Raw genomic sequence first — 57,671 nt, 5'->3', positions numbered from 1 at the left:
CAGAATTTGTTTTGGATTCTAAACTCTCCTGCTCTAGAGAATGAATAATTTCATTAATAGTATACAAGTTTTCGTAAATAAGACGGACGTATGTCGTGACAGTGATGAACCATGATTTTTCATGCGTATTATATTTAATATTATTCACTTTTCTTCCAATCCAGATGTAGTGTTTTATATGTTTAGTAGAGTATAAGTAAATGCCAATGCATCCATCATCCTCTAATAAATCATTAATTAGTAATGCTGCCATACTCCATTTTTTCTTTTTAGAAAGTGTGAAATCTTTCGTTTGTCGATATCCGTTACAGAGTGTATATGTGTTGTCTTTCATATCATATTGAACAAATTGAATAAAAGAAGGTTTCAACATCGAAACGATTTCATTAGTGAATTTTTTCTCTAACTCTTCTGTTTTCATAATAGATGATAGCTGTGCGGTAAACTGTTCAATGTTTACGTATAAGTTTGTTTTAGTCCGAAAGAGGTGATTACGGAATGTAAAATCTAATCTTTCTTTTAATATGAGAAATAGAATGTTTAACGGAAAAATAATAATAAAACTTTGCAGTAGTCGAGAGAGAAAATTGTCTTTGTAATAAATGCTCCAGCTCGTAATGATTGCAATTAATAGAGTTGGAATTAGTGACAGAAATGCGTAATACCGTAAACGATCAAATACAAACTCTATATCAAAAATCTGCTTCGTCGCTACTAAATAAAAATAACCGATTGGAAGAGCGATTAGGAACATAGCGCCAATATCTGCTGAGAGAATAGGTGTTTTGAATATTGCATCTGGAAGAGCATAGAGTGTAACGAACGGAAAGAAGGCAATGGAATGAATCGTGAGCATTAATTTTAAAAATGGTTTATGTACTGTACTGTGATATTTGATATAGGCACGGATTAAAAAATATATACAAAAGATAATATTTATTGAAAGGTAAATTAGTTCTAATCCATCGGTATTAACTATTGGAAATGGAATGCACATCGTTAAAATAGAGAGTAATAGTAAAATAATGCCGATTGTAATATCGATTTTTAGAAATCTCATAGAAATAACGTATAGTTGCTTTTTCTTGAATAATTCATTCAACAATAAAATGAGAGACATAGGTGTACCTTGAAATACAATACTTAAAATAATGAGAGCGATAAAATCACCTTTACCAGATTCAACTGCGATTAGAAGACTTGAGGAAGTCATGAATAGAAACGTGATCAAAAAGAATGTTTCCCGGTTCAAAGGCTTCTTTGTATAAAGAAAAATAGATAACCCTAAACAAATAAAAGCGAGTAGGAAGGGAAAGTATACAGAAATAATTTTGTCACGAGAATCAATAAAATGTTGTGTTCCTTTATAAGTTTGGGTGATATCGTCTTTTTTAATTTGTATTTCAGATGCATTTAGTGATTGGTTTTGGTATCCAGGAAGTATTCCTAAATGAGGCTTTTCTTTATTTATCGAATAGATTATATCTCCTTCTTTTAAGTCCGTATGAAAAGCCCAACCGGAGGATTTAATTTTTGCTATTGTGTATGTAGTTGAGTCTGTTTTAGAAATAAGAACTCCACTATATGGTTGGTTTATTTTATATAAGATATAGCCTTGTAAACAAAAATACAGGATAGTTACACATAAAATGAAAACGAAATTACGTTGTATCTGCAACGGTTTAGACACCTCTCTTTGTAGGTATATCGTTTAATTTCTGAATATTTTTATAATAACATTTAAGAAGTTTTCATACAATCAATGTCATCTGTTGAAATTGCGGTGAACCACATAAGAGTGGTTCGCCTTTTTTACGGTAAATACAGTACGGATTGCGGACAATAGCATCAGAAAGAAGTCTATGATAAAGATACAACTTAACAAGTAAATGAAGGAGGTAATAGTGATGAAAAAGTTTTTGTTGATGGTAGGCGGGATTGCATTAGGAATGGCGGTTATTTATTTCGTAAAAAGCTAAAAGGGGATGTTATATATGGCATTTGAAATTCAAGGATTAAATAAAACATTTGGTGAATATAAAGCCGTTAATGATTTAAATATACGTGTAGAAGAAGGTGGGATTTTAGGGATGCTGGGCCGGAATGGTGCTGGTAAGACGACAACGATTCGTATGATCTTAGATTTAATAAAACCGGATAGCGGCCAAATTCTATGGAATAATCGCCCTTTTTCAAAGAAAGACCTATCTATTGGCTATTTACCAGAAGAGCGTGGATTATACCCGAAAATGAATGTAGTGGAGCAATTGGTGTATTTCGGCAAGTTAGAAGGAATGCCAGCTAATCTTGCAAAAAGGCATGCGTTACAGTGGCTAGAAAAATTAGAAATGACACCACATTTAAAGAAGAAAACAGAGGAATTGTCAAAGGGAAATCAACAAAAAATTCAATTGATTTCAGCGATATTGCATAATCCGGAATTCATCATACTAGATGAACCATTTAGTGGATTGGATCCTGTAAATGCAGAGATGTTAAAAAATGTTGTGCTTGAGTTAATCGCGCAAAGAAAAACGATTATCTTCTGTAGTCATCAAATGGACAGTGTAGAAACGTTCTGTGAGGAAATTTGTATTATGAAAAACGGTCAACTTGTATTATCGGGTGCCTTGTCAGATATTAAGAAAAGTTATCAATACAAATATATGACGTTGCAAACGGAAGGGGATATTGAACCTATTCTTAAGAAGAAAAATTTCAATTTTGAAAAAGTTAATCGTACGTTCATGATTAAAGTTAATGATGGAGAGGATGCGTTTTCGCTGCTTGAAGACATTAAAACTAAACAATATATCCGAGATGTTTCTATTAAAGAACCTTCTTTACATCAAATCTTTGTTGAAAAGGCGGGTGCATAAGTAATGAGGAATTTCTGGATTGTTTTAGGGCAAACGTATTGGGATCGTGTGAGGACGAAAATATTTATTGGGATGACATTGTTATTAATAGGGGGAGGGATATTCTTATTCTCCTTTCCAACTTTAGTACAAAAGTTTTCTGGAGAGAAAGAAAAAGCAAAGGTTGTATTTATTTCCGAAGCACCTAATGTTACTTTGGATCAATCTAATCTTAGTAAAGCTCTTCCAGAATGGGATTGGTCTTTAGGCGATAAAACAAAATTAAATCAATATAAGCAAGATTTGTTAGATAAGAAAGTCGAAGCGCTCTTTATATTAAAAGAGGGTGCAGGTGCTGAACCAGTATTAGATTACTTTATGAAGGTGGATAATCCTAAGTTGATTCAAAGTGCGCAGGTATTTGTACAAAATCAGTATTTTCAAAGTGCGGTAGTTAAACAACAGTTATCAGAAGAGGCTGTGAAATCACTGACGATGAACGTGCAAGCGAAAAAGCAAAACTTAAATAACGAAGAAACAAGCTCATTCTTACTGGTGTATTTATTAGTAGCGATTATGTACTTAGCAATTACTTCGTATGGGAATGCGATTGCTACAGCGGTAGCGTCAGAGAAGGCGTCGCGTGTTATGGAAGTGATGGTAACGAAGGTGTCGCCTGTTCACATGGTCTTTGGGAAGATATTAGGAGTCGGTCTTGCTAGTTTGACACAGTTATTTATTTTCTTCCTTAGTATGGCGCTATATATTAAATCTGGAATTTTTAAGGTATCGGATTCGTTTTTTGGAGTGAATATTGATGTAAATATGATTACAGGTGAGCATGCTGCATATTTCTTGTTATATTTTGTTCTCGGTTACTTCGTTTATGCGGCACTTTTCGCAGTGTTTGGTTCTATGGTAAGCAGGCCAGAAGAATTATCCGGAACAACGATGCCGATTACTCTTATATTGATGGGAAGCTTAGTGGTGGAGTTATTAGTAGTACTTGATAACCCTGAAGGGCTAGTATCAAGGGTGACATCATATGTTCCGTTTACAGCTCCAATTAGTATGGTAGTTAGGATTATTAATGGGTCTGTGAGTGGTATGGAAATTGCAACGTCTATATTGGTTTTGTTAAGTAGTATTAGCCTGATTTCTTTATTTGCTGCGAAAGTATATCCAAAGGGTATTTTGCGAAGCGGTAAGAGCTTGAAGTTATTTCAGCTTTTGAAAAATAGTTGATTAGTGGAAGAGAAGATGGGATCTTCTCTTTTTTTGTTGCTCATTTTAATATCTTATATTAATATTTACTATTAGTACTTAGTATTAAATTTGAATATTATTATTTTCTTTCAATATTATTCAAATTTCGGTTGTAAGTTGTAAATCTCATTAATACATATAAATTAATAATATTTTGGAATGGGTGTCTGTGATAGCATTCTCCTTTTACCAAACTTATTGTACAATAGAAACAAGGGGGAGATTAGTTTGAAGGCAAGTCTTTTACAAGAACAAAGCTTACGTTTGGCAATGACACAAGAGTTAAGGCAAGCGATTACAATGCTCCAGTATAATGTACAAGAATTATCGGAGTTTTTGTATGAGCAATCGTTAGAGAATCCCCTTATTGAGTTAGGTGGTTTTGAGAGGGAGAAGAAAAAGAGCTCTAACAACAGTAAAAGTACCAGCAAACAAGTCGAGAATCAGATGGAGATCTACAGTGTGGATTCTACAACGATTCAGCAACATTTATTAAATCAAATACAGTATTATAAAATAGATGAAGAAGAGCGAAAAGTAGCTTCTTTCATTATTATGAACATGGATGGAAATGGATATTTACAAGAAACGAATGAAGAGTTAGCAGAGCTCCTTTCTGCGCATATTCATGTAGTCGACCGCTCTGTAGAGCTCGTCCAATCACTGGAACCAGCAGGGGTAGGGGCGCGTAATATTCAGGAATGTTTAACCTTGCAATTGAAGCGCTTACAAAGACGGAATGGATTAGCAGAAGAGGTTGTAGAAGATCATTTCGCTTATTTTGTGAAGAAAGATTGGCGAAAGCTCGTTCAAGTGTTGAAATGTAGTAATGAGGAATTACAGAGTGCGGTAAATTGTATAACGTCATTACAACCAAAACCAGGTCTTGCGTTTTCTTCAGATAAACCACTTTATATTGTGCCTGATATGGCGGTGAAAAAAGATGGCGATCGCCTCGTTTTACAAATGAATGAGAGAAATATGCCGAGAATTGAAATTCATTCTGAATATAGTGCGCTTCTTAATAATAGTGAAAGTGAAGTAGCATCTTACGTATCAGAAAAGTATCAGCATGTGCAATGGATTATGCGCAGTTTGAAACAGAGAAAACAAACACTTCTGCAAGTGATGACGATTATTATGGAAAAACAACGTGATTTCTTTTGGGAAGGTCCAGCGTATTTGAAGCCTCTCGCTTTAAAAGAGGTGGCGGAAGAGCTAAGTGTACATGAGTCTACGATTAGTCGTGCAACAAGAAATAAGTATGTGCAAACGCCACACGGTTTATTTGAGATGAAATCGTTCTTTAGTAATGCAATTTCGACGACAGAGGATGAGGCAGTTTCAACGAAGCGAGTGAAACAGTTTATTCAAACGCTTGTGGAAGCAGAGAATAAGAAAAAGCCACTCTCAGATCAAAAGATTTCAAAATTATTAGAAGAAGAGCATGAAATTGTTATTTCTCGAAGAACAGTGGCGAAGTATAGAGAACAAATGCATATCCCAGCTTCGTCATTACGAAAAACGATCGGATAGGTGAAGAAGATGAAAGTTGTACTGTATACTAAAAAAGATTGTGGCCTTTGCGTGAAGGCGAAACAAGTTTTACAGGAAGTACAATGTGAATATTCTTTTCAAATCGAGGAAATAGATATATATGAAGATAATGACCTTTTAGAAAAATATCACTTAATGATTCCGGTTGTAGAAATGGACGGAAAACAAGTAGAATATGGTAACATTCACAAAGGTGTCATAATAAACTATATAAAGAATGCAGTTAAGAGTTGAATAAGTTTCTATCTCCTGTTACAATAATACACGTAGCAGGGATTATTTTTTTAACCTATGTGGGACACAAAATGTCACTACGGGACGTAAAGTGACCACGAAGGAAAAATGAACCAATGTAGTGAGGAGAAAAGATATGCGCTCATGGATTCAGAACACAAAAAAATTATTACCTGATCTGCTACCTGTTATGCAAACGAGAATGCAAATTCTTCAATACATTAGGCTCATGCAGCCGATTGGAAGAAGAAACTTATCAGCAAGCCTCGGTATGACAGAACGAGTATTGCGAAGTGAAGTTCAAGTTTTGAAAGAACAAAACTTAGTTCACGTCGCTTCTTCTGGAATGACTTTGACAGAAGAAGGAACAGCTTTAGTTCTTGCTTTGGAAGACTTTATGAAAGAAATTTCCGGGTTAAAGGTTTTAGAAAAGCAACTTAAGGAAACATTAGACTTGGATGAAGTTTTCGTTGTCCCTGGTGATAGTGATGAATCACCTTGGGTCAAACTGGAGATGGGCCGTGCTTGTGTGACTTGTATAAAAGACCGTCTGACAGCGAATAATATCGTTGCTGTGGCTGGAGGAACTACGCTAGCTGCTGCTGCGGACATGATGCAACTTGATTGCAAAGATTTACATATGCTATTTGTCCCAGCACGTGGTGGAATTGGAGAAGGTGTTGAATTAGAAGCCAATACCATTTGTGCCAAGATGGCGCAAAATACGATGAGTAATTATCGCTTATTGTATGTTCCAGACCATGTTAGTAGCGAAGCATATGCGTCTATTGTGACAGAGCCTTCCGTGAAAGAAGTTCTTGAGTTGATTCGATCTTCCAATATCGTCATTCATGGAATAGGTGATGCGTTAACAATGGCACGTCGCAGAAGTACTTCAGAAGCAGATTGGTTAAAGATTCAAGCAAGCGAAGCAGTTGGCGAAGCTTTCGGTTACTACTTTAATGAAGAAGGAAATGTTGTTCATAAAGTAAGAACAGTTGGTATGCAACTAGAGGATTTACAAAATGTATCTCACGTTGTAGCAGTCGCTGGAGGTTCTTCAAAGGCAAAGGCAATACAGGCTGTAATAAAGCAAGGGCACACTTCAATTCTAATTACAGATGAAGGTGCAGCAAAACAGTTAACAAAGGGTTTTACCCTTTAATATAATCCCCCAAGGAGGAAATTCAAATGACTAAAATTGGTATTAATGGATTTGGACGTATCGGACGTAACGTATTCCGCGCAGCTCTTAACAACTCTGAGGTAGAAGTAGTAGCAATCAACGACTTAACAGATGCTAAAACATTAGCTCACCTTTTAAAATATGACACAGTTCACGGAACTTTAAATGCAGAAGTATCTGCTAACGAAAACAGCATCGTTGTTAACGGTAAAGAAATTAAAGTTATCGCTGAGCGTGACCCAGCTCAATTACCATGGAGCGACTACGGAGTAGAAGTAGTAGTAGAATCTACTGGCCGTTTCACTAAAAAATCAGACGCTGAAAAACACTTAGGTGGATCAGTTAAGAAAGTTATCATCTCAGCTCCAGCTTCTGACGAAGATATCACTGTAGTTATGGGTGTTAACCACGAACAATACGATGCAGCTAACCACAACGTAGTATCTAACGCTTCTTGTACTACAAACTGTCTAGCTCCATTCGCTAAAGTATTAAACGAAAAATTCGGCGTAAAACGCGGAATGATGACAACAATTCACTCTTACACTAACGACCAACAAATCTTAGACTTACCACACAAAGATTTACGTCGTGCTCGTGCAGCAGCTGAAAACATGATTCCAACATCTACTGGTGCAGCTAAAGCTGTAGCATTAGTATTACCAGAACTTAAAGGTAAATTAAACGGTGGCGCTGTACGTGTTCCAACTGCTAACGTTTCTCTTGTTGACTTAGTTGTTGAACTTGACAAAGAAGTAACAGTTGAAGATGTAAACGCAGCATTCAAAGCAGCAGCTGAAGGCGAATTAAAAGGTATCCTTGGATACAGCGAAGAGCCATTAGTATCTATCGACTATAACGGATGTACAGCTTCTTCTACAATCGATGCTTTATCTACAATGGTAATGGAAGGTAACATGGTTAAAGTACTTTCTTGGTACGATAACGAAACTGGTTACTCTAACCGCGTAGTAGACTTAGCAGCTTACATGACTTCTAAAGGTCTTTAATTCTTAATTATATAAGCAATCAATGACAAAACGAGGGAGAGGGTTTGTTCCCTCTCTCTCTTCTTTCGTTTTAAAAGCAAATGTGTTAAGCTTTTGAATGGGTTTTGTCAATCCTAACTAGTAGTCGGAGGGAAATCCAATGAACAAAAAATCAATTCGTGACGTAGATTTAAAAGGTAAGCGTGTATTTTGCCGCGTTGATTTCAACGTACCTATGAAAGAAGGCAAAATTACAGATGAAACTCGTATCCGTGCAGCTCTTCCTACAATTCAATATTTAGTAGAGCAAGGTGCGAAAGTTATTTTAGCAAGCCACTTAGGCCGTCCAAAAGGTCAAGCAGTAGAAGAATTACGTCTTACTCCAGTAGCAGCACGTTTAGGCGAGCTTCTTGGTAAAGATGTTAAAAAAGCGGACGAAGCATTCGGACCAGTTGCACAAGAAATGGTTGCAGCAATGAACGAAGGCGACGTATTAGTTCTTGAAAACGTACGTTTCTATGCGGGCGAAGAAAAGAACGATGCAGAACTTGCGAAAGAATTTGCAGCACTTGCTGACATCTTCGTAAACGATGCATTCGGTGCAGCTCACCGTGCTCATGCTTCTACAGCGGGTATCGCAGACTACCTACCAGCAGTATCTGGTCTATTAATGGAAAAAGAGTTAGATGTACTTGGTAAAGCACTTTCTAACCCAGAACGTCCATTTACAGCTATCATCGGTGGTGCGAAAGTAAAAGATAAAATCGGTGTAATTCGTCATCTATTAGACAAAGTAGATAACTTAATCATCGGTGGCGGACTTGCTTACACATTTGTTAAAGCTTTAGGTCATGAAATTGGTCTATCTCTATGTGAAGACGACAAGATTGAACTAGCTAAAGAATTTATGCAACTTGCAAAAGAAAAAGGCGTAAACTTCTACATGCCAGTTGATGTTGTAATCACTGAGGAATTCTCTGAAACTGCAACAACTCAAATCGTTGGTATCGACTCTATCCCTTCTACATGGGAAGGCGTGGACATCGGTCCTAAAACACGTGAAATTTATGCAGATGTAATTAAAAACTCTAAGCTTGTTGTATGGAATGGACCAATGGGTGTATTCGAAATGACTCCATTCGCAGAAGGTACAAAAGCAGTAGGACAAGCATTAGCAGATGCAGAAGATACATACTCTGTTATCGGCGGTGGTGACTCTGCAGCAGCTGTTGAAAAATTCGGTATGGCTGATAAAATGAGCCACATTTCTACTGGCGGCGGTGCGTCATTAGAATTCATGGAAGGTAAAGAGCTTCCAGGTGTAGTTTGTCTTAACGACAAATAAGTAGCAGCCAAAGAAAAAGGACGGTGCAAAGCATGCGTAAACCAATTATCGCAGGTAACTGGAAAATGAATAAAACTCTATCTGAAGCAGTTAGCTTCGTAGAGGAAGTTAAAGGTCAAATCCCAGCAGCTTCAGCTGTTGATGCAGTAGTTTGCTCTCCAGCTCTATTCTTAGAGCGCCTTGTAGCAGCAACTGAAGGAACTGACTTACAAGTAGGTGCACAAAACATGCACTTCGAAAAAAATGGTGCATTCACTGGCGAAATTAGCCCAGTAGCACTTAGCGACTTAAAAGTTGGCTATGTAGTACTTGGCCACTCTGAGCGTCGTGAAATGTTTGCTGAAACAGATGAGTCAGTAAACAAAAAGACTATCGCAGCATTTGAACATGGTTTAACACCAATCGTATGTTGTGGTGAGACTTTAGAAGAGCGCGAAAGCGGAAAAACATTTGATCTAGTAGCAGGTCAAGTGACAAAAGCACTTGCAGGTTTAACAGAAGAGCAAGTTAAAGCAACTGTTATCGCTTATGAGCCAATCTGGGCTATCGGTACAGGTAAATCATCTTCTTCTGCAGATGCAAACGAAGTATGTGCGCACATCCGTAAAGTTGTTGCAGAAGCTGTTTCTCCAGAAGCTGCAGAAGCTGTTCGTATTCAATACGGCGGTAGCGTAAAACCAGAAAACATTAAAGAGTATATGGCACAATCTGACATCGACGGCGCTTTAGTTGGCGGTGCTAGCTTAGAGCCTGCTTCGTTCTTAGGTCTTCTGGGGGCGGTAAAATGAGAAAGCCAACAGCTTTAATCATCCTTGACGGTTTCGGACTTCGTGAAGAAACTCACGGGAATGCTGTAGCACAAGCTAAGAAACCTAATTTTGATGGTTACTGGAACAAATTCCCTCATACAACGCTTACAGCTTGTGGTGAGGAAGTAGGTCTTCCAGAAGGTCAAATGGGTAACTCTGAGGTTGGTCACTTAAATATTGGTGCTGGCCGCATCGTATATCAAAGCTTAACACGCGTAAACGTTGCAATTCGTGAAGGTGAGTTCGATCAGAACGAAACATTCCAAAATGCAATTAAAAGCGTAAAAGAAAAAGGTACTGCTCTTCATTTATTCGGTTTACTTTCTGATGGTGGTGTGCACAGTCACATGAACCATATGTTTGCTCTTCTTCGCTTAGCAGCAAAAGAAGGCGTGGAGAAAGTTTATATCCATGCATTCTTAGATGGCCGCGATGTTGGACCACAAACAGCAAAAGGTTATATCGATGCAACAAATGAAGTAATTAAAGAAACAGGAGTAGGACAATTCGCGACTATCTCTGGTCGTTATTACTCCATGGACCGTGACAAGCGTTGGGATCGCGTAGAAAAATGTTACAGTGCTATGGTGAATGGTGAAGGCCCTACTTATAAATCAGCAGAAGAGTGCATAGAAGACTCTTATGCGAACGGTATCTATGATGAATTCGTATTGCCGTCTGTAATTGTTAACGAAGATAACACGCCAGTTGCAACAATCAATGATGATGATGCAGTTATCTTCTATAACTTCCGTCCAGACCGTGCAATTCAAATTGCTCGTGTATTTACAAACGAAGACTTCCGTGAGTTCGATCGTGGTGAAAAAGTACCTCACATTCCAGAATTCGTATGTATGACACACTTCAGTGAAACTGTAGATGGTTACGTGGCATTCAAGCCAATGAACCTTGATAACACTTTAGGTGAAGTTGTTGCGCAAGCGGGATTAAAGCAACTTCGCATCGCGGAAACTGAAAAGTATCCGCACGTTACATTCTTCTTTAGCGGTGGTCGTGAGGCTGAATTCCCAGGAGAAGAGCGTATCTTAATTAACTCACCAAAGGTTGCAACGTATGACTTGAAACCTGAAATGAGCATTTACGAAGTAACGGACGCTTTAGTAAATGAAATCGAAAATGATAAACATGATGTTATCATTCTTAACTTTGCGAACTGTGATATGGTTGGCCATTCTGGGATGATGGAACCAACAATTAAAGCAGTAGAAGCAACTGACGAATGTTTAGGAAAAGTTGTAGAAGCGATTCTTGCAAAAGATGGTGTAGCACTTATTACTGCTGACCATGGTAATGCTGATCAGGAGTTAACTGCTGATGGCGGTCCTATGACAGCTCATACAACTAACCCGGTTCCTTTCATCGTTACAAAAAATGATGTAGAGCTTCGTGAAGGTGGTATTTTAGGAGATATCGCTCCAACAATGCTTACACTTTTAAATGTGGAACAACCGAAAGAAATGACAGGTAAAACAATTATTAAATAATTTGCTTATATAAAAAGGAGAGAATTTATTATGTCAACAATTATTGATGTTTATGCTCGCGAAGTCCTTGACTCTCGTGGTAACCCAACTGTAGAAGTAGAAGTTTACACAGAAAGCGGCGCTTTCGGACGCGCTATCGTACCAAGTGGTGCATCTACTGGTGAGCACGAAGCAGTAGAATTACGTGACGGTGACAAATCTCGTTACCTTGGTAAAGGTGTTGTTAACGCAGTAAACAACGTTAACGAAATTATCGCTCCAGAAATCGCTGGTTTCGATGTAACTGACCAAGCTGGTATCGACCGTGCTATGATCGAATTAGATGGCACTCCAAACAAAGGTAAACTAGGCGCTAACGCTATCCTTGGTGTATCTATGGCAGTAGCTCACGCAGCAGCTGACTTCGTAGGTCTTCCATTATACCGTTACCTTGGTGGATTCAATGCAAAACAATTACCAACTCCAATGATGAACATCATCAACGGTGGTTCTCACGCTGATAACAACGTTGATTTCCAAGAGTTCATGATCTTACCAGTTGGTGCTCCAACATTCAAAGAATCAATCCGTATGGGTGCTGAAGTATTCCATGCACTTAAAGCTGTATTACATGACAAAGGTCTTAACACTGCAGTAGGTGACGAAGGTGGATTCGCTCCAAACCTTGGTTCTAACCGTGAAGCTCTAGAAGTAATCATCGAAGCTATCGAAAAAGCTGGTTACAAAGCTGGCGAGAACGTATTCTTAGGAATGGACGTTGCTTCTTCTGAGTTCTACAACAAAGAAACTGGTAAATATGACCTTGCAGGCGAAGGCCGTACTGGCTTAACTTCTGCAGAAATGGTTGATTTCTATGAAGAGCTTTGCAAAGACTTCCCAATCATCTCTATCGAAGATGGTTTAGACGAAAACGACTGGGATGGTCACAAATTATTAACTGAGCGTATCGGTGATAAAGTACAATTAGTTGGTGACGATTTATTCGTAACTAACACTCAAAAACTTGCTGAAGGTATCGAAAAAGGTATCTCTAACTCAATCTTAATTAAAGTTAACCAAATCGGTACTTTAACTGAGACTTTCGAAGCTATCGAAATGGCTAAACGTGCTGGTTACACAGCAGTTGTATCTCACCGTTCTGGTGAAACTGAAGATGCTACAATCGCTGACATCGCAGTTGCAACTAACGCTGGCCAAATCAAAACTGGTTCTATGAGCCGTACTGACCGTATTGCTAAGTACAACCAATTATTACGCATCGAAGACGAACTAGGCGAAATCGCTGTTTACGATGGTATCAAATCTTTCTACAACATCAAACGATAATTGTAGAAAATAACGGCAGACCGTGAGAAATCACGGTCTGTTTTTTTATGCTAAAATTGTTCACCCGTCATAAGTGACATGAAATGTTTGAAGAAGCGATTATAATCAAAATCAATTGCTATTTGATGACTCGGCCAATCAATAAATGGTTTAGATTCTCCTAAAGAGCGAAATTCTCCAATGCTTGCCCCCTGTGCATAAGATTCTGTCATGACAACGATAGGTGATCTGTGATAGGTAAACATAGAGTTATCAAGTAAAGCAAGTATTGGCATTGTGTCATGGAAGGGGCTACCCTTTAAATGTGGTAGGGCGTCTTTATAATATCCGTAGTAATAATGATCGAATAACGGTTTGACAAGTGGAGCTTTTCCTTTTGCTTCAATGTATTCGGCCATTTCTGGTGTAATGATGGAGTATTGGGTGACGTTTAATGGGTATATGTACATGTTAGCTGGGGATTGAAGGACTATATTAGCTGCAGTAGGGTCGCCATAAAAGTTTGCTTCCGAAATAGGAGTAACATTACCGGGATGGAGAAAAGCACCGCCCATTACGTAGTAAGATTTAATTTGCTCCATTAATTGTTTACATACGATAAATAAAATTGCTAGGGAGGTAAGTCTTCCTAAGCTCACAATAATTAATTCATCTTTATACTGTTCAATAAGAGGAATAACTTCAAAAAAATTCTCCATTTCTTCGTTAGTTACATTCACCTTTGGAATAATTGGCCCGAGCCCTTGTTTCCCGTGTACATCTGTAAAAAAAGCAGGAGGAGCACCAGTAATTGGACGTTCTGATCCACCAAAGATTTTGATATTTCTACCCTTTACTTCGTTTGTAAGAAAATGAGCATTTTCTACGGCCATTTTTTTTGGAACATTGCCGTAATCAGCAACGATACCGACGATTTCTATTTCATTGATAAAGAATGCTAAGAGGAGAGCCATCGTATCATCAATCCCAGGATCACAAAAAATAAGAACTTTTTTGGGCATATGTTCACCACCTATCTTGTTTATCCCGTACAAACCCGCTTGGTGAGGGCTAATAATCAATGGGGATGAGGAAACCCTCAATGATTAAAGTTTCACTTTATATATATGTAAGTTTAAGGATAAAAAGATTATTTTATTGAAATAACAGTCTTATAAATTCAGAAAATAAAAACTTTTTATATTAGGTCAAGGTTTTTGACGTAATTTTTGTTTGGAAATGTAGTCATATCAAGGTTGTAAGCGTATAACATCGGCTGTTTTTGCTGTCAAGTGGATAAATTGCAGCTTTTTACAATTTATACTATGATAAAGATATTAACAGAAGATCGTATAAACATGAGGGATGATGAACATGAAATTTACAAAGATTCTTGTCCAAATTGCTGCTCTTTATGTGTTTTATATGGTTGGAACTTGGGTGCAAGAAATGTTAAATATTCCAATTCCAGGGAGTTTGATTGGGATGTTCCTCTTACTTGTTTTACTTAGCCTAAAAGTTCTTCCAGTGAAATGGTTCGATTTAGGAGCAGAAACACTCGTTGCTATTATGCCGTTTTTATTAATTCCGCCAACGCTTGGCCTAATGAATTACGGTGCTTTTTTTATGAGTAAAGGAATTTCTCTTTTCATTACAGTTGTAGCGAGTACATTTTTAATTATTATTGTCGCAGGACATACAGGACAATATCTTGCGAATAGGAAGGAAAGAGAGTCGCGATGAGCCAAATATTAATCGGAATCGGTTGGGTTCTTTTTACGGTGCTATTATATCAATTATCTAAAAAAATCTATAAATTATTTCCAACACCATTCACCATTCCAATGCTTGTAGCAACAGGATTAATGGCTTTCCTATTTATCGTGCTTGATATACCATATCAACATTATATGGAAAGTGGTGGTGGCTGGATTGCAAAGCTACTTGGACCCGGTGTTGTAGCATTTGCAATTCCCCTTTATAAACAACGTCATGTTCTGCAAAAATATGTTGTACCGATTGCTGGCGGGGTATTAGTAGGTACAACAGTTGCAATCGCTAGTGATTTTGCCATTGCTTCACTTATGGGAACAGATAAAAGCTTAATCTTATCGTCTTTACCAAAATCAGTGACAATGCCAGTTGCGATGAGCGTTTCTGAACAAGTTGGTGGTGTACCTTCCTTAACAGCAGCTTTCGTTGTTATCGCAGGTATTACTGGAACAATTACAGGACCTCTCTTATTGAAATGGAGCCGTGTTACAAACTCAGTTGGTAAAGGTATCGGATTTGGATGTGCTTCTCATATTATGGGTGTTATGAGAGCAATGAAAAATAACGAACATGAAGGTGTTATTGGATCGGTAACAATGACATTAACAGCAATTTTGACATGTTTACTTGGACCGTTATTTGCAATGATGTTTATGTAATAGAAGAAAAGCGAGGGCAACTCTATAGCTCTCGCTTTTCTATAGGATTTATGCTACAGTTACAATAACTGAATCTTTGTAGGAGGTACGCCAAGTGCATACGTTATTATCCGTTTTACTTATTACTGTATCGATTTTAATGATTGTTATGGTACTTATGCAGTCTAGTAATAGCTCAGGCCTTTCAGGTGCAATTTCAGGCGGTGCAGAGCAATTATTTGGTAAGCAAAAAGCACGTGGAATTGAAGCAGTATTAAACCGTATTACAATTGTTTTAGCTGTATTGTTCTTTGTATTAACAATTGCTGTTACGTACTTAAACTTATAGAATTGAAAGAAGAAGCGTTAGTAAGATGTACTAATGGTTCTTCTTTTTTGTTTTGCCATTTGAAAGATGTTTCTAATTAGATTATAGAAATACAAATATGGTACACTAGATATAGAAAGAATACGACTAGATTACAGAAGAGAAAGAGGAGAAGTACATGATGAAATTAGCATCTCCGAAACCATTTACATTTGAGGGTGGAGACCGCGCTGTTTTATTACTACATGGATTCACAGGGAACTCAGCTGATGTACGTATGTTAGGGCGTTTCTTAGAAAAGAAAGGCTATACTTGTCATGCGCCAATTTATAAAGGGCACGGTGTACCACCAGAAGAGCTTGTTCATACAGGTCCTACAGATTGGTGGCAAGATGTAACGGAGGCATATCAGCTTTTAAAAGATAAAGGTTTTGAGAAAATTGCTGTTGTTGGATTGTCACTTGGCGGCGTATTTTCTTTGAAATTAGGTTATACAGTACCGGTTTTAGGTGTAGTACCAATGTGTGCACCGATGTATATTAAGAGCGAAGAAACGATGTACCAAGGTATATTGGCATATGCCCGCGAATATAAAAAACGTGAGCAAAAATCACCAGAACAAATTGAACAAGAAATGTTGGAATTCCAAAAGACACCGATGAATACATTAAAAGCATTACAACAATTAATTGCTGACGTACGTAACAATGTGGATATGATTTATGCACCAACATTTGTTGTACAAGCACGTCATGACGAAATGATTAATACAGATAGTGCTAACATTATTTATAACGGTGTAGAATCTACGTTAAAAGACATTAAATGGTATGAAGACTCTACGCATGTCATAACACTTGATAAACAACGTGACGAGCTACATGAGGATGTATATAACTTCTTGGAGCAACTAGATTGGTAAGATCTAGTTGCCTCTTTTTTTCATAAGGAACTTTTTATGGAAGCTGTAAAAAAATCATTGGGAGATGATTAAAGTTTCACTTTATCCCGCACTAACGGGCAGTAGGCCTCCTACCTTGAAATTCAGCGAAAGCAAAGAAGTTAGGTAGGAATCAACTGCCCGTAAAGGCCCGATTGGTTCAACTAATAATCAGTGGGGGGATGAACAAACCCCCACTGATTAAAGTTTCACTTTATACATCCCCCATCTTTCGGATACACTAAATAATATAAGGGTTTAAAGGAGGTATTTCTACTTGGAAGAAATCATACAAGAACATATTGATAAGTTGTTATTATTTATGAGAGAAGAAGCGTATAAACCGCTAACGATACAAGAGTTAGAAGAGGCATTTGGAATTGAAGGTTCTGAGGGCTTTAAAGATTTTGTAAAGGCACTTGTAATGATGGAAGAGAAGGGACTTGTTATTCGTACACGTAGCAACCGTTACGGTCTTCCTGAAAAGATGAATTTAGTAAGAGGTAAGTTAATTGGACATGCACGTGGTTTTGCATTCGTTGTACCAGACGAGAAGAAAACGGGAGACGATGATCTTTTCATCCCACCTACAGAATTAAACGGTGCACTTCATGGCGATACAGTATTAGCACGCCTTAGTTCTCAATCAAGCGGTTCACGTCAAGAAGGTTCAATTGTACGCATTTTAGAGCGTGGAACGAAAGAACTAGTTGGTACATATACAGAATCGAAAAACTTTGGATTTGTTATACCTGACAATAAGCGCTGGACGAGTGATATCTTTATCTTGAAAAGTGCATCAATGGGTGCTGTAGAAGGTCATAAAGTAGTTGTAAAAATTACGAGCTATCCAGAGAATCGTTTAAGTGCAGAAGGTGAAGTTATTCAAATTCTAGGTCATAAAAATGATCCAGGAGTAGATATTTTATCTGTCATTCATAAACATCATTTACCTTTAGCATTCCCTGAAGAAGTGATGGAGCATGCAAACAGTGTACCAGAAACGATTTCAGAAGAAGATTTAAAAGATCGCCGTGATTTACGTAATCAAATGATCGTAACGATTGATGGTGCAGATGCGAAAGATTTAGATGACGCTGTTACAGTAACGAAGCTTGAGAACGGCAATTACAAGCTAGGCGTTCACATTGCGGATGTAAGTCATTACGTTCAAGAAGGTTCTCCAATTGATGTAGAAGCAGCGGAAAGAGCGACAAGTGTGTATCTTGTTGACCGTGTAATTCCAATGATTCCACATCGTCTATCTAACGGTATTTGCTCATTAAATCCGAAAGTAGACCGTCTGACATTATCTTGTGAAATGGAAATCAACAACTTAGGTGATGTTGTTAAACACGAGATTTTCCAAAGTGTGATTAAAACGACAGAGCGTATGACGTATGCTGACGTAAGAAGCATTTTAGAAGATGAGGACGAAGAGTTAATTAAGCGTTATGAGCCATTAGTACCGATGTTTAAAGAGATGGGTCAATTGGCACAAATTTTACGTGAAAAACGTATGCGCCGTGGTGCAATTGACTTTGACTTTAAAGAAGCGAAAGTATTAGTGGATGAAGAAGGAAAACCGACTGATGTTGTTATGCGTGATCGTTCTGTATCAGAGAAGTTAATTGAAGAATTTATGCTTGTTGCGAATGAAACAGTAGCAGAGCACTTCCACTGGATGAACGTACCGTTTATGTACCGTGTCCATGAAGATCCGAAAGAAGATAAGCTTGAGCGTTTCTTCGAGTTTGTAACAAACTTTGGATATGCGGTAAAAGGGCGTGCGAATGAAGTGCACCCTCGTGCGCTGCAACAAATTCTTGAAATGGTTCAAGGACAGCCTGAAGAAGTAGTTATTTCAACGGTTATGCTTCGTTCTATGAAGCAAGCACGTTACGATTCGGATAGCTTAGGACATTTCGGCTTATCAACTGAGTTCTACACACATTTCACATCACCAATTCGTCGTTACCCAGATACAATTGTTCATAGATTAATTCGTGAATACATTATTAATGGTAAAGTCGACAATGGAACGCAAGCAAAATGGCGTGAAAAATTACCTGAGATTGCAGAGCACTCTTCTAATATGGAACGCCGTGCTGTTGAAGCAGAGCGTGAAACAGATGAAATGAAAAAAGCAGAGTATATGGTTGATAAGATCGGTGAAGAGTATGACGGTATGATTAGCTCTGTAACAAACTTCGGTTTATTCGTAGAGCTTCCAAATACAATTGAAGGTCTTGTACATGTTAGTTATTTAACGGATGATTACTACCGTTATGACGAGCAGCATTTCGCTATGATCGGAGAGCGTACAGGAAATGTATTCCGCATCGGTGACGAAATTACAATTCGTGTTATTAACGTAAATAAAGACGAGCGTGCAATCGACTTTGAAATCGTTGGCATGAAAGGTACACCTCGCCGTAAGTTCAAAGATCGTCCAGTCGTTATCGAGCAGCCAAGAACAGGCAGAAAGAAACGCGGTGGACGTAGCGAGCGCAGTAATGAGCGCGGCGGAGAACGTGGCACAGGTAGAAAATTTGACCGTGGTGGCAAAGGTAAAAGTACAGGAAGAGGATCAGCAACAGCAACAGCATCTACGTCCGGTAGTCAGCCAGGGAAAAAAGATGGTAACGGCAAGAAGAAAAAAGGATTTTTCGAAAACGTACCAGGATTCAAGAAGAAAAAGAAAAAGCGTAAGTAAGAAAAGAGTGGCTTCGCTTTGATGAAAAGCGGGGCTTTTTCTTTTTTTATTGGTGGCTTGAGAGCGAGCCACTTTCGCTTTTAATGGAATCCAGCTACAGTGGCTAGAATGTTTGGCGGCTTCGCTTCTTCCCCAGAGGCAAAGAGCGCCTCAAGGTCAGAAGCTCCATCCGCCTCACATTCTGAACGAGCCACTTTCGCTTTTTATTAACATTTGTTACAATAGTAAAAATAGAGGAGGGACGTTATATGCCAAAAGGTACAGGTAAGGTTATTGCACAAAATAAAAAAGCGTTTCATGATTATTTCATCGAAGAAACATACGAAGCAGGGCTTGTCCTTCAAGGAACGGAAATTAAGTCGATTCGCGCTGGTCGCGTGAACTTGAAAGATGCGTTTGCACGTATACATAATGGTGAAGTATGGGTTCATAATATGCACATTAATACATACGAACAAGGGAATCGTTTCAACCATGATCCACTTCGTACGAGAAAATTACTTCTTCATAAAAAAGAAATTGATAAGCTAGCGGGCGCTGCAAAAGAAACAGGTTACGCATTAGTTCCACTTAGAATCTATTTGAAAAATGGATTTGCAAAAATGGCACTTGGTTTAGCAAAAGGTAAGAAACAATATGATAAACGTCACGATTTAAAAGAGAAAGAAGCGAAACGTGAAATTGCACGCGTGTTCCGTGATCGCCAAAAGATGTAATACAGATATTTACATTTGTAAAACGGCGCGCGTATGATATAATAACTTATGTAAGGTTGTTGCACATTGAAAAACAGCTCTTAGTAGCTATCACGATATTTTCTTCGTATGCTCCATTTTTATCATGGGGACGTTACGGATTCGACAGGGATAGTTCGAGCTTAGGTTGCGAGTCGAGGGGATCGGCCTCGTTAAAACGTCAAAGCCTATAATTGGCAAACAAAACAATCTTTCTTTAGCTGCTTAATTGCACTAAAGGTTCCTCCCTCCATCGTCCATGTGGTAGGGTAAGGGACTCAAACTAAGTGGACTACGCCGGAGTTCGCCGTCTGAGGGCGAAGGAAGAGAATAATCAGACTAGCAACTTGGAAGCCTGTCGATAGGCCGAAGAGTTCGCGAAATGCTAATATATCGACTACACTCGTAGAAGCTTAAGTGCCGATATTTTTGGACGTGGGTTCGACTCCCACCGTCTCCACCAATACATATTTGGTGGTTTTTTTATTTTGTATGATATGAACCATAACTTTGCCAGATCAGCGAGGTTATGGTTCTTTTTGTTTGTGGCAAACTTATGCATCCAAAAATAAAAGATTTTAAACCGTATCTTTATTATTGTCTACTTGACAGGGAAGTGACCACCTTACGTGTATATGATATTCATTGAATTTCTACAATTTAAAAGGACAATTTGTACCCATTGATAAAATTACTAGATTTATACTAAAAACACGCATTTTGATTAAGTTTTTTCAAAATGCGTGTTTCATTTATGTTTATATTTTACAATGATGCAAACAAACCTTCTTAAATTGTTTTTACCTATATTTGTATAAGCAGCGAAGGAGATCTATACTTTCTCTAAAAAACCACTTCTCTTTTATAAGAAAGCGATTTTTTTTATGAATATAACTATGAATTAACTTTAACTGTTCTGTTTATATATCTTTTCACTTTTGTTTTCCATGTGATGTATAATGCTTTCGCCTTCAACATCAATGTTAGGTAAAATTTTATCCAGCCATTTTGGCAAGTACCAGGCCGACTTACCCATGAGAGCCATGACCGCAGGTACGATTGTCATTCTCACGATGAATGCGTCGAAGAAAACACCGAATGTAAGAGCCATGCCTATGGATTTAATGATGCTATCAGGTGCCAACATGAATCCAATAAATACAGACATCATAATTAATCCTGCTGAGACTACGACTTTACCGCTCTCTCGCATTCCTTCTAAAATAGCTCTCTTCGGGTCGCCTGTATGTGTATATACTTCCCGCATCTTGCTTACTAGAAACACCTCATAGTCCATGGCAAGTCCGAACAGGATGCCAATCAGAATAACAGGCAAGAAAGCTAAGATTGGACTGGCAGCTGGGAAACCAAATAAATTTTGGAAATGCCCATCCTGCACGAAAAATACCACGGCTCCCAACGTAGCACCAAGAGACAGTAGAAACCCTAATACTGCTTTTAATGGAATGAGTAGAGATCTAAACACTAGAACTAAGAGTACATATGCGAGTCCCACAATAAGAGCAGCGAAAACTGGCAAGGCATCACTCAGCTTTTGCACAATATCAATATTCATCGCTGCTGTGCCCGTTACCATTAGTTCAATTCCATTTTTTTTCTCGGTCTGGTTTGATCTGTCCCGAATCGTATTTACCAAATCCTTCGTCTTTGTATCGTCAGGTCCTGTTTTTGGTGTGATGGAAATCATATAAATCTTTCCAGAAGGACCAGGGATAGCTGGTGTCACACTTTTCACGTCAGATAAGTTACCCAATTCTTTTGCAACGGTGTTCATAGTATTTTGCGTTTCAGCTGTTGCTTCCTCAGCTTTTGCCACTACCGCTAAAGAGGCATGAATTCCTTCTCCATATGCTTCCGTCAATAAATCATATGCTCTTCGTTCTGTCGTTTCTGTGGACTTTGATGTTCCATCAGAAAGCAGCCCAAGGTTCATATGGAAAAATGGAATCGTAATCACTGCAAGTAGTCCGATTGCGAAAATCGAAACAACCAGAGGACGTCTTACGACAAATTCCCCCCATTTATTTGAACCAGTGCGTTTCTTACCTGCCCCAGTCATCTTTTCCAAGAATCGATTTTGTTTAGTTGGGGCAATCTTATGGCCGATAATTCCTAATATGGCCGGTAATATGACGACGGAAACCACCACAGCTATGAATACAGTGAAAGCAGCGGATACGCCCATCGCTATTAGGAATGGAATCTTTGTAACAGACAGTCCCAAAAGACCAATAATAACAGTCAATCCTGCAAAGATTACGGCACTTCCCGCTGTTCCCGTTGCAATGGCAATAGATTCTGGAACAGAATCTCCTTGTGCGAGCTGCTGTCTAAAGCGATTGATAATGAAAAGCGCATAGTCAATGCCTACTGCGAGTCCCAGCATGGCAGCTAATGTTAAGGAAACAGATTGGATTTCCACATAATTGGTTCCAATCATGATTCCTAGCATTCCAATCGCTAATCCGATTATCGCAGTGAGAATCGGAAGTCCAGCTGCTAGAAGAGACACAAAAGTAAATGTCAGGACTACGAAGGCAACAAGTACTCCAACAATTTCAGTCATACCTGAAGTCTCTGAGTCGGAAAACTTAATATCGCCTCCTGATAACTCCGTTTGAATGCCGGCATCCCTTGTTGTTTCAATACTATCTAAAATCTTATCCTTAGAAGCTTCTGTGACCTTTTCCGCTTCCACTTTGTACGTAACAACTGCATATCCGATTTTCTTATTTTCACTAAGGTTCTGCAGTTGCATCGGTGCTGCCACAGAATCAACAGCTGAATCTTTTTTTATCTCACTTAGAACTTCTGCAATTTTCTGTTGTACTTCCGCTGACTCCAAGGTTCCGTTTTTTGGTGCTTGAAATACTAATTTTACTTGTGCACCTGCTGGTTGCATCGCTTTAAACTCTTTTTTAATTACTTTTCCTGCTTTATCTGCCGGTGTATTTGGAATGCTCATTTCATCATTGAAAGAGGAACCCATGTTGACTCCAATAAGTACAAATGCAATAAGAATTGCGAGTGCACTAAATATAACCTTTTTCCTATGATTTACTGCCCAATGTCCTAACTTATAAAGATATTTTGCCAATTAAATCTCACCCTACTTTCGTTGAAAATTTGTCTTGTACTTACGTTGTAATTTAGAAACGTACAAACACCAAAATATCATATTATTAATATAAAAGGATTTTAAAATGTATATTGTAAATTGTGTCAGTAAATCTCACCCTATTTATAGCTTGCAAAATGGCGGAAAATTGCCAGTAGGAAACAAAGAAAATGGTACACATTGACAGCAATGATGGCCTTTTATACACTAACAATTGTACTTACATGTGTAAGTATAACAGTGAATTTTCATCTTTCAAGCACTATGTGATAATTTGCACTTAAAACGAACAGAATGAAGGGATGTGTTAGTTTTGAGGAAGTCAAGAGAAGACAGTATACACTCTCAGAAATACATTATGGAGGCATTGAGCGCACTGTTGCATGAACATAAACTGCAAGATATAACCGTAACAGCTATTTGCAAAAAGGCTGGAGTTGCCAGAGTCACATTCTACAAATACTACCGCAACGTTTATGACGTCGTACAAGTATCAGTGGATGAAATTGTTCAACAATTTTTGAAAGAGGTTGATAGTTTGGATCCTTATGAAAGTATGCAGCTAATTATTGAATATATTATAGAGGGCTTTGTGTCTGCACAGAAGCCGTCAGGAAAGTTAATTGATGCAAATATATCTAGTATGATGCTTGATTATTTGAATTACACAATGGAAAAGGTCTTTCAAGCGGATATTACGCGCAATCATGACATAAGCAGAATGCAAATCCTGTTTTTAGCAGGCGGTATCTATAATATTGTTAACGATTGGATTAAAAGAGGGGCAAAGGAATCTCCCCAGGCACTTGCTGCAAAAATATACGAGATCCTTCCATATGGGACAACAGACACAAGGAATTTGGCAAATTCATGATGCAACTGTACTATCTTTGATTACATCTAAAAAATGGCATCACATAAATAGCTGTGAGTAGTTCATCTAACCATAAACGACCGTTTTTGGTTAAAAGAACAAAACTTTCTTTCATATAAAATTTTCTTAAAGTTGTTGAAAGCGGAGGAATCGTCAGGAAAATGGGCTTAGTGTTGTAAATCCGCATTTTCCTGACGGTACCTCTAAAAGCAAAGGATATCATTACAAACACTTTTACCATTAAGCCAATATACTAAAACTCCTTTGTTAAAGTTATTGAACTTGTTGTATAAAAGCTTTAATGAATAAAATAGTAAGATTAAATGCCACATGCTAATAATAGGTATTTTTATTTGTTTTGTTGTAACATTCACGGCAAGTTTATGCTTCTTTTGTTTGTGGAAAAGTTAGGATTTTAAAAATAGAATGCTTCTAATTCTTCACTTCTTTCACTTCTATCCTTAATGCGTATCCCTTAATGATTACAAGTTTATCCCGTCAAAACCTGGTTGATAAGACTTCATTGAGTTTTCATTTTATTCGAATATTAATATGTTTTGTGTTTTTATCCATACCTATTGTAAGATTATATAGAGTTCTCCTAATAAGCTGTTTTCATGGATTATTTAGGAATTTTAAATTTATAAATCTTAAATTGTTTTTTGGTGATAATTTTTTATCTAAATAAGTTATATTGAAGTAGAGGTGAACCATCGGTGAAGCAGGTGTTGGTGATTAAAAATGAACGGTCTTCAGCAAAGAAAATCGTAAGCGGTCTAACGCAAGAAGGCTATTTCATTTTAAAACTTCACAATGAAAACGAAGGTTTAAATATAATATATGAACAAGACTGGGATATTATCATATTAGATTGGGATTCATTAAGTATATCGGGACCAGAAATTTGCAGACAAATAAGGCTTGTTAAAAAGACACCAATCATTATTGTGACCGATAATATTTCTAGCAAGGATTGCATAGCAGGATTACAAGCAGGAGCAGATGATTATATAAGAAAACCATTTGTGAAAGAAGAATTAGTAGCAAGAGTTCAAGCGATTTTAAGGAGAAGTGACTGTATTCAGCAAAATGAGACAAACTTTTATCAGTTTAAAGATCTCTTTGTTGATGCATCTAGTAATATTGTGAAAAAAGGTGGCGAAAATCTCTCGCTTACTAAACGCGAGTACGATTTACTTGTATTTTTAATCAAGAATAAAAATACAATATTGAGCCGTGAAATGCTTTTGAATCAGGTTTGGGGATATAACGTAGTAGTAAATCCAAATGTAGTAGATTTATATATTGGGTATGTAAGAAAAAAGTTAAAGTGCGAGAAGAAAGAAAGATATATTCAAACGATACATGGCAGAGGCTATTCGATGATTGACTGATAAAAATAAGATAATAAAAAAATGAGTAAAACTATTTCATTCAGTTTTACTCGTTTTTTTATTAAATGTGATAATCAAATAGTTTCTGTGAAGTCTTAAAAGATGTAAAAAGAATATTTCTATCAGGCAATGGATTATGAAAACATTAGCTATTAATGAACATTTTTTGCAGGGGAAATTATGGTTTATAAGGTGCTCATCTTTTGGGTAGTGTGGAGGGGACGATTCTAGTGCGCATTAGTTGAGACCGGATCTAATGAAAGTGTCTACTCGAAAAAAATCGACACGCTCTGAAGAATAAAGGTGCCTGACTTCACATATTACTTTTTATGCCTGATTTTATGAATTCACACCATTCACAAGATTTTCACAGAATTAATGACTATACTAATTAACAGGATGTTCAAATGAAAATGATTATCAATAGCGATTCAATTGAATAAAAGTTACTTTCTAATTCAATCTATGGATGTCATCATTTTCGAAATAAATCACACTATAAGGAGTATACATATGAAAAAATCTATGCTTTTAAAATTAGTGAGTATTCTAGCAATTTTCACTTTAATGTTAGTAGCTTGCTCAGATTCAAGTAAAGAAACTTCGAAGGCCAATAATAAAGATAATGGTAGTGATAAGCAAAAAACGGTTGAAATCACTGATGCTCATGGAACTGTTAAAGTCCCTGTAAACCCAAAGAATGTAGTTGCTTTGGATAACAGAACTTTTGAAACTTTATCTGATTGGGGAATTAAATTAGCGGCTGCTCCAAAGGATATCATGCCTGCTGATTCAGCATATAAAAAGGATGAAAAAGTTCGAAATATTGGGAATCACCGTGAACCAAATCTTGAAATTATTGCAGCAGCAAACCCTGACCTTGTAATCGTTGGTCAAAGATTTGCTGACCATTACGAAGAAATCAAAAAATTAGTACCAAATGCAGCAGTTATTGATCTTAATTTTGATGTCTCTGAGAAAGCTACTAAGCCTGGCGAAAACTTAGTAAAAGGACTTAAAGATTCTACAGTTACTTTAGGAAAAATCTTTGATAAAGATAAAGAAGCTAAAAAATTAGTAGCTGATTTTGATAAATCTATTGAAAACGCAAAATCTGCTTATAACGGAAAAGATAAAGTTATGAGTGTTATCGTTACTGGTGGTAATATTGGTTTTGCTGCTCCACATTCTGGTCGCGTTTGGGGACCAATGTATGAAATTTTCGGTTGGACTCCAGCGTTAGAAGTTTCAAATTCTACTGCAGGTCATAAAGGTGATGACGTTTCTGTTGAAGCTATTGCACAAACAAATCCTGATTGGATTTTCGTATTAGATCGTGATGCTGCAACATCTGATGCAGCTAAGTCAACACCTGCTAAGGATGTTATTTCTAAATCACCTGCTCTTCAAAACACAACTGCTGTTTCTAAAAAACAAGTTATTTATGCACCAGAAGATACTTACACAAATGAATCAATTCAAACTTATATAGAGTTATTTGGAAATATGGCAAAAACTTTAGCTAAGTAGTGTAAAGGAGTACGAAACAGTGTCAAAAAATATAATTTCTAGGGTTGAGAATATTTCTCAACCCCAGTTTTATAATCACAATAAATTATGGACAAAACCTTTTATAATAGCGATTATAGTTGTTATAATTTTAGGGATTATATCACTGTTTACTGGAGTTTATGATATACGTGGACAAGAGGACGGGACAGAGATGTTTTTCATAACTCGTGTTCCGAGAACAGCTGCATTAATGCTTACTGGAGCTGCGATGGCGATGGCAGGGCTCGTAATGCAACTCATTACACAGAATCGCTTTGTTGAACCTACTACAACGGGGACTATTGAATGGTCAGGCTTAGGCCTGCTTTTTGTGTATTTATTATTTCCTGCCCCGACTTTAGTTCAAAGAATGACTGGTGCAATCATTTTTTCTTTTATAGGAACTATGATTTTCTTTCTATTTTTAAGAAGAGTTAAGCTTCGTTCGTCTTTAATTGTTCCGATTATTGGATTGATGCTTGGAGCAGTAATTTCTGCAGTGTCTACTTTTTTAGGACTCCTTTTTCAAAAGACGCAAAGTATTGAAACTTGGTTTGTAGGTTCATTTGCTAACATTCAGGTGGGAAGATATGAATATTTATGGCTGATTGTTATCATTACTTTTCTTATTTTTATGTATGCTAATAGATTGACTTTAGCTGGACTAGGAGAAGATGTCGCAACAAGTCTTGGAGTTAATTATAATAGAATTGTTCTTTTTGGGACTGCTCTTATCTCTGTTGCAGTTGGAATTGTTGCAGCTGTTATTGGACACTTACCTTTCTTAGGATTAATTGTGCCAAATATCGTTTCAATGTTTAGAGGTGATGATCTTAGGAGTAATTTACCTTGGGTTTGTGTGATCGGAATGGGATCAATAACTGCCTGTGACATCATTTCTCGAACAATTATACAGCCTTTTGAATTACCTGTTTCTTTAATACTTGCAACAGTGGGAGCAGTCGTGTTTATTACTATTTTATTGAGACAAAGAAAACCAAGGAGGCTACGATGATCACATTAGAATATAGAAAAAAAGAAAATGTCGAAATCGATTCTAGCCTTCATAATGAAAGTAGATCAGCTAGCGCTTTTCGGTCTAAGAAGGAAGCAAGACGTTATTGGATTTTACTGATAACATTGATTGCTTTAGGTCTTCTTTCTTCATATGGACTTTTAGTTTATAACAATCCAGTTCCGATAGATTCACCTTCTTTTATCCCAGTCGTTAAGAGAAGGATAGTAGCTATTGTTGCAATGATTATTGCTGCGGTTTGCCATAGCTTGTCGACAGTTGCTTTCCAATCTATTACGAATAATAAAATTATTACTCCTTCACTTTTAGGTTTCGAATCACTTTATTCAGCAATTCAAACGAGTACAGTATTCTTCTTTGGTGCTAGTGCGTTAATAAATTTTAATGGAATGGGATCATTTTTATTCCAAGTTGTTGTTATGGTCTTCATGAGTTTGATACTTTATGGATGGTTACTTTCCGGTAAATACGGGAATTTACAACTTATGCTTTTAGTTGGAATTATTATTGGTACCGGGCTAAATTCTGTGTCAACTTTCATGAGAAAACTACTTGCGCCTTCAGAATTTGATATCTTACAAGCAAGATTATTTGGTTCTGTTAATCATGCAGATCCTGCATATTTTCCTATTGTAATTCCTATGATCATAATTATAGCAGTATTAATTTTTGCTCATTCTAAGAATTTAAATGTTTTGTCACTAGGAAAGGATGTTGCTACTTCTTTTGGAGTTAAATACCAACCTAGTGTAATTTATACGCTTGTATTAGTAGCTATTTTAATGTCCATTTCAACAGCTCTAATTGGGCCACTTACTTTCTACGGCTTTTTAGTAGCAACTTTGAGTTATCAGGCAGCATCAACGTATGATCATAGATATATTTTTCCGATGGCTTTTGCTATAGGATTTTTGATAATGACGAGTGCATACTTTTTAATGTATCATGTATTCCATGCTCAAGGTGTAGTTTCAGTTATTATTGAATTATTTGGTGGAATCATATTCTTAACTATAGTTTTAAGGAAGAGGGCTTTATGATAAAAATTGATAATGTTAAAAAGTTCTATACTGATAAGGTGAAAATAGGACCTTTGGATATTGAAATACCAAAAGCGGGCTTTACTTCTTTAATTGGACCAAATGGTGCTGGAAAGTCAACGACACTTTTAATGATTGGCAGACTTTTAGATATGGATGAAGGCCAAATTCAGGTAGCAAATATGGATGTTTCTGAATCCAAATCAAAAGACTTAGCAAAAGTTTTGACTATATTGCGACAAGAAAATCATTTTGTAACTAGGCTTACTGTGAGACAACTAGTTGGATTTGGGCGCTTTCCTTATTCAAAGGGAAGATTGACTAAAGAAGATGAGGCTATCATCTCTAAATATATCGATTTCTTAGATTTAACTAGTTTAGAGAATAGATATTTAGATGAGCTTTCTGGTGGTCAAAGACAAAGGGCATATGTAGCGATGGTATTGTGCCAAGAGACTGAATATGTACTTTTGGACGAACCTTTGAACAACCTTGATGTTGCTCGTTCTGTTCAAATGATGGAGCATTTGAGACGTGCAGCTAATGAATTTGGACGAACAATTTTGACTGTTATGCATGACATAAATTTTGCAGCTAAATACTCGGATAAAATTTGTGCTATGAAAGATGGACAAATTGCTGCTTTCGGAACAGTAGAAGAGGTTATGGACCCAACACTTTTGACAGATATTTTTGAAACAAAAATAGAAATTATTAATGGTCCTTATGGGCCGATCGCAGTGTATTAGTTATAAAATGTCTTGCGTAGATTATGCAAGACATTCTAGTTGAAGTTGCTGTCTATATTTTATAGGCAGCAGCTTTTTTTATGTGATTACTCATAAAATGCAAAAGAATGCTTCACCTTTTCAAGTATGTACCAAACGGAAAAAATATCTCTGTATAATTTTTCAAAAGAATTCAGCTTGTTTTTTTATATGTAATATTGCATATCAGAGTGTATTGATAAAAGTGTAAGGGGTCACTATAATGAGGGCATAAAGATAAATCATATTTTCGTAGCAATAAAAAGGAGGAAATAATATGGAAATCGCAATGGCAGTATTAAAATTTGTAGGTGGCGTAATCCCGTTAGTTCAAGAACTTTTAAAAGCATTTATGTAAGTGTATTAGTTAGCTATCATTTATCAATCATTATCATATTTTACTAAAAAAAGAACGGGGTGATTTTTCTGAATATTAAGAAAAACACTAAGAGAAGAAAGTTCCTTGCATGTTTATTAGTTAGTCTATGCACTATTAATTATTCATCTATTTCCTTCGCAGAAACACAAGCAAGTAATGCAACTGATGTAACCAAAAATGCTAGTGGCATTGATACTGGTATAGCAAATCTTAAATATAATAATCAAGAGGTTTTAGCTGTAAATGGTGATAAAGTAGAGAGTTTTGTTCCGAAAGAAAGTATCAATTCAAATGGTAAATTTGTAGTAGTGGAACGCGAGAAAAAATCACTTACAACGTCACCAGTCGATATTTCAATTATTGATTCTGTAGTGAATCGTACGTATCCAGGAGCTGTACAACTTGCAAATAAAGCTTTTGCAGACAATCAACCAAGTTTATTAGTGGCTAAGAGAAAGCCTTTGAATATTAGTATAGACTTACCGGGCATGAGAAAAGAAAATACAATCACTGTCCAAAATCCGACATATGGTAATGTAGCTGGAGCAGTAGACGATTTAGTATCTACTTGGAATGAAAAGTATTCCACAACACATACGTTACCTGCAAGAATGCAGTATACGGAATCTATGGTTTATAGTAAATCACAAATCGCAAGTGCTCTTAATGTTAACGCTAAATATCTTGATAACAGTTTAAACATTGATTTTAATGCGGTTGCAAATGGAGAGAAAAAAGTGATGGTTGCCGCATATAAGCAAATATTTTATACGGTAAGCGCTGAACTACCTAACAATCCATCCGACCTTTTTGATAATAGCGTTACTTTTGACGAGTTAACTCGAAAAGGCGTAAGTAATTCGGCTCCACCTGTTATGGTTTCAAATGTAGCTTATGGTAGAACGATTTATGTAAAATTAGAAACAACATCTAAGAGCAAAGATGTACAAGCTGCTTTTAAAGCCTTACTTAAGAATAACAGCGTTGAAACAAGTGGACAGTATAAAGATATTTTTGAAGAAAGTACCTTTACTGCTGTAGTATTAGGTGGAGATGCGAAAGAGCATAACAAGGTTGTTACTAAAGATTTCAATGAAATCCGAAATATCATTAAAGATAATGCTGAATTAAGTCTTAAAAATCCAGCATACCCGATTTCATATACAAGTACTTTCTTAAAAGATAATGCAACTGCTGCTGTTCATAACAATACAGATTATATTGAGACGACAACTACAGAATATTCAAGTGCTAAAATGACACTTGATCATTACGGTGCTTACGTTGCTCAATTTGATGTATCTTGGGATGAATTCACATTTGACCAAAAGGGTAACGAAGTACTAACACATAAAACGTGGGATGGTAGCGGAAAAGACAAAACGGCTCATTACTCTACAGTTATCCCTCTTCCACCGAACTCAAAAAATATAAAAATTGTAGCAAGAGAATGTACAGGTCTTGCATGGGAATGGTGGAGAACAATTATTAATGAACAAAATGTTCCATTAACAAATGAAATAAAAGTTTCAATTGGAGGAACAACATTATACCCAACAGCTAGTATTAGTCATTAAGTATAAAAAAAGCGCCCTATAAGTAGGGCGCTTTTTTACTTGGTCACAAATTTTATCCCGCTATTTGCCGGGCGGCCTGATTGGTGAGGGCTGATTAATAATGTAATTCCTATTACTTGAACAAGTGTTGCTAAAAGTGTGGCAATTGGAGGAATAAAACTTAAAACAGTTTATGTTCTTTTGTTTGCGGCCAACTTAAGAAACTTTTGTAAAATGATAGGATTACAAAAATGTAATGTGGATGTAAGGAAACTGGATTGTACCATCTTTATGGTTAAAGCATACTTAAGGTAAGGAAGATTTATATTTTAACGGGTATAAATCTTACAAGTAGAATAGAAAGGTTAGGTATTATCATATGAAATGGATCATGAGAATTTTTGTGTTATTAGCTATAGTAGGAGGTGCTTTCTACTATATGAAGTCAGGGAATGGATACTATTCGACTAAACAATATTATGTAAAAGTAACGACCGATTCTACAGTAGAAAACGAAAAATTGAGTAATGGAGAAGTTCTCACGTATCATGTTTATGATGAGAAGGTGTACGATAAAAAAGGGGAAGAAAGAGAACTGAAAATTTCCATGCAAAATAAATTGGAAAAAAATCAATATTATTTGATTGATTGGGAAGAGCGCCGTGGGATTGTTTCTAAAATAGCTAAAGTGAATCAAGCGAAAATAGATAAAAGTATTTTAGATAAGTTGAACGCAAATTCATAATATTTCAGGATAAGTTAATCAAAAGCTGTGTTAGCGTAAGATTTATAAGAAAAAGGTATTGTAGCAAAAAATTATTATAAAACAAAAAGGACCGAACCGTCTGGTTCTGTCCTTTTTTAGGAGTGAAGAATGAATTTTACAAATGATGTGGCACAAAGCTGGATTGCTACAATTGTAATGGCATGTATGAATATTGGACTATAACACTTATGCAGATGGTTTGCAGAGATATAAAATCAATATAGAAGAGGAGTATTGTTATAAATGACTTATGTAACTACAATTTTATCAATAGCGGGTATTGTTATCATGTCTTTAGCAAGGATTAATTTTAAAATAAGGGCGTTTGCTAATAAACCAGCTTGGGGTGGCTTAACTCTTCCCTTAATTCTAATTGGATTTATTTTATTTTGTATCGGTATGTTTTTAGGTTTTGTAAATCATCAGGGAATATTGTGAAGACGAAAAGCTACATGTTTTTCGTCTTTTCGTTCTCTTGCTTAATAAGAAAGATCCTGCAACTCAGTACAGGATCTTTAATCAAACGTTTTTAAAAGCTAAATTGTGGTTTCATATCACCTTTATAAGGTTCATGTTCAACGAATATAGTTATATCCTTACCAGCTTGGTCTTTACCAGTTCTTTTATACGTAAATTTATTCTTATTTAGTTCAGTAAGTTCAAGAGCAGCACCGTATTTGTTATTTCCAATTGAAACATGGGCTCTTATTTTATTTTCGTGTACAACATCGAAGTAGCCATAATCACCGCGGCTTTGACCTGTTTCGCTATTGAAGAACTCATATTTATTAGATTTGTCATCAAATTTTGCTAGACTTATAAAATTTGAATTAAACTGTGTTACATCGTTACCAGCTTCGTCTAATACCTTTGTTCCGTGCCAAAGGGTGCCGCCCAAAATTTTATCTCCATCAACATTTTTAACAATATCTCCTGTAGTCGTGTTCAACTGCTTGTCCGGGTCAGTGAAAGAAAGTTCTTTTTCTTTATATGGAACATGTTCAACGAAAACTTCAACATCTTTACCGTTAGCGTCTTTCCCCATTCGTTTATAAGTAAATACATTTTTATTTAGTTTTGTCATGTCAACGACAGCTTGATACTTCATTGATTCTGAAATTAATATTCTCTTCTTCCCATCATTTGTGACAAAGAAAGTTCCTTTATCGCCACGACTTGCACCTGTTTTAGCATCAAAAAATTCATATCTGCCTGACTTCGCATCATATTTTGCAAGACCAATGAAGTTTGCATTCTCTTTTGTTAAGTCATTCTTATCTTTGTCATACACTCGTGTACCTTGCCAATTTGTCTCGCTAAGAATATTAGCCATTTTTTGCCCTTTAGTTAATTTATTTTCCTTTTTTGTTTCTTTAGCAACTTGTTCTTGTTTTTGTTTCCCATGATTTTCTTCAGCTTTAGTACCAGCACACCCTGTTAATGCTAATGTGAATCCGAGCAGTATGGATGATAGTGCTTTTGTTTTTTTGTTCATGTTTTATCGTCTCCTTATTTTATGATTTCAAGTAGTACGGTTAGTGATTATAGTAGCGGTGCGTCATATATGAACTTAGTCGCTACGTTTCTTATGTTAATACCCGACTATAAACTGCCTCTAAATAAAACATTAAAAAAAGATAAACTAATTCCTAAAAAATGTTCATATTTATAAAAAATCGCTAGATTGCTGTAGTGCCTACGAGTAATCCAAAAAATACATTGTAAAGAAGAAGGAAAGCCACTAACAATAATGTAATTGCTAATAGAGCTAATCGATTGTAGTGCAAAACTTTTGAGAAAAACTGTAGGGGAAATGAAGCTTTTATAGAATTCGTTTCGTATAGGAAGGGGGATGTCCATGTTTGATTCAACAGATTTTAAGATTATACAATTACTACAAGAAAACGCTAGAATGAACTGGAAGGAAATTGGGGAGATAGTACATTTGACTGGTCAGGCTGTTGGGAAGCGAATTAATAAATTAGAAGAGGCAGGTGTCATTCAAAAATATACGATAAATATTGACAGGGCTAAGCTAGAAGGATCTATTATGACCTTTGTTACACTATTTTTGCATGCACCGCATTATCATAATCAAATTCAAAATTTTTTTGAAAAAACGGACGTAATTACTGAAATGTATCGTATAAGCGGCGATGGGTGCTATGTCATGACTCTTCATACATCTTCGCATCAGCAATTAGAAGAGACTCTTGCAGATGTTTTACATTATGGTGATTATCGTATAAATACTGTCATTAAGATGATGGAAAAAAAGAAAGAATAAGATACTTATCCTTTCTTTTTTCATATGGAACTGTAATTCTTTATTTGCTTTTGGTTATAAAACAGTTTGCTGACATGACTGTTGCATAAATATCACCAAACTCTAATGCACTCATGAACGATTGATGAGCGTGTACTGCGGGGATTAGATTTCCTTGGAATTCTAAATCTTTTGTTGTACAAGCATCTTCAATTACAATACATTGAAATCCGAAGTCACTGGCAGCGCGCACTGTTGCATCAATACATACATGAGTCATCATACCGCAAATGACTAGTTGGTCTATTTTCTCTGTCTTTAATGTTTCTAATAAATTTGTTCTTAAAAAACTGTTGGGGTGATGTTTTTGTAGGACTCTTTCGTTAACAATCGGTTGTACATCATCATGAATTTGAACACCTACTGTATCAGGTAAGAAGAAAGTAGCTCCTTCATTGTTCGCGATATGTTGTACGTGAATAACTGTTTTATGATTTTCACGAAATACTTTCAAGACTTCTTTCGCTTTTTGTGCGGCTTTTTCAGGTTGATGTAATTCCATATTGCCGCCTTCAAAGTAATCATTTTGTATGTCTACTAATAGTAACGCTTCTTTCATCGTTATTCCCCCATACTTAGTGATTCAGTACGTTATTTGTACTGTACCGTTATTATATAAATTGTAGCTATGCGGAAGTAATAACGTTATGAAACGATTTTAACGGATATAGTTTCAGTGTGAAAAAAGTGAAAGTTGGTATAAGTACAAATGGATTTTGTGGAATTCACAGCAAGGTTATAGATAGAGTGGCATCGCAGGGTTAAAAACCATACCTTTGCTGGAGGAGCGGGTTATGTTTTTTTATGAGGAAATGCGATTTTAAGTTTTTGCTGAAGATGTTTTTCTAGGATATGCTGTGAGTGATTGGAGTGAGGTAGTGTCAGATATTGTCGACCAATCGATATATTGGAAAAATCGTTGATATATTGTGAGTTGTGATAGATATATTGAGAAAATCGTTGATATATTTGTAAAGGGGTGTTTGAGGTGATTGTGAAAGAGAGAAAAATACCGATTTATATAAGACAGTTAGAAGCACTTCTTAGAAGGTTACCTGTACATCATCCGAAACGAAATTTAATTGGAGAAAACTTGGCAAAATACATGGCGGGGTATAAAGGAGAGCAAGCGATTGATTATCCGCTTAGTTTTATTTCTGAGAAAGAGTATAGTGTTTTACATGATGTTCGCTTATGTAATTATGATAAATACTTTCAAATTGATACTATTATCCTTTCCACAAAGTTTCTTCTTTTTCTTGAGATAAAAAATATAGCAGGTACATTAATGTTTGATGCAAAGTTTAATCAACTTATCCGAATAACAGAAGGAAATTCAGAGGGATTTCCAGATCCGGTTTTACAAATAAAAAGGCAAGAAATACAACTAAAGAAATGGTTAAACTCACATGGATTTTCCTCTAGTCTTCCAATTGAGTCCCTCGTTGTTATTAGCTCGCCTCGTACCATTATAAAATCTTCAGATGACAATCTTCTTCATACAATTATTCATAGTGCCAATTTACCTCATAAAATAAAGTGGTTTGAAAGTAAATATAAGAGAAAAGTTATAGATAATGTAGATAGGCTCATTCATCAAATAATAGCGGAGCATTCTCCACTTCAACAAAATATACTTGAGCAATATAAAATAGAAAAAGAGGAGTTGCTAAATGGAGTACAATGTGAGAAATGCTTAGTTATTCCAATGGTTAAAGTTAAGAAGGGTTGGCGTTGTACAAGTTGTAAAGATTTTTCAAAAGTGGCACATGTGGATGCTATACGAGATTATGCATTGCTCATTAGTAAGACATGTACGAATGGTAATTTGAAAGAGTTTCTCAATGTTTCGTCGGGTATGGTTGTAAACAGAATTCTCCACACACTAAATCTTCCCTATACTGGCAACAACAAAGGACGAATATATGATTTAACTTCTTTCCAATCGTAATTTTGCTATAATAAATAAGTACTTATACGAAGGGGAGTCTAAAGAGAATATGAAGTCATTTAATATCGATCATGTTATAGCTAGTGTTTTGCAATGGATATTAAATATAGCTTTAATTATATTATCCATTGTGTTATCGATTTTCTTAGTGAATGAGACGATCACGTTTGTGCAGTATATTTTTTCGTCAAAAGAGTATACGTCTTATAAATTGGTTGAAAGTATCATCGTCTATTTCTTATACTTCGAGTTCATTGCATTAATTATTAAGTATTTTAAATCGAATTATCATTTCCCGTTACGCTATTTTATTTATATCGGAATTACGGCTTTAATTCGATTAATTATTGTGTCTCATGAGGAACCGATGGAGACGTTATTATACGCAGGAGCAATTCTTGTTTTAGTTATTGCTTTATACATATCGAATATGAGAGATTTGAGAAAAGAGTAGTAGTGCAGACGTAAGTTTGCACTACTTTTTTACATCTTGACCTTCAAGTTGCTTGAAAGTTTACAATGAAATTAGGGCGTTTGAAATCGAAAAAAATTGAGAAATTAAGTGAAGAGGTTTCTTTTACTTGGAGGTTATAGGAATGAATCAGGAATTGAAGTTACGTCCATTGGAACGAGAAGATTTAAAGTTCGTACACGAACTGAATAATAATGCGCATATTATGTCGTATTGGTTTGAAGAGCCATATGAGGCATTTGTGGAGCTACAAGACTTATACGATAAACATATACATGATCAAAGCGAACGCCGATTTATCGTTGAGAAAGACAATGAAATGGTTGGATTAGTTGAGTTAGTAGAAATCGATTATATTCATCGTAGAACAGAATTCCAAATTATTATTGATCCGAATTATCAAGGATATGGTTATGCAGTAGAGGCGACGCGTTTAGCAATGGATTATGCTTTCGCTGTATTAAATATGCATAAGATATATTTAGTTGTGGATAAGGAAAATGAAAAAGCAGTACATGTTTATAAAAAGGTTGGATTTATTGTAGAAGGTGAGCTTATCGATGAGTTTTTCGTTGATGGTAACTATCATAATGCGATAAGAATGTGTATGTTTCAGAAGCAATATTTTGAAAACAAGTAGTTGAAAGATTCGGAAGTAATGTTGACGCTTCATAAAACCGTATGCTAAAATCCCTTTTAAGTATTAAGGAAGGTGCAGAATATGCTTTATATAAAATTTGTAAAACTCATTAGAAAACTTTGCTCCGCACAAATGTATACGGTGAAGCGTTGTACGGAGCTTAATCAAGGGGTATAAATCCCCTATATTCATCGGCTGAATAACTTTTCTAAAAAAGTATAGTTTATCTATGCTTATTTCGTTATGGTTTTTCAGCTGGTGTATAAAATAGATTAAAGGGCCATAGACAATGCTTTGTCTATGGCCCTTTGTGTATATTATTCCGATGAGTCTTTACCGTAAATTGGAGTAGTATAGGAAAAACCACGAAGCAGAGGGCTAGTGTCGAATGACGCTATCTCTCTGCTTTTTTTAATTTCAGGAAAAGAGGAATAAAAATGAGTTTACTTAAAGTTGAAAGTTTATCACATAGTTTTATAGATAAAGTATTATACGAGAATGCTTCTTTTGATTTGCATAAAGGGGAGCATATGGGGATTGTTGGACAGAATGGTGCAGGAAAAAGCACATTAATGAAAATATTGGTGGGGGAAATTATTTCTGATAAGGGAGACATAAAGTGGCAACCTAATATTCAAATTGGGCATCTTGATCAATACGCTGACATTGATGAGGGTTATACCATTTCACAATATTTAAAGAGAGCTTTTTATGATTTGTATGAAATGGAAAAGAGAATGAACAAGTTATATGAAGAAAGTGCAATGACTGGAGATGAGAATCAACTACTAAAAGCGGCTGAAATGCAAGAGCAGCTTGAGGCTCGTGATTTTTATTCAGTAGACAGTATTACGAATAAGGTGGCAGCCGGTTTAGGTATTGATGCGATTGGGATGGATCGTGTTATTGGTGAATTAAGCGGAGGGCAGCGTGCAAAGGTAATTTTAGCGAAGCTCTTATTAGAAGAGCCTAATATTTTATTACTAGATGAACCGACGAATTTTCTTGATAAGGAGCATGTGGAGTGGCTTGCTAATTATTTAATGAATTTTGAAGGAGCGTTTATTGTAGTGTCACATGATTTTGATTTTCTGGAAAAAGTAACTTCTTGCATATGTGATGTAGAGTTCGGAACAGTTAAGAAGTATTACGGTAAATACTCAGATTTTGTAAGGCAGAAGGAGCATTTGCGAAAAGATTACATTCGCCAATATTATGCACAGCAAAAGAAAATTGAAAAAACGGAAGAGTATATTCGTAGAAATATTGCTGGGGTGAATTCAAAAATAGCGCAAGGTCGTCGAAAACAATTGGAGCGTATGGAAAGAATTGCGCCACCAAGTTTTACTTATAAACCGTCTATTCATTTTCAGGAACTTCCCATTTCAGTTCAGACAGTTTTTGAAGTAAATAACCTTGAAGTTGGTTACGACTTCGCTCTCTTACCAAAGTTGAATTTTTCAGTAATGGGTGGGCAAAAACTTGTTATTACAGGTTTCAATGGAGTAGGGAAATCTACTTTATTAAAAACAATCGTTGGAAATATTGCTAGTATTTCTGGAGAGTTTCACTTTTCAGAGCAACTAAAGATTGGATATTATGAGCAAGATTTAAATTGGAGCAATGATTCTTTAACGCCGCTTCAAATTATTTCAGAGCAGTTTCCTAAACTGAATATGAAGGAAATACGCCATCATTTAGCTGCGTGTGGTGTGAAGGATACGCACGTTTCGCAAGAAATTCGTACGTTAAGTGGTGGTGAACAATCGAAGGTGAAACTGTGCGGATTATTACTATCACCTTGTAACTTCTTAATTTTAGATGAGCCGACAAATCATTTAGATGCAGAAGCGAAGGAAGCTTTGCAAAAGGCGCTAATTCAGTTTAAGGGCAGCATTATACTCGTATCTCACGAAGCGAGTTTTTATCTTGATTGGGCAGATAGCATCTTTGATATAGAGACAGGATTAGTTAAGGGGGTGTGAAACATATGAGTGAAAACAATTGGAAAACGAAAATTATATTATTTTTGACCGCTCAAACTATTTCGTTGTTCGGTTCCTCTCTCGTGCAATACGCGATTATATGGTATATCACCCTTACAACATCATCAGGAGTGATGTTGACCATTTCAACTGTTTGCGGTTTCCTACCACAAATTGCGATATCTTTGTTTGCAGGTGTTTGGATTGATCGTTATGACCGTAAAAAGATGATTATGTTATCGGATGGGATTATAGCGATTGCGACGTTAGTTTTAGCAATTTTATTTTTAACAGGATATAAAAGTATTTGGTTACTTTTTATTGTATTACTCATTCGTTCAGCTGGAACAGGAGTACAAACGCCAGCTGTAAATGCATTAATTCCGCAAATTGTTCCGAAAGAGTATCTTATGAAAGTAAATGGAATAAATAGCAGTATTACATCTTTAATTATGTTTCTTTCTCCAGCAGCAAGTGCGACGATTCTTTCTATTGCCAGCATTGAAACAACATTTTTTATTGATGTTATTACGGCTATGATTGGAATTAGTATTATGTTTATCATTCAGGTGGAAGGACATGTGAATGTAGAGAGTAAGCAAAAATCTAATCTACAAGGAATTAAAGAAGGGTTCTCTTATTTAAAAGAAAATGTATTTATTAAAAGGCTAATCGTTGTATTAATTATCGTCATGATTTTAATAAGTCCAGCTGCTTTTTTAACACCTTTAATGGTAACTCGTTCTTTCGGGGCCGAAATGTGGAGACTTACTGCTAGTGAGATGACCTTTAGTGCGGGTGCGGCAGCTGGTGGCGTATTGATTGCGGCGTGGGGTGGCTTTCGTAATCGTATGTATACAACAGCGCTAGCTTGTGCATTATATGGACTGCTTATGATTGGACTCGGAATAGCACCGATATTTATTATGTATTTAGTATTTAATTTTTTAATTGGTATAACAATGCCGTGCTTCAATACACCAGTTACTGTGTTATTGCAGGAGAAAGTAGAACCATCGATGCACGGACGGATGTTCAGCCTTGTACAAATTGCGAATTCATGCGCGCTTCCTTTAGGAATGATAATATTTGGTCCATTGTCGGATATGTTTAGTGTAGAGATTTTGTTAATTTATGCTGGGATATTCGTGCTATTTTGCGCAATGTATATAGTATTAAGCAAGAGGTTTGAAGTGTAACTATTTATAATTTAGAAGGTTTGTGAAGGAATTTAATATGATTCGCAAACCTTTTTGTTATTAGTTTAGTCAATAATTATTTATTGTTTAACGATAAATAATTATTGACTGTTAACGTTATTTTAGATAATATGATGTTAACAATTTAAGGAGAATTACATGAGTAGAGGAGAATGTGAAATGAAAAATAAATACGTAGTAGCTATTTCTTTAATGATTTTAGCGATTATTTCTTTAACTATACATGCTTCAAACAGTAAAGTAGGAGCGGATGGATTCCTTGAAGAACCTTTCTTTTTCCTAGTACCGATAAGTTATGTATTGTTCCTTAGTGGTATTGGTGTATTATTATTTGGATTTATTACTTCAAAGCTGAAAAAGGGCAATAGATAGGGGCTACCAAAAGGGACAAAACACTTACTATGAAATAGAAACATACCATATGGAAGAAAAAGAATAAGTGAGATGAATCATGATGAACTATCATTTTTATAATGGAAGACAAGTAGGGTCGGCTATTACTTGGGCAGGAGCACAGGGAACAATTCATGCTGTGTATCAGGCTATTCACATGCAGCAGCAAGCACAAGCGGCACAAATGATGCAAAGTCAGTATATGCCGTATTCACAACTTCCGATGCAAATTGTACATTACGATGTGCATCCAGCTGGTTTATTTTCCATTCCATATGGCGGAACATATTTCTTATGAAAGAAAGCGACTCAATAGAGTCGCTTTTTTTATATTCCGCCTAGCTTCATTCCAAGGAAGGCAAAGGCGATACCAATTATGTAAGTAGCACTTAAATATAAAAGGAAGATGTACAGTTTTTTAAGATTGAGAAGCTGAACAGCTTCTAATTTAAACGTAGAAAATGTCGTGAATGCGCCCATAAATCCAGTACCTAATAATAGTTGCCAGCCTGTAGTAACTCCGTTGCCAATTATATATCCGAGTAAAAATGCCCCTGTTATATTAATAAGGAATGTAGCAATTGGAAATTGTGTTTTATTTCTTTTCTTAAACCAATTGCTAATTGCAAATCGTGTAATCGCACCGAAAAATCCTCCTGTTGCGACTAATAAGGCTTCTATCATGAGTAATCACCTTCCGTAAGAGATTTCTTAATTAAGAAATCTCCAAGTGTATAGCCAAGACCAGACATAATGAGGCCACCAAGTATGCTACATGATACATATAAGAAGGCTATGCTCCATTCAGAATGATTGATCAATTGCACAGTTTCTACACTAAATGTTGAAAAAGTCGTAAAGGAACCGATGAATCCAGTCCCGATGCCTGTGATAACCTCTGAAGGTAAGATGTTTAGTCGAGCGATATAAGTAGTTAGCCACGCTAAGAAGAAGCAACCGATTAAGTTAATGACTAATGTTGCTAATGGAAATGAATGATGCCAAAATGTGGTGATATTAAGACCTAAATAATAACGAGAAAGAGCTCCTAATATACCGGCAATGCCGACGATAATATAAATCAATTTTCTCACCTCTTTAAATAGCTTGCTCAAAAAAATAGACTCCTACCAGTATGTATACTGGTAGGAGTCATTAGCTAAGCAGCGTTTATGGCGAACTCCATCGCCTATGATTATTACATATAGTGTACTAAATATACCGTTTAATTTCCAGTGAGGAGGTGGGTGTAACTTTTCTTTTTTTGATGTCTGAAGGTTTTTTAAGTAATTAAAACAGGATCGATTACTTATCAACTAAATATAGTGATATACGGTTTTAATTATGATAAAATGTTTCTTATGTGTGTCGTTTTCTTTATTTGACTGAAAATAAAGAAAAATAAATTCGCGTGAAAAGGAGTCATTTATTTGAAGAAATTTTTTAAAATCGTATTTATATGTGTTTTAGTAGTAGCGGGCATTGTAGGAGGATTTCTAGCGTATATGACACTTACTAAAGAACAGCCTGCTGATGTTACAAGCTTGAAGGTGGAGAATAATAAGGAGCGCGTATTAGCGACTGGAAATGAATTTAAAGTTACAACATTTAATATTGGATATGCAGGGTTAGATAAGGAGCAAGATTTCTTTATGGATGGGGGAAAGGGGGCTGGTTCAAGTAGTAAAGAGCAAACAGAAACTAATTTAAAGAATATGCTTTCGTTTTTACAAAATGAAAATAGTGATTTTGCGCTATTACAAGAAGTTGATATAAAGTCACTTCGTTCATTTGATGTAAATGAACATGAATTTTTGAAAAAAGGATTACCTGATTATGTTTCGTCATTTGGCAAGAACTACGATACGAAATGGGTTCCGGTGCCAATAACAAATCCAATGGGATATGCGGAGGCTGGATTAAGTACGTTTTCTAAATACACTGTTCAAGAAGCGAAGAGGTTCCAGCTTCCTGGAATGGAGCCGTGGCCAAAGCGTTTGTTTGATTTAGATCGGGCAATTGTGGAACATAAAATACCTGTTAATAATGGGAAACATGTTAGACTCGTAAATTTACATTTGTCTGCTTATGATGAAGGCGGGAAAATTAGAAAACAGCAAGTAGAGTATTTAAAAGAATATATGAACAAGCAGTATGAAAATGGCGATTACGTAATAATGGGCGGAGATTGGAATCAATTAGTTTCAAACGCTCAATTAAGTGATCCGAAGTTCGTGAAAGAGCGTCCTGAGTGGTTAGTAGAGTTACCGAAGGACTTTACGGACGGTGGCTTTAAGTGGGCTGTAGATCCGTCTGTTATGACTGTGAGAGATGATGTAAAGAAATATGTAGAAGGTGAAAATTTCGTCACTATTATTGATGGCTTTATCGTTTCACCGAATGTAGAGATTGTAAATGTACAAGGGAAAGATTTAAAGTTTGAAAATAGCGATCATAACCCAGTGAGTGCGGTATTTAAACTGAAGTAATTGATATGTATAAGTAGAAGGTGGGGCTTCATATGGAGTGGTTAAAGAGGACTTGTTTTTCTAACCTTGAGAAAGAATCACAGAAAAATCATTTATTACTGTTTATAACGATTTTTAGTTTCTTCCTTGGGATAATCGCGATTGGGTATTATGGATATATTTTTACAGAGAGAGCAATAGCGTTTTGGATTTGTGGTATTTCTGTCGTTGCATTTGGAACGCTTTTTACTTTTATAAAAAGTATGGAATCAGCGTATAAATATATCATGACATTTATGTTGCTTACAATGTCTTACATTATGGTACAAGCTTTTAATGAAAGCCCGGCTGTATTTCAAATGATCTATTTCACATTAGCTGTTTCACTTATTTATTTAAGTGAGCGTCTCATTTTAATTCTTGGCGGAGTAGCTGTTGTGATCACATTTATCCTTTGTAGCTATTGGCCGGAGCAATTTTTTGCTTATACAGCCTCGTCTGAAGCTGCTAATTTTGCAAGTTTGTTAGCGATTGTAACAATCGCTATGTGGGGCGTCACGAAAATCGGTTCTAATCTGCTCCTTCGTTTAAGTGATGAGAAGCAAGAAGTAATGAGAAAAGCTCAGGAGCTAGAAGAGACGCAAAGGCTTATTGGTGAAACAGTTTTGAAACTAGATAGTAATTTCAATCATTTAAGACAAAATATGAACACGTCGATGGAATCGATGAGTGAAATTAATTTTGCCTTTGAAGAGGTAGCAGTTGGTACGCAATCACAATCAGAGATGATGTATCGTTCGGTAGAAGTATTGAATGATATGGAGGGAAATATTGAACAAATCATCTCTCAAGTAAGAACTGCATCGGCTCGTGTGGATGAAAGTTTAGAAATTTCAAAGGGCAGCGTAAATACTTTAAGAAATTTTGAAGCTAACATGAGAAGTTTAAATGATGTTGTTTCACAGTCTGGAATTATATTTAGAGATTTAATGATGCAATCGAAACAAATTAATGAAATTGTAGATGTAATAACGAATATTTCAAGTCAGACGAGTTTGCTAGCTTTAAATGCAAATATTGAAGCTGCCAGGGCAGGTGAGCATGGAAAAGGTTTTGCTATTGTAGCGAGTGAAGTGTTAAAGCTTGCTGAAGAATCAAATCGTTCTGCGGGAAGAATTCAAGGGATTTTGAAGGAGTTTAGTAATCAAGCAAGTAAGGTAGAAGTGCAGGTAGAGAAGTCAGAAAGAGTACAAGAAGAGTGTAACGAAATGTTAGCAAGCGTTTTAACAAATGTAACGGATTTAGGGAAGTTTATTGATGCGATTAATGAAGTAATGCGAGAGGTTGTTGTTCATCAAGAAAGTTTCCAAGTTAAAACGACGAATATCGTAAAGGATGTTACGCATGCTTCTAACGTAATTCAGCAAACTTCTACAGCTACAGAAGAAGTATTAGCGAGTGTGGAAGAAGAAAAACATAGAAATGATACGTCAGTGAAGACATTACAAACTGTTAGCAAGCAAGTGAAGTTGTTAGAAGATATTTTAGAAAAGTAATATTGCTTGGAAAGAGCACAAATGATGTGCTCTTTTTTCATTTAAATGAATACTTGATAGTAATTTAATTGCTTTTCTGCGCGTTTTCTGCCAAGCTTAAGGAGATAAAGTGAGACTAATACCTACTGATTATTAGTTGAACCTCGCAAATAGCGGGATAAAATACTTCAAAGAAAGAATTATATAGGTGACGCATATGATCGAAGTTAAGACTTCTGAACTTAGTGATGGAGAATTTAATAGAGGTGTATTTGCAACTCGTGATATTAAAAAGGGTGAGTTGATTCACTCAGCACCGGTTATCTCTTATCCGAATGAACAGCATGAACACATTGAAAAAACGTTACTTGCTGACTACGCATTTGAGTATGGGGTAAATCATACGGCATTCCTGTTAGGATACGGCATGTTATTTAATCATGCATATAATCCGAATGCAACGTATGAAATTGTCTTCGAGAATCATACTTTTAACTTCTTCGCGTATAAGGATATAAAAGCGGGAGAAGAAATTTTAATCAATTATAATGGTGAAGTGGATGACGATGAACTATTATGGTTTGATAAGGAAAAAGAAGAGAACGAAAAGTAATATAAAGAGTATAGAAAGAGCACATTCTGTCGGATGTGCTCTTTTTTTATTGATGTAAATAAAGTAAAAAGTACAAAAAAATACCACTTTCTTTTTGTATGGTATAGTAAGATACTGAGGGATAGTGTTTTGAAAAAGTCACATATTTTACAAATTGTTGTCTTTCTGATGACATGTCAAGTTTAGTAGTCCATTTGGGTTGCTTTATTATGCAATATATATTTTAATATGAGTGGCACCTCTTATAAATTAAGAGGTTTATAGGTGTCTCGAATTGATTTTGGGTACACTGTATCCACCACTTTAGGTTCTTTCATGTACGTGGGGATATTATGGGCCCGTATAACGGGATAAAATGAATATAGAAATAGAGGAATCGTAAAATGAATATGCAAGAGGTTTATAAATATTTAAGTACGGTATTGCCTGAAGGACATGTTAAACAAGATGAAATGTTAAAGAATCATACGCATATTAAAGTTGGCGGAAAAGCAGATGTTTTTGTTGCGCCTACAAATTATGATGAAATTCAAGAAGTTATCAAATATGCGAACGAATATAATATTCCAGTTACGTTTTTAGGAAATGGATCGAATGTCATTATTAAAGATGGTGGAATTCGCGGGATTACAGTAAGTTTAATTCATATTACAGGTGTTACTGTAACAGGAACGACGATTGTAGCACAGTGTGGTGCAGCAATTATTGACGTATCACGTATTGCTTTAGACCATAACTTAACGGGTCTTGAGTTTGCTTGTGGTATTCCAGGTTCAGTTGGCGGAGCGTTATATATGAATGCTGGTGCTTACGGTGGTGAAGTATCGTTTGTGTTAACAGAAGCTGTTGTAATGACAGGTGATGGAGAGCTACGTACTTTGACGAAAGAAGCATTTGAATTTGGATATCGTAAGAGTGTATTTGCTAACAACCATTACATTATTCTTGAAGCGAGATTTGAACTTGAAGAAGGTGTACGTGAAGAAATTAAAGCAAAAATGGATGATTTAACGTTTAAGCGTGAGTCAAAACAGCCTCTAGAATATCCTTCATGTGGTAGCGTATTTAAGCGTCCACCAAATAACTTTGCTGGTAAGTTGATTCAAGACTCAGGACTACAAGGTAAGCGAATTGGTGGAGTGGAAGTTTCTTTAAAACACGCTGGATTTATGGTGAATGTTGATAACGGAACAGCACAAGATTACATCGATTTAATTCACTTCGTACAAAAGACAGTTGAAGAGAAATTTGGCGTGAAGTTAGAGCGAGAAGTAAGGATTATTGGAGAAGATAAGGAATAACGAAATACGTATGAAGATATGAATTATTTTAAAATAATATTTGGGTATTGTTGACAATTTGTTTTCAATTCAATATAATGCTAATAATTTAACAAATAACATACGTTGAAAGAGCCCAGTAGCAGTTTGTCACTGTTAACGAGAGAGCTAGGGGTTGCTGGAACCTAGCACAAACAAACTTGCGAATTACACTCTGGAGTATCTTAGGTAATGCTAAGCGGACTAGCAATCGATATTATTGCTAAGAGTGGTATGAGTAGCTATGCTATTTATGCAAACTGGGTGGTAACACGGTGAATAATCGTCCCTATGTCTATCGTAGACATAGGGGCTTTTTTGTTTTTTAAAAATAAAGGGGATGACAAAAGATGAATATTATTGATGAATTAGAATGGCGCGGCGCCGTTAATCAGCAGACTGACGAAGAAGGCTTACGTAAGCTAGTAGAAGAGAAAAAGATTTCACTATACTGCGGAGTTGATCCAACTGGTGATAGTATGCATATCGGACATTTGATTCCGTTTATGATGATGAAGAGATTCCAATTAGCTGGCCATCATCCTGTTATTTTAATTGGCGGGGCAACAGGAACAATTGGTGATCCGAGTGGACGACAATCGGAGCGTCAACTTCAAACGTTAGAAGTGGTTCAGCATAATGTAGATGCGTTAACAGCACAAATGAAAAAGCTATTTGATTTTGGCGGAAATAGCGAAGTGAAGATGGTAAATAACTATGATTGGACACATGAAATAAATGTTATTGAGTTTTTACGTGATTACGGGAAAAATTTTAGCATCAATAGCATGTTAGCGAAGGATATTGTAGCAAGTCGTTTAGATACAGGTATTTCTTTCACAGAATTCACGTACCAAATTTTGCAAGCACTGGATTTCCATCATTTATACACGAAAGAAGATGTTCAACTTCAAATTGGTGGTAGTGACCAATGGGGAAATATTACGAGTGGTTTAGATTTAATTCGTAAGTTAGAAGGTCATGAGGCGAAAGTATTCGGATTAACGATTCCGCTATTATTAAAATCGGACGGTACGAAGTTTGGTAAATCAGCAGGTGGTGCGGTTTGGCTTGATCCTGAAAAAACGACACCGTTTGAATTTTACCAGTTCTGGGTAAATACAGATGACCGTGATGTAATTAAATACTTGAAATACTTTACGTTCTTAACGAAAGAGCGTATTGATGAATTAGCAGTGAAGGTAGAAGCGGAGCCTCATAAACGTGAAGCGCAAAAAGTGTTAGCGGAAGAAATGACGAAATTCGTTCATGGAGAAGAGGCGTTCCTGCAAGCTGGGAAAATTACAGCAGCGTTATTTAGCGGAGATATTAAATCGTTAACAGCTGATGAAATTGAACAAGGTTTTAAAGAAATGCCAACATTCCAGTCTTTAAAAGAGACGAAAAACATCGTAGAGTGGCTAGTCGATTTAGGGATTGAACCATCTAGACGACAAGCACGCGAGGACATTAATAATGGTGCGATTTCTATGAATGGTGAGAAAGTAACAGATGTGGGTACGGATGTTACTGTAGAAAATTCGTTTGATGGAAGATTTATTATTATTCGTAAAGGGAAGAAGAACTACAGCCTTGTGAAATTAGGAGAATAGTTTGTGTGAAAGGGATGGGAGTAGGAAGAATACTTCCATCCCTTTCATATACACAATTTAGACATAAAATAATCAGTAAATTTAGATAATTAAAAGGGTTATATTATTCTTCTGCCGAATAAATAAATTAGAGAAAATTACGGATAAAGTGAAACTTTAATCAGTGGGAGTTTTACTGCCCGCAAATAGCGGGATAAAAATAGCCCGAACCATGCTGGGCATGATTCGGGCTTATATTCAGATTAGTAAGCTAAGCTGAATAGACCTTTAATGTGTGATAAGTAACGAACGTTACTTGCTTCTTTCATTAATGATGCTGGTAAGCCTTTAAGTGGAGTATTGCTTGCTCCAATTGTAGCAACCGCATCTTTACGTCCTAGACTAGCAAGTGTTCCAGAGTTTACAGGTGCGAACTCTTCGAATGCTTTGCCTTCTAGTGCTGCGTATAAGTTGTATCCAATTAACTCACCCATTTGCCAAGCGATTTGTGCAGTTGGTGGGTATGGACGACCGTCTGGAGAGAAGACAACAGCGCTGTCTCCAGCAACGAATACGTCTTTGTGAGAAGTAGATTGTAGGTATGCATCAACTGTTGCACGTCCACGGTTAACTTCAAGACCTGATTCACCGATTAATGGGTTACCTTGAACGCCACCTGTCCAAACGAATGTGTTAGCAACAAGTTTTTGACCGTCTTTTAAGTCGATTTCATTGCCAGCAACGTTTGTTACAGGAAGACCTGTTAAGAATGTAACACCGCGTGCTTCTAGGCTAGTAGTTGCACGTTCGATTAAGTGGTCTGGTAATACTGGAAGGATTTTTGGACCTGCTTCAACAAGAAGAAGTTTAACTTCTTTTGGATTTACGCCGTGGCTTTTTGCAAGTTTAGGCATAATGTCAGCAAGCTCACCAACTAGCTCAACGCCAGTTAATCCGCCACCACCGATTACGATTGTAGCATCAGCTTCGTTTTTCGTTTTCGCGTATTCACGAATACGGTCTTCAACGTGTTTGTAGATTTTGTTTGCATCAGCAGCAGATTTTAATACCATGCTGTTTTCTTCTAGTCCTGGAATACCGAAGTAAGCAGTTTTACTTCCTAAAGCAACTACAAGTGCATCGTAAGATAAAGTAGTGCCGCCAGCTAGTTTGATTTCTTTGCTATCAACAGAGAATGACTCAACTGTTGCGATTTTAAGATCGATATCTTTACCTTTGAAAAGCTTTGTAAGTGGCATTGCAATTGCTTGCTCAGCAACGTTACCAGCTGCAAGGCGGTGTAGTTCAGTGATGATTTGGTGTGTTGGGTATTGGTTAATCACTGTAACTTGTGCTTCTGATTTGCTGTAATATTTACGTACGTTTAAAGCGGCAAGAAGACCGCCATAACCAGCGCCTAAGATGACAATTTGTTTTGACATAGTATGATATCCCCCGTCTTTACTAATTGTTGTTATAAGTTAAATTATTTATTGTTACGTTCTGCACTAATTTGAAGATATGCGTTCACAAAGCGGAACATTTTTTGTGCTTGTGGATCTTTTAGTAATTTTAATAGACCGAATAGGCCGATAACTTCAGTACTTTCGTCAGCACGATCTTTCGCTTCGATTGCAGTTGCAGCCATGCTTTTCACTGTATCTTTTACAGGTTCTACAAGCTCTGTAATTGCACCAACAGTGTCGCTTTTTAATACTTCATCAGTAGCAACAGTTTGAGCGAAGTCATAAGACTTAGTTAAAATGTTAACAAGCTCAGTTAATTTTGGAAGCTGTTCTACTAGTGTTGTTAATGATTCTTGTACCTCAGGTTTTAACAACTGATCAAGTACATCAAGTTGTCCTTGGCTAGCAGAAATTTGTACAGTTTCTTGTTCTGGCTTTGTTTGAGTCATAGTTTCTGGCATCTCCAATTCTCCTTTACGATAGCAATACTCTTATTTTTTATAAGTAAGATAGTAAACGTTTACGAAACTTTATGCAAAGTTTCACAAAACACAATAAAATGCCTTTAAATTTATGACAGCAAGTAAGCTGCAAACATAAATCTAAAACCATAACGTCTTACTTATTATTTATGAACTGTCCGATATATGGCTTGTCCGCATAATGGAAAAGCTCCGTTACCGGAAAGTGTATATAATATATATCCTATATTATATACTATATACACCTATGTTAACATAAAAATGATTCCTAATTATTTGATATTGAGTGTATAACGTAGTGCTGACAAGGTATGAAAGCGTATAAAATATTTTGTTTCAGTTAGAAATGTACATATATATATAGAAAAAAAGGAAAAAACGAACAAATTCATGTTCGTTTTTTCCTTTTTCCTATTATTCACCTTCCGCAATTAGCATTGATGTGTTACCTTCTTTTTCAAGATGGCATTCGCCCCAAGAACAAAGAGAGTCAAGAATGGATTCTAAAGACCAACCGTAGTCGGTAAGAGAATATTCTACTTTCGGTGGGACTTGGTTGTATACTTTTCTTTGAATGACCCCGTCGTCTTCTAATTCACGTAATTGCTGCGTTAACATTTTTTGTGTAATACCAGGCATGGAGCGTTTTAATTCACTCGTTCTCTTTGTACCTTTCGTTAAGTGACAAAGAATAACAACTTTCCATTTGCCGCCGATAACTTCTAAAGTCGCCTCTACAGGAATATTGTATTTCTTCATATGAAACCCTCCCTTTTTGAGTAAAGTAAGTTTAATAATACAAATGTTACTTTTTAGTACCTATAGCACTTTAAAGTACGTACTTTTTATTATGTTAAATATGTTTCATAATAGCACATGTAAGAGGCAAATGAGTAGTACGGTACTAAAAAGTGACTATGTTACTTTTTAGTGCCTATCGTACTTTAAAGTGCGTTCTTCAAAAAAAGAATGAAACCATTCATAATAGCATTTGTAAGTATGAAATATATGTTTTAGAAGATAAAAGGGCCTTTTTATCATACTATTATGATTGGATTTCTTGTAATAAGGAGGAATTCAATTGAGTTCATATACAGTATCATCTTCGGAAGTTCAGACGAATCGAAGAAGTATGTTTGCTTTATTAGCACTAGCAATTAGTGCGTTTGGGATTGGTACGACCGAGTTTATTAGTGTCGGTTTACTACCATCTATTTCGAAAGATTTAAATGTTTCGGTTACAACAGCCGGTTTAACGGTTTCCTTATATGCGTTAGGAGCAGCGGTAGGAGCACCTGTTTTAACAGCGTTAACGGCTAGTATGTCGCGAAAGACATTATTAATGTGGATTATGGTTATTTTCATTATTGGTAATGGCATTGCGGCGGTAGCAACAAGCTTCACTGTATTAATTATCGCAAGAATTGTATCTGCGTTTGCACATGGTGTGTTTATGTCAATTGGATCTACAATTGCGGCTGCAATCGTACCGGAGAATAAACGTGCTAGCGCAATTGCGATTATGTTTACTGGATTAACAGTTGCGACTATTACTGGTGTGCCAATTGGAACATTTATCGGTCAAGAGTTTGGCTGGAGAGCGTCATTTATGGCGATTGTCGTAATTGGAATTATTGCTTTCATCGCAAACAGTATACTTGTCCCATCTAATTTAAAAAATGGTGTACCTGTATCGTTTCGTGATCAATTTAAATTAATTAAAAATGGAAGACTATTACTTGTTTTCATTATTACTGCACTTGGATACGGTGGTACATTCGTAACATTTACGTATTTATCACCACTATTACAAGAAGTAACAGGATTTGAAGCAAGTACCGTTACTATCATTTTATTAGTGTATGGAATCGCAATTGCGATAGGGAATATGGTTGGCGGGAAATTATCGAATCATAATCCGATTCGAGCGCTATTTTACATGTTCTTTATTCAAGCGATCATATTATTTGTTTTAACATTTACAGCGCCATTTAAAGTAGCTGGATTAATCACAATTATTTTCATGGGACTATTCGCATTTATGAATGTTCCGGGGCTACAAGTATATGTAGTTATATTGGCAGAGCGCTTTGTTCCAAGTGCGGTTGATGTTGCTTCAGCAATTAATATTGCCGCATTTAACGGAGGGATCGCTTTAGGTTCTTATATAGGTGGCCTTGTAACGAATTCGTTAGGATTAATCCATACTGCTTGGGTAGGTGGTCTTATGGTAGTAGGTGCTGTGATTTTAACAGCATGGAGCATGACATTAGAAAAAAGAGATCAAGTAAAATAAAAGGAGCGAAAATAAAATGAAAAACTTACAAAGTAAAACAGTATTAAATAATGGTGTAGAAATGCCTTGGTTCGGTTTAGGTGTATTTAAAGTAGAAGAAGGACCAGAACTTGTAGAAGCGATTAAATCAGCAATTAAAGCAGGATACCGCAGCATCGATACAGCTGCAATTTACGGAAATGAAAAAGCTGTAGGTGAAGGAATCCGTGCAGGTATTGAAGCGACTGGTATTTCAAGAGAAGAATTATTTATTACTTCAAAAGTATGGAACGCAGATCAAGGGTACGAAGAAACAATTGCTGCATACGAAGAGAGCTTAAAGAAATTAGAATTAGATTATTTAGACCTATATCTTGTTCACTGGCCTGTAGAAGGAAAATATAAAGATACGTGGAGAGCACTAGAAACACTTTATAAAGAAGATCGCGTACGTGCAATTGGCGTAAGTAACTTCCAAATTCATCACTTACAAGATGTAATGAAAGATGCAGAAATTAAGCCAATGATTAACCAAGTAGAATACCACCCTCGTTTAACACAAAAAGAATTACAAGCTTTCTGTAAAGAACAAGGTATTCAAATGGAAGCATGGTCACCACTTATGCAAGGTCAATTATTAGATAATGAAACATTACAAGCAATTGCTGAGAAACACGGTAAAACAACAGCACAAGTAATTTTACGTTGGGATCTTCAAAACGGAGTAATTACAATTCCGAAATCAACGAAAGAACACCGCATTATTGCAAATGCTGATGTATTTAACTTTGAATTAACAAAAGAAGACATGGAAAAAATCGATGCGTTAAACCAAAATCACCGCGTTGGTCCAGATCCTGATAACTTCGATTTCTAAGATTAAAGTAAGAAAGAAAAAAGAGTGCTTTTATGCACTCTTTTTTTGTGCATAAAAATATTTTCTAATTAAATACTACTTAGTATTAAGTTTGTTATTAAGGGGCTGTAAACATGAATATAAAGCAATCGTTCAAACTTGTAGCTATGTTTTTAAGTGTCTTATTTGTATTATTCCCACTTCAAAAAGCATTCGCAGAAGTTATGGACCATACAAAGTATGAAATGGATTGGAGTTATAGTAAGTCAAAGAAGAAACCAATTCGAACAGAACTTATTAAAACGGCAGATGGAAAAATTGCATTTTGCTTAAATGTAGATTTAAAATCTCCGAGTGGTCAAGATTTACCAGAAATGGGTAAAGTGGATATTAATGTGTACCGTGTACTGTTGAATGGATATCCACAAAAGAGCCCACAAGAATTAGGAGTATCTGATTGGAGAGAGGCGCATTACGCAACGCAGCTGGCAGTGTGGAATGCGTTAAAACAAATTGATGTTAATGATTTAGATTTCCGCAATAAAAATGTAGAGAAAGTAACGAAAGACATCGTTGCAAAAGCAAACGCTAGTGAAGAGTTACAAGAAATTACGATGAGTGTAACTCCTACAGAAGAACAAGAAGCAGTATTAAAAAATGATTTCTTTGAAACAGGTTTATATACAGTAGAAACAAATGCAAAAAGCGGAACATATAAAGTGCAAGCAACAGGTGCACCAGCGGGCGTGAAATTTGCAAATGAAAAAGGCGAAACAAAAACAGAATTTAATGTAGGAGAAAAGTTCCGCATTTTAATTCCGAAACAAACACCAGCTGGTGGATTTAGCTTTAAAGTATCAGGAAATTTAACGAAACTACAAGGGATTGCACATAAAGGTACACCGACTATTCAAAATGCAGTAGTATTACTTGAGCGTAGTGAAGAAAAAACAAGTCCAGAGTTAGCGGTAAGTTGGAAAAAGGCTGAGGCTCCAAATAAACCAAATAAGCCATATACTCCAAATGAACCGCATAAACCGAATCAAAAGAGATAATGAGAAAGCATTGGCGTATGCCAATGCTTTTTGTATGTGAGGATTAAAATTATATTAAAAAAATAATAAAAAGGATAGAAATAGTGTTTTTACAGAGTAAATTATATTTGAAAATAATATAAATATAATAAAATCCTAACGTTACGATTAGTAGATTAAATTCACAAAATTGTAATATTATTCTTGGGGGGAGGCTATTAAATGCAGGTAAAAGCGTGTAAAATTCATTTGGAAAAACTACCTATAGATGGTCATATATGAAGAAAATGTAAGGTTTTATTGCTATTTTTATTTTTAGATGTATAGATGACGAGACTGAAATATATCTTTTACTATTTTTCCTTTTATGTAAGAAGAGAACTCATCACAAGTAGAGAGAAGTGAGGGGGCGTAATACATAAAAAATTTTACAATATAAGAAAGCGAATACATTTAGAGAAATGCGGTAGTAATTGATATAGGTGCGAGAGGTATTAGTCTATTCATTAAATGTTTTTATAAAAATAATAGGATTTCTTATTAAATGAATATGTAGGGTGGTTTGTCTAAAAAAAAGGACAGGGGACACAGATTATGTCAAAGCAGAAAAAGAGTAGGGTATTGGTAGCTGGTATTTGTATATCTACATTATTATCACCAGTAGCTTTCGAAGCATCGAAAGGATATGCGGCGCCTTTGGAAGAGAATAAGGGCGGGCAGTTGGAAGAGAGTAAAGAGAATCGTTTGGAGCAGAGAACGTTTCATTTGCCTGGGAAAGGTAGTATTGAAGAAGAGCAAAAACGCTTGAAAGTACGTTATGTACTTTCAGCGAATGAACCAACTGGAATTTATGCTAGTCCAAATGAAGAAATTAAAATTGAAATAAAAGGAACGCAATCTATTAAAGCGTTCATAGGAACGAAGTCATACGATGAAAAAGGGTTTGAAGAATTTGAGTTAAAACCTGGTGAAAATAATATTTCATCTTCAAGAGGTGGAATACTGTATTTTTATAATATGAATAATGATGGCGAAGTAGCGGCTTCAGTTATTCATGGAGGAAGTCATTTTCCATTATTTATCTTAGGAAAACACACAAAAAAAGATTGGGATGCAATGTTAAAGAAGTATAAAAATCCTTATGCAGTTGAATTGAAGGGTGAGAGAAGTTTAATTACTGCAAGTCCTGAAGCAGTGGAAAACTATATGGGAGAGACGGATCCAGTAGAATTAATGAGGCTACATGATAAGATTATTCGCTTTGAAAATTCTGTAGCAGGATTATCTGAAGATGGTGTAGGGTTGTCAAAAGCTCCAAACCACTATATCCAATTTGTTGAAAAGAGAAAACCAGATAAAGATGATTGGATGTTTGCTACTCATTATCATACAGGGTATGTTCCAGAGACTATGGATAGGGTTTTAAATATAAAGAGATTACAAGGAGATGGCTGGGGACCGTGGCATGAAGTAGGGCATTTACATCAGCAAGCTCCCTGGTTTTGGTCAGGTGTAGGAGAAGTAACGGTAAATATATATTCATTATCGGTTCAAAGGATGTTAGGCAATAAATCAAGTCTAGAAGAAGATGGTCATTATAAAAAAGCTTTTGCCTACTTAGATAATCCTGATGCTCAAAAAAAGATGAAAGAATTTGAGAAACTAGTAATGTTTTGGCAACTTGATTTAGCTTATGGAGAGCATTTTTACCCTAATTTACATCAAATGTATCGCTTATTACCAGAATTTGAAATACCTGCTTCAGATGAAGATAAAAAGCAAATGTTTATTTATATGGCATCGAAAGCGGCTGAACAAAACTTAGTGCCGTTTTTTGAGAAATGGGGATTAAGTCCAAATGATGAGGTTAGAGAAAAAATCGGAAATTTAAATTTGCCTAAATTAGAAAAAGAAATATGGAAAGCAACAGATAGTAATATTATTCGTGAAAAACAAGTGAAACCATATGGCGGGCTTCCTTATGGTGAAGCGTCTAATGTGGTACAAAATCTCATCGTTGGTGCGAATTTTAATGAAAATCTAGCGAATAGTCTTGTTCGAAATTTGGGTGAAAATGTAAAAGTAACAGGTAGAATTATGTGGCCGGATTTAGAGGTTGGAAAAAGAGCGATATTAGTAGAAATTGAGGATGAGAAAGGACAGAGGAATTTCATTTCTGTTCCAGTTAACAGTCTTTATGGAGATACTATGGTATTTAAAGGTTACGGTGATGAGGTAAATTCTGTTATAACACTCCTTCATGATGAAAAGAAAATCAACGTTTCTTTCGTTGGTAATGAGTTCCATGAGCGCTTTAAAAATGAAAAGTATGTAGGGATTACCTTATATGATAAGGATG

The 57,671-nt window shown here is 36.1% G+C and carries 52 protein-coding genes, 1 other RNA gene, 1 riboswitch and 1 other annotated feature (1 of these 55 running past the window's edge); of the genes, 43 read left to right on the top strand and 10 right to left on the bottom strand.

Translation table 11 applies throughout. The features are described from left to right. Positions 1 to 1,678 carry the 5' portion of a sensor histidine kinase gene (locus tag MR170_RS12855; protein ID WP_242308383.1) on the bottom strand. It extends 641 nt beyond the left edge of the window, so only the first 1,678 of its 2,319 coding nucleotides appear in the window; the start codon lies at positions 1,676 to 1,678; its stop codon lies beyond the left edge, outside the window. 316 nt (positions 1,679 to 1,994) lie between these two features. Between MR170_RS12855 and MR170_RS12850 the strand changes: the two genes are divergently transcribed. The 10 genes from MR170_RS12850 to eno all read left to right on the top strand — a co-directional run bounded on the left by MR170_RS12850 (position 1,995) and on the right by eno (position 13,075). Further along, complete coding sequence (locus tag MR170_RS12850; RefSeq protein WP_000863493.1) at positions 1,995 to 2,879, top strand: ABC transporter ATP-binding protein; 885 nt, start codon at positions 1,995 to 1,997, stop codon at positions 2,877 to 2,879. A 3-nt stretch (positions 2,880 to 2,882) separates the two neighbouring features. After that, entirely contained in the window at positions 2,883 to 4,103 is a 1,221-nt protein-coding gene (locus MR170_RS12845) for an ABC transporter permease (RefSeq protein WP_016079759.1), read from the top strand. A 249-nt stretch (positions 4,104 to 4,352) separates the two neighbouring features. Continuing rightward, positions 4,353 to 5,660: an RNA polymerase factor sigma-54 gene (rpoN, locus tag MR170_RS12840; RefSeq protein ID WP_098535815.1), complete on the top strand. Its 1,308-nt coding sequence runs from the start codon at positions 4,353 to 4,355 to the stop codon at positions 5,658 to 5,660. 9 nt (positions 5,661 to 5,669) lie between these two features. Beyond that, a complete protein-coding gene (locus MR170_RS12835; protein WP_000869730.1) occupies positions 5,670 to 5,915 on the top strand; it encodes a glutaredoxin family protein in 246 nt (81 codons plus the stop codon). A gap of 136 nt (positions 5,916 to 6,051) precedes the next feature. After that, complete coding sequence (gene cggR, locus MR170_RS12830) at positions 6,052 to 7,080, top strand: gapA transcriptional regulator CggR (RefSeq protein WP_001258185.1); 1,029 nt, start codon at positions 6,052 to 6,054, stop codon at positions 7,078 to 7,080. Positions 7,081 to 7,106: 26 nt separating this feature from the next. Next, on the top strand, positions 7,107 to 8,111 hold the full coding sequence (gap, locus tag MR170_RS12825) for a type I glyceraldehyde-3-phosphate dehydrogenase (protein ID WP_000161234.1): 1,005 nt from the start codon (positions 7,107 to 7,109) through the stop codon (positions 8,109 to 8,111). 139 nt (positions 8,112 to 8,250) lie between these two features. After that, positions 8,251 to 9,435, top strand: a complete 1,185-nt coding sequence (locus MR170_RS12820; protein ID WP_001036333.1) for a phosphoglycerate kinase — start codon at positions 8,251 to 8,253, stop codon at positions 9,433 to 9,435. 32 nt (positions 9,436 to 9,467) lie between these two features. After that, on the top strand, positions 9,468 to 10,223 hold the full coding sequence (tpiA, locus tag MR170_RS12815; protein WP_001231038.1) for a triose-phosphate isomerase: 756 nt from the start codon (positions 9,468 to 9,470) through the stop codon (positions 10,221 to 10,223). Beyond that, on the top strand, positions 10,220 to 11,749 hold the full coding sequence (gene gpmI / locus MR170_RS12810) for a 2,3-bisphosphoglycerate-independent phosphoglycerate mutase (protein WP_016079762.1): 1,530 nt from the start codon (positions 10,220 to 10,222) through the stop codon (positions 11,747 to 11,749). Before tpiA ends, gpmI begins: the two co-directional genes overlap by 4 nt. 30 nt (positions 11,750 to 11,779) lie before the next feature. Then, a complete protein-coding gene (gene eno / locus MR170_RS12805; protein ID WP_000103951.1) occupies positions 11,780 to 13,075 on the top strand; it encodes a phosphopyruvate hydratase in 1,296 nt (431 codons plus the stop codon). A gap of 50 nt (positions 13,076 to 13,125) precedes the next feature. Here the strand turns inward: eno and MR170_RS12800 are convergent, their stop codons facing one another. Continuing rightward, on the bottom strand, positions 13,126 to 14,076 hold the full coding sequence (locus MR170_RS12800) for a nucleoside hydrolase (RefSeq protein ID WP_242308382.1): 951 nt from the start codon (positions 14,074 to 14,076) through the stop codon (positions 13,126 to 13,128). A gap of 352 nt (positions 14,077 to 14,428) precedes the next feature. Between MR170_RS12800 and MR170_RS12795 the strand changes: the two genes are divergently transcribed. The 7 genes from MR170_RS12795 to ssrA all read left to right on the top strand — a co-directional run bounded on the left by MR170_RS12795 (position 14,429) and on the right by ssrA (position 20,646). Then, a complete protein-coding gene (locus MR170_RS12795) occupies positions 14,429 to 14,797 on the top strand; it encodes a CidA/LrgA family holin-like protein (RefSeq protein ID WP_000673222.1) in 369 nt (122 codons plus the stop codon). Further along, on the top strand, positions 14,794 to 15,486 hold the full coding sequence (locus MR170_RS12790; protein ID WP_000078304.1) for an LrgB family protein: 693 nt from the start codon (positions 14,794 to 14,796) through the stop codon (positions 15,484 to 15,486). The genes MR170_RS12795 and MR170_RS12790 overlap by 4 nt, the downstream gene beginning before the upstream one ends. A gap of 94 nt (positions 15,487 to 15,580) precedes the next feature. After that, on the top strand, positions 15,581 to 15,814 hold the full coding sequence (gene secG / locus MR170_RS12785) for a preprotein translocase subunit SecG (RefSeq protein WP_000557266.1): 234 nt from the start codon (positions 15,581 to 15,583) through the stop codon (positions 15,812 to 15,814). 160 nt (positions 15,815 to 15,974) lie between these two features. Continuing rightward, on the top strand, positions 15,975 to 16,715 hold the full coding sequence (gene estA, locus MR170_RS12780; RefSeq protein WP_000761986.1) for a carboxylesterase: 741 nt from the start codon (positions 15,975 to 15,977) through the stop codon (positions 16,713 to 16,715). A gap of 295 nt (positions 16,716 to 17,010) precedes the next feature. Next, entirely contained in the window at positions 17,011 to 19,449 is a 2,439-nt protein-coding gene (gene rnr / locus MR170_RS12775; RefSeq protein WP_242308380.1) for a ribonuclease R, read from the top strand. A 248-nt stretch (positions 19,450 to 19,697) separates the two neighbouring features. Continuing rightward, the gene (gene smpB, locus MR170_RS12770; protein WP_001123917.1) at positions 19,698 to 20,165 is read left to right on the top strand and encodes an SsrA-binding protein; all 468 of its coding nucleotides are present in this window, start codon (positions 19,698 to 19,700) and stop codon (positions 20,163 to 20,165) included. 126 nt (positions 20,166 to 20,291) lie between these two features. Next, positions 20,292 to 20,646: a transfer-messenger RNA gene (gene ssrA, locus MR170_RS12765) on the top strand. A 444-nt stretch (positions 20,647 to 21,090) separates the two neighbouring features. Here ssrA and MR170_RS12760 read toward each other — a convergent pair. Next, positions 21,091 to 23,301 carry an MMPL family transporter gene (locus tag MR170_RS12760; RefSeq protein WP_242308379.1) on the bottom strand — a complete coding sequence of 737 codons (2,211 nt, stop codon included), beginning with the start codon at positions 23,299 to 23,301 and terminating at the stop codon, positions 21,091 to 21,093. Between the two features lie 379 nt (positions 23,302 to 23,680). Between MR170_RS12760 and MR170_RS12755 the strand changes: the two genes are divergently transcribed. The 9 genes from MR170_RS12755 to MR170_RS12715 all read left to right on the top strand — a co-directional run bounded on the left by MR170_RS12755 (position 23,681) and on the right by MR170_RS12715 (position 33,123). Then, positions 23,681 to 24,196, top strand: a complete 516-nt coding sequence (locus MR170_RS12755) for a TetR/AcrR family transcriptional regulator (RefSeq protein WP_043935894.1) — start codon at positions 23,681 to 23,683, stop codon at positions 24,194 to 24,196. Positions 24,197 to 24,912: 716 nt separating this feature from the next. After that, positions 24,913 to 25,590 (top strand): response regulator transcription factor, encoded by a 678-nt coding sequence (locus MR170_RS12750; protein ID WP_242308378.1) that lies wholly within the window; start codon positions 24,913 to 24,915, stop codon positions 25,588 to 25,590. 513 nt (positions 25,591 to 26,103) lie between these two features. After that, positions 26,104 to 27,120, top strand: coding sequence for a siderophore ABC transporter substrate-binding protein (locus tag MR170_RS12745; protein ID WP_242308377.1), 1,017 nt, complete (start codon positions 26,104 to 26,106; stop codon positions 27,118 to 27,120). A 19-nt stretch (positions 27,121 to 27,139) separates the two neighbouring features. Further along, on the top strand, positions 27,140 to 28,156 hold the full coding sequence (locus MR170_RS12740; protein WP_000041820.1) for an ABC transporter permease: 1,017 nt from the start codon (positions 27,140 to 27,142) through the stop codon (positions 28,154 to 28,156). Continuing rightward, positions 28,153 to 29,217, top strand: coding sequence for an iron chelate uptake ABC transporter family permease subunit (locus tag MR170_RS12735; protein ID WP_242308376.1), 1,065 nt, complete (start codon positions 28,153 to 28,155; stop codon positions 29,215 to 29,217). The genes MR170_RS12740 and MR170_RS12735 overlap by 4 nt, the downstream gene beginning before the upstream one ends. Then, positions 29,214 to 29,966: an iron ABC transporter ATP-binding protein gene (locus MR170_RS12730; RefSeq protein ID WP_000590061.1), complete on the top strand. Its 753-nt coding sequence runs from the start codon at positions 29,214 to 29,216 to the stop codon at positions 29,964 to 29,966. Before MR170_RS12735 ends, MR170_RS12730 begins: the two co-directional genes overlap by 4 nt. Positions 29,967 to 30,401: 435 nt before the next feature. Beyond that, positions 30,402 to 31,940, top strand: a complete 1,539-nt coding sequence (gene alo, locus MR170_RS12725; protein WP_000576728.1) for an anthrolysin O/cereolysin O family cholesterol-dependent cytolysin Alo — start codon at positions 30,402 to 30,404, stop codon at positions 31,938 to 31,940. A 358-nt stretch (positions 31,941 to 32,298) separates the two neighbouring features. Beyond that, entirely contained in the window at positions 32,299 to 32,664 is a 366-nt protein-coding gene (locus MR170_RS12720; RefSeq protein ID WP_043935792.1) for a YxeA family protein, read from the top strand. Positions 32,665 to 32,928: 264 nt separating this feature from the next. Further along, on the top strand, positions 32,929 to 33,123 hold the full coding sequence (locus MR170_RS12715; protein WP_016079772.1) for a hypothetical protein: 195 nt from the start codon (positions 32,929 to 32,931) through the stop codon (positions 33,121 to 33,123). 91 nt (positions 33,124 to 33,214) lie between these two features. Here MR170_RS12715 and MR170_RS12710 read toward each other — a convergent pair whose 3' ends face one another. Continuing rightward, positions 33,215 to 34,180, bottom strand: coding sequence for a DUF4822 domain-containing protein (locus MR170_RS12710; protein ID WP_016079773.1), 966 nt, complete (start codon positions 34,178 to 34,180; stop codon positions 33,215 to 33,217). A 363-nt stretch (positions 34,181 to 34,543) separates the two neighbouring features. Here MR170_RS12710 and MR170_RS12705 point away from each other — a divergent pair, with 363 nt between their 5' ends. Next, entirely contained in the window at positions 34,544 to 34,972 is a 429-nt protein-coding gene (locus tag MR170_RS12705; protein ID WP_225986878.1) for an Lrp/AsnC family transcriptional regulator, read from the top strand. Positions 34,973 to 35,012: 40 nt separating this feature from the next. Here MR170_RS12705 and MR170_RS12700 read toward each other — a convergent pair whose 3' ends face one another. Next, a complete protein-coding gene (locus tag MR170_RS12700) occupies positions 35,013 to 35,570 on the bottom strand; it encodes a cysteine hydrolase family protein (protein WP_242308375.1) in 558 nt (185 codons plus the stop codon). 435 nt (positions 35,571 to 36,005) lie between these two features. Here MR170_RS12700 and MR170_RS12695 point away from each other — a divergent pair, with 435 nt between their 5' ends. The 7 genes from MR170_RS12695 to MR170_RS12665 all read left to right on the top strand — a co-directional run bounded on the left by MR170_RS12695 (position 36,006) and on the right by MR170_RS12665 (position 41,970). Next, positions 36,006 to 36,962 carry a nuclease-related domain-containing protein gene (locus MR170_RS12695; protein ID WP_242308386.1) on the top strand — a complete coding sequence of 319 codons (957 nt, stop codon included), beginning with the start codon at positions 36,006 to 36,008 and terminating at the stop codon, positions 36,960 to 36,962. Between the two features lie 49 nt (positions 36,963 to 37,011). Continuing rightward, positions 37,012 to 37,416 (top strand): phosphate-starvation-inducible protein PsiE, encoded by a 405-nt coding sequence (gene psiE, locus MR170_RS12690; RefSeq protein ID WP_000834709.1) that lies wholly within the window; start codon positions 37,012 to 37,014, stop codon positions 37,414 to 37,416. Positions 37,417 to 37,558: 142 nt separating this feature from the next. Continuing rightward, positions 37,559 to 38,074 carry a spermidine N1-acetyltransferase gene (gene speG, locus MR170_RS12685; protein ID WP_001071094.1) on the top strand — a complete coding sequence of 172 codons (516 nt, stop codon included), beginning with the start codon at positions 37,559 to 37,561 and terminating at the stop codon, positions 38,072 to 38,074. A 437-nt stretch (positions 38,075 to 38,511) separates the two neighbouring features. Continuing rightward, complete coding sequence (locus MR170_RS12680) at positions 38,512 to 40,059, top strand: ABC-F family ATP-binding cassette domain-containing protein (protein ID WP_242308374.1); 1,548 nt, start codon at positions 38,512 to 38,514, stop codon at positions 40,057 to 40,059. 5 nt (positions 40,060 to 40,064) lie between these two features. After that, positions 40,065 to 41,258 (top strand): MFS transporter, encoded by a 1,194-nt coding sequence (locus tag MR170_RS12675; protein ID WP_242308373.1) that lies wholly within the window; start codon positions 40,065 to 40,067, stop codon positions 41,256 to 41,258. 159 nt (positions 41,259 to 41,417) lie between these two features. Next, entirely contained in the window at positions 41,418 to 41,651 is a 234-nt protein-coding gene (locus MR170_RS12670; protein WP_095690016.1) for a DUF3955 domain-containing protein, read from the top strand. 79 nt (positions 41,652 to 41,730) lie between these two features. Further along, positions 41,731 to 41,970 carry a DUF3947 family protein gene (locus MR170_RS12665; RefSeq protein ID WP_016079780.1) on the top strand — a complete coding sequence of 80 codons (240 nt, stop codon included), beginning with the start codon at positions 41,731 to 41,733 and terminating at the stop codon, positions 41,968 to 41,970. Between the two features lie 29 nt (positions 41,971 to 41,999). Here the strand turns inward: MR170_RS12665 and crcB (MR170_RS12660) are convergent, their stop codons facing one another. Beyond that, on the bottom strand, positions 42,000 to 42,356 hold the full coding sequence (gene crcB / locus MR170_RS12660) for a fluoride efflux transporter CrcB (RefSeq protein WP_242308372.1): 357 nt from the start codon (positions 42,354 to 42,356) through the stop codon (positions 42,000 to 42,002). Further along, positions 42,353 to 42,757 carry a fluoride efflux transporter CrcB gene (gene crcB / locus MR170_RS12655; protein WP_042969155.1) on the bottom strand — a complete coding sequence of 135 codons (405 nt, stop codon included), beginning with the start codon at positions 42,755 to 42,757 and terminating at the stop codon, positions 42,353 to 42,355. The genes crcB (MR170_RS12660) and crcB (MR170_RS12655) overlap by 4 nt, the downstream gene beginning before the upstream one ends. A 54-nt stretch (positions 42,758 to 42,811) precedes the next feature. Continuing rightward, positions 42,812 to 42,871: riboswitch (Fluoride riboswitch) on the bottom strand. A 231-nt stretch (positions 42,872 to 43,102) separates the two neighbouring features. Here crcB (MR170_RS12655) and MR170_RS12650 point away from each other — a divergent pair. The 5 genes from MR170_RS12650 (at position 43,103) to tyrS (ending at position 49,220) form a co-directional block, all read left to right on the top strand. Next, on the top strand, positions 43,103 to 44,161 hold the full coding sequence (locus tag MR170_RS12650; RefSeq protein ID WP_242308371.1) for an endonuclease/exonuclease/phosphatase family protein: 1,059 nt from the start codon (positions 43,103 to 43,105) through the stop codon (positions 44,159 to 44,161). Between the two features lie 32 nt (positions 44,162 to 44,193). Then, positions 44,194 to 45,696, top strand: a complete 1,503-nt coding sequence (locus MR170_RS12645) for a DUF4077 domain-containing protein (protein ID WP_242308370.1) — start codon at positions 44,194 to 44,196, stop codon at positions 45,694 to 45,696. Positions 45,697 to 45,892: 196 nt separating this feature from the next. Further along, positions 45,893 to 46,288, top strand: a complete 396-nt coding sequence (locus tag MR170_RS12640; protein ID WP_000573651.1) for an SET domain-containing protein — start codon at positions 45,893 to 45,895, stop codon at positions 46,286 to 46,288. Positions 46,289 to 46,671: 383 nt separating this feature from the next. Continuing rightward, on the top strand, positions 46,672 to 47,589 hold the full coding sequence (gene murB, locus MR170_RS12635; RefSeq protein WP_001057106.1) for a UDP-N-acetylmuramate dehydrogenase: 918 nt from the start codon (positions 46,672 to 46,674) through the stop codon (positions 47,587 to 47,589). 96 nt (positions 47,590 to 47,685) lie between these two features. Further along, positions 47,686 to 47,901: a binding site (T-box leader), on the top strand. A gap of 56 nt (positions 47,902 to 47,957) precedes the next feature. Then, positions 47,958 to 49,220, top strand: coding sequence for a tyrosine--tRNA ligase (gene tyrS, locus MR170_RS12630; RefSeq protein ID WP_242308369.1), 1,263 nt, complete (start codon positions 47,958 to 47,960; stop codon positions 49,218 to 49,220). Between the two features lie 242 nt (positions 49,221 to 49,462). Here the strand turns inward: tyrS and MR170_RS12625 are convergent, their stop codons facing one another. The 3 genes from MR170_RS12625 to MR170_RS12615 all read right to left on the bottom strand — a co-directional run bounded on the left by MR170_RS12625 (position 49,463) and on the right by MR170_RS12615 (position 51,906). Beyond that, positions 49,463 to 50,641, bottom strand: coding sequence for an NAD(P)/FAD-dependent oxidoreductase (locus MR170_RS12625; protein WP_000043197.1), 1,179 nt, complete (start codon positions 50,639 to 50,641; stop codon positions 49,463 to 49,465). Between the two features lie 44 nt (positions 50,642 to 50,685). Next, a complete protein-coding gene (locus tag MR170_RS12620; RefSeq protein WP_001115310.1) occupies positions 50,686 to 51,126 on the bottom strand; it encodes a DUF1641 domain-containing protein in 441 nt (146 codons plus the stop codon). Positions 51,127 to 51,561: 435 nt separating this feature from the next. Continuing rightward, on the bottom strand, positions 51,562 to 51,906 hold the full coding sequence (locus MR170_RS12615) for a winged helix-turn-helix transcriptional regulator (RefSeq protein WP_000760481.1): 345 nt from the start codon (positions 51,904 to 51,906) through the stop codon (positions 51,562 to 51,564). Positions 51,907 to 52,279: 373 nt separating this feature from the next. On the opposite strand from MR170_RS12615, the gene MR170_RS12610 reads away from it, so the two are divergent. From MR170_RS12610 to MR170_RS12595, 4 genes are all read left to right on the top strand, one after another. Continuing rightward, positions 52,280 to 53,443, top strand: a complete 1,164-nt coding sequence (locus MR170_RS12610) for an MFS transporter (protein WP_168410432.1) — start codon at positions 52,280 to 52,282, stop codon at positions 53,441 to 53,443. Positions 53,444 to 53,459: 16 nt separating this feature from the next. Continuing rightward, the gene (locus MR170_RS12605) at positions 53,460 to 54,299 is read left to right on the top strand and encodes an aldo/keto reductase (protein WP_098138496.1); all 840 of its coding nucleotides are present in this window, start codon (positions 53,460 to 53,462) and stop codon (positions 54,297 to 54,299) included. 113 nt (positions 54,300 to 54,412) lie between these two features. Next, positions 54,413 to 55,333 (top strand): thioester domain-containing protein, encoded by a 921-nt coding sequence (locus MR170_RS12600; protein ID WP_029443556.1) that lies wholly within the window; start codon positions 54,413 to 54,415, stop codon positions 55,331 to 55,333. A 573-nt stretch (positions 55,334 to 55,906) separates the two neighbouring features. After that, positions 55,907 to 57,671 (top strand): M60 family metallopeptidase (locus MR170_RS12595; protein ID WP_242308368.1); only part of this gene is annotated, 1,765 nt, incomplete at its 3' end.

The organism is Bacillus cereus group sp. BfR-BA-01524, from assembly GCF_022662595.1.
Lineage (GTDB): Bacteria > Bacillota > Bacilli > Bacillales > Bacillaceae_G > Bacillus_A > Bacillus_A thuringiensis_S.
This window is presented reverse-complemented; position numbering and strand designations above follow the sequence as displayed.

Coding starts and splice junctions, on each gene's coding strand:
- MR170_RS12705 (WP_225986878.1), top strand. CDS start 34,544: ATGTTTGATTCAACAGATTTTAAGATTATACAATTACTACAAGAAAAC.
- MR170_RS12700 (WP_242308375.1), bottom strand. CDS start 35,570: ATGAAAGAAGCGTTACTATTAGTAGACATACAAAATGATTACTTTGAA.
- MR170_RS12600 (WP_029443556.1), top strand. CDS start 54,413: ATGAATATAAAGCAATCGTTCAAACTTGTAGCTATGTTTTTAAGTGTC.
- MR170_RS12615 (WP_000760481.1), bottom strand. CDS start 51,906: ATGAAGAAATACAATATTCCTGTAGAGGCGACTTTAGAAGTTATCGGC.
- MR170_RS12800 (WP_242308382.1), bottom strand. CDS start 14,076: ATGCCCAAAAAAGTTCTTATTTTTTGTGATCCTGGGATTGATGATACG.
- crcB (WP_242308372.1), bottom strand. CDS start 42,356: ATGATAGAAGCCTTATTAGTCGCAACAGGAGGATTTTTCGGTGCGATT.
- MR170_RS12610 (WP_168410432.1), top strand. CDS start 52,280: ATGTTTGCTTTATTAGCACTAGCAATTAGTGCGTTTGGGATTGGTACG.
- murB (WP_001057106.1), top strand. CDS start 46,672: ATGAATATGCAAGAGGTTTATAAATATTTAAGTACGGTATTGCCTGAA.
- MR170_RS12845 (WP_016079759.1), top strand. CDS start 2,883: ATGAGGAATTTCTGGATTGTTTTAGGGCAAACGTATTGGGATCGTGTG.
- MR170_RS12625 (WP_000043197.1), bottom strand. CDS start 50,641: ATGTCAAAACAAATTGTCATCTTAGGCGCTGGTTATGGCGGTCTTCTT.
- eno (WP_000103951.1), top strand. CDS start 11,780: ATGTCAACAATTATTGATGTTTATGCTCGCGAAGTCCTTGACTCTCGT.
- MR170_RS12735 (WP_242308376.1), top strand. CDS start 28,153: ATGATCACATTAGAATATAGAAAAAAAGAAAATGTCGAAATCGATTCT.
- tyrS (WP_242308369.1), top strand. CDS start 47,958: ATGAATATTATTGATGAATTAGAATGGCGCGGCGCCGTTAATCAGCAG.
- MR170_RS12730 (WP_000590061.1), top strand. CDS start 29,214: ATGATAAAAATTGATAATGTTAAAAAGTTCTATACTGATAAGGTGAAA.
- speG (WP_001071094.1), top strand. CDS start 37,559: ATGAATCAGGAATTGAAGTTACGTCCATTGGAACGAGAAGATTTAAAG.
- cggR (WP_001258185.1), top strand. CDS start 6,052: ATGCGCTCATGGATTCAGAACACAAAAAAATTATTACCTGATCTGCTA.
- tpiA (WP_001231038.1), top strand. CDS start 9,468: ATGCGTAAACCAATTATCGCAGGTAACTGGAAAATGAATAAAACTCTA.
- MR170_RS12795 (WP_000673222.1), top strand. CDS start 14,429: ATGAAATTTACAAAGATTCTTGTCCAAATTGCTGCTCTTTATGTGTTT.
- MR170_RS12645 (WP_242308370.1), top strand. CDS start 44,194: ATGGAGTGGTTAAAGAGGACTTGTTTTTCTAACCTTGAGAAAGAATCA.
- MR170_RS12790 (WP_000078304.1), top strand. CDS start 14,794: ATGAGCCAAATATTAATCGGAATCGGTTGGGTTCTTTTTACGGTGCTA.
- MR170_RS12665 (WP_016079780.1), top strand. CDS start 41,731: ATGATGAACTATCATTTTTATAATGGAAGACAAGTAGGGTCGGCTATT.
- gpmI (WP_016079762.1), top strand. CDS start 10,220: ATGAGAAAGCCAACAGCTTTAATCATCCTTGACGGTTTCGGACTTCGT.
- MR170_RS12670 (WP_095690016.1), top strand. CDS start 41,418: ATGAGTAGAGGAGAATGTGAAATGAAAAATAAATACGTAGTAGCTATT.
- MR170_RS12720 (WP_043935792.1), top strand. CDS start 32,299: ATGAAATGGATCATGAGAATTTTTGTGTTATTAGCTATAGTAGGAGGT.
- gap (WP_000161234.1), top strand. CDS start 7,107: ATGACTAAAATTGGTATTAATGGATTTGGACGTATCGGACGTAACGTA.
- MR170_RS12755 (WP_043935894.1), top strand. CDS start 23,681: ATGGAGGCATTGAGCGCACTGTTGCATGAACATAAACTGCAAGATATA.
- MR170_RS12850 (WP_000863493.1), top strand. CDS start 1,995: ATGGCATTTGAAATTCAAGGATTAAATAAAACATTTGGTGAATATAAA.
- MR170_RS12675 (WP_242308373.1), top strand. CDS start 40,065: ATGAGTGAAAACAATTGGAAAACGAAAATTATATTATTTTTGACCGCT.
- MR170_RS12835 (WP_000869730.1), top strand. CDS start 5,670: ATGAAAGTTGTACTGTATACTAAAAAAGATTGTGGCCTTTGCGTGAAG.
- psiE (WP_000834709.1), top strand. CDS start 37,012: ATGAAGTCATTTAATATCGATCATGTTATAGCTAGTGTTTTGCAATGG.
- MR170_RS12710 (WP_016079773.1), bottom strand. CDS start 34,180: ATGAACAAAAAAACAAAAGCACTATCATCCATACTGCTCGGATTCACA.
- MR170_RS12640 (WP_000573651.1), top strand. CDS start 45,893: ATGATCGAAGTTAAGACTTCTGAACTTAGTGATGGAGAATTTAATAGA.
- MR170_RS12745 (WP_242308377.1), top strand. CDS start 26,104: ATGAAAAAATCTATGCTTTTAAAATTAGTGAGTATTCTAGCAATTTTC.
- MR170_RS12620 (WP_001115310.1), bottom strand. CDS start 51,126: ATGCCAGAAACTATGACTCAAACAAAGCCAGAACAAGAAACTGTACAA.
- smpB (WP_001123917.1), top strand. CDS start 19,698: ATGCCAAAAGGTACAGGTAAGGTTATTGCACAAAATAAAAAAGCGTTT.
- MR170_RS12680 (WP_242308374.1), top strand. CDS start 38,512: ATGAGTTTACTTAAAGTTGAAAGTTTATCACATAGTTTTATAGATAAA.
- MR170_RS12715 (WP_016079772.1), top strand. CDS start 32,929: ATGACTTATGTAACTACAATTTTATCAATAGCGGGTATTGTTATCATG.
- estA (WP_000761986.1), top strand. CDS start 15,975: ATGAAATTAGCATCTCCGAAACCATTTACATTTGAGGGTGGAGACCGC.
- MR170_RS12820 (WP_001036333.1), top strand. CDS start 8,251: ATGAACAAAAAATCAATTCGTGACGTAGATTTAAAAGGTAAGCGTGTA.
- MR170_RS12605 (WP_098138496.1), top strand. CDS start 53,460: ATGAAAAACTTACAAAGTAAAACAGTATTAAATAATGGTGTAGAAATG.